This is a genomic window from Streptomyces sp. NPDC085866 (assembly GCF_044541035.1).
Lineage (GTDB): Bacteria > Actinomycetota > Actinomycetes > Streptomycetales > Streptomycetaceae > Streptomyces.
Window position 1 is genome coordinate 252,210 of sequence record NZ_JBITSQ010000007.1, and the last position, 56,950, is coordinate 309,159.

The 56,950-nt window shown below is 72.2% G+C and carries 47 protein-coding genes and 4 pseudogenes (2 of these 51 only partly in view); 29 read left to right on the forward strand and 22 right to left on the reverse strand.

Features of this window, described 5'->3' with window-relative positions:
- The 5 genes from ACIF83_RS19665 to ACIF83_RS19685 all read right to left on the reverse strand — a co-directional run.
- Positions 1 to 515 carry the beginning of an acyl-CoA dehydrogenase family protein gene (locus tag ACIF83_RS19665; RefSeq protein WP_399728414.1) on the reverse strand. It extends 664 nt beyond the left edge of the window, so the window shows 515 of its 1,179 coding nt (coding positions 1-515); the start codon lies at positions 513 to 515; its stop codon lies beyond the left edge, outside the window.
- Positions 516 to 517: 2 nt separating this feature from the next.
- Positions 518 to 1,705, reverse strand: a complete 1,188-nt coding sequence (locus ACIF83_RS19670) for a CaiB/BaiF CoA transferase family protein (protein WP_399728417.1) — start codon at positions 1,703 to 1,705, stop codon at positions 518 to 520.
- Complete coding sequence (locus ACIF83_RS19675; RefSeq protein WP_399728420.1) at positions 1,698 to 3,344, reverse strand: acyl-CoA dehydrogenase family protein; 1,647 nt, start codon at positions 3,342 to 3,344, stop codon at positions 1,698 to 1,700. Before ACIF83_RS19675 ends, ACIF83_RS19670 begins: the two co-directional genes overlap by 8 nt.
- 53 nt (positions 3,345 to 3,397) lie before the next feature.
- Entirely contained in the window at positions 3,398 to 4,741 is a 1,344-nt protein-coding gene (locus ACIF83_RS19680; RefSeq protein ID WP_399728423.1) for an MFS transporter, read from the reverse strand.
- A gap of 159 nt (positions 4,742 to 4,900) precedes the next feature.
- Positions 4,901 to 5,806 carry a LysR family transcriptional regulator gene (locus ACIF83_RS19685; protein ID WP_393479052.1) on the reverse strand — a complete coding sequence of 302 codons (906 nt, stop codon included), beginning with the start codon at positions 5,804 to 5,806 and terminating at the stop codon, positions 4,901 to 4,903.
- Between the two features lie 261 nt (positions 5,807 to 6,067).
- Here ACIF83_RS19685 and ACIF83_RS19690 point away from each other — a divergent pair, with 261 nt between their 5' ends.
- The 3 genes from ACIF83_RS19690 to ACIF83_RS19700 all read left to right on the forward strand — a co-directional run bounded on the left by ACIF83_RS19690 (position 6,068) and on the right by ACIF83_RS19700 (position 8,401).
- Positions 6,068 to 6,373 (forward strand): ArsR/SmtB family transcription factor, encoded by a 306-nt coding sequence (locus tag ACIF83_RS19690; protein ID WP_399728820.1) that lies wholly within the window; start codon positions 6,068 to 6,070, stop codon positions 6,371 to 6,373.
- A 169-nt stretch (positions 6,374 to 6,542) separates the two neighbouring features.
- A complete protein-coding gene (locus ACIF83_RS19695) occupies positions 6,543 to 7,481 on the forward strand; it encodes an NAD-dependent epimerase/dehydratase family protein (protein ID WP_393479050.1) in 939 nt (312 codons plus the stop codon).
- Positions 7,478 to 8,401: an RNA polymerase sigma-70 factor gene (locus ACIF83_RS19700; RefSeq protein ID WP_398139969.1), complete on the forward strand. Its 924-nt coding sequence runs from the start codon at positions 7,478 to 7,480 to the stop codon at positions 8,399 to 8,401. The genes ACIF83_RS19695 and ACIF83_RS19700 overlap by 4 nt, the downstream gene beginning before the upstream one ends.
- Positions 8,402 to 8,546: 145 nt before the next feature.
- On the opposite strand, the pseudogene ACIF83_RS19705 reads toward ACIF83_RS19700, so the two are convergent.
- A pseudogene (locus tag ACIF83_RS19705) lies at positions 8,547 to 8,936 on the reverse strand (MFS transporter); the annotation flags it as partial.
- A gap of 411 nt (positions 8,937 to 9,347) precedes the next feature.
- Here ACIF83_RS19705 and ACIF83_RS19710 point away from each other — a divergent pair.
- From ACIF83_RS19710 to ACIF83_RS19730, 5 genes are all read left to right on the forward strand, one after another.
- Positions 9,348 to 10,601 (forward strand): hypothetical protein, encoded by a 1,254-nt coding sequence (locus ACIF83_RS19710; protein WP_393479046.1) that lies wholly within the window; start codon positions 9,348 to 9,350, stop codon positions 10,599 to 10,601.
- A gap of 27 nt (positions 10,602 to 10,628) precedes the next feature.
- Entirely contained in the window at positions 10,629 to 11,066 is a 438-nt protein-coding gene (locus tag ACIF83_RS19715; protein WP_399728428.1) for a hypothetical protein, read from the forward strand.
- Positions 11,067 to 11,180: 114 nt separating this feature from the next.
- Complete coding sequence (locus ACIF83_RS19720; protein ID WP_393479041.1) at positions 11,181 to 12,263, forward strand: PLP-dependent cysteine synthase family protein; 1,083 nt, start codon at positions 11,181 to 11,183, stop codon at positions 12,261 to 12,263.
- A complete protein-coding gene (locus ACIF83_RS19725; protein WP_399728432.1) occupies positions 12,260 to 13,519 on the forward strand; it encodes an MFS transporter in 1,260 nt (419 codons plus the stop codon). Before ACIF83_RS19720 ends, ACIF83_RS19725 begins: the two co-directional genes overlap by 4 nt.
- 57 nt (positions 13,520 to 13,576) lie before the next feature.
- Positions 13,577 to 14,725 carry a permease gene (locus ACIF83_RS19730; protein ID WP_393479036.1) on the forward strand — a complete coding sequence of 383 codons (1,149 nt, stop codon included), beginning with the start codon at positions 13,577 to 13,579 and terminating at the stop codon, positions 14,723 to 14,725.
- A 20-nt stretch (positions 14,726 to 14,745) separates the two neighbouring features.
- On the opposite strand, the gene rox is transcribed toward ACIF83_RS19730, so the two are convergent.
- Positions 14,746 to 16,173, reverse strand: coding sequence for a rifampin monooxygenase (gene rox / locus ACIF83_RS19735; protein ID WP_393479035.1), 1,428 nt, complete (start codon positions 16,171 to 16,173; stop codon positions 14,746 to 14,748).
- A gap of 237 nt (positions 16,174 to 16,410) precedes the next feature.
- Here rox and ACIF83_RS19740 point away from each other — a divergent pair, with 237 nt between their 5' ends.
- The 4 genes from ACIF83_RS19740 (at position 16,411) to ACIF83_RS19755 (ending at position 20,396) form a co-directional block, all read left to right on the forward strand.
- Positions 16,411 to 16,836 carry a hypothetical protein gene (locus tag ACIF83_RS19740; protein WP_399728436.1) on the forward strand — a complete coding sequence of 142 codons (426 nt, stop codon included), beginning with the start codon at positions 16,411 to 16,413 and terminating at the stop codon, positions 16,834 to 16,836.
- A gap of 104 nt (positions 16,837 to 16,940) precedes the next feature.
- Entirely contained in the window at positions 16,941 to 17,864 is a 924-nt protein-coding gene (locus ACIF83_RS19745; protein WP_399728439.1) for a hypothetical protein, read from the forward strand.
- 202 nt (positions 17,865 to 18,066) lie between these two features.
- The gene (locus tag ACIF83_RS19750; RefSeq protein ID WP_399728442.1) at positions 18,067 to 19,350 is read left to right on the forward strand and encodes an FAD-dependent oxidoreductase; all 1,284 of its coding nucleotides are present in this window, start codon (positions 18,067 to 18,069) and stop codon (positions 19,348 to 19,350) included.
- Positions 19,351 to 19,646: 296 nt separating this feature from the next.
- Positions 19,647 to 20,396, forward strand: coding sequence for a GNAT family N-acetyltransferase (locus tag ACIF83_RS19755; RefSeq protein WP_399728823.1), 750 nt, complete (start codon positions 19,647 to 19,649; stop codon positions 20,394 to 20,396).
- A gap of 28 nt (positions 20,397 to 20,424) precedes the next feature.
- Here ACIF83_RS19755 and ACIF83_RS19760 read toward each other — a convergent pair whose 3' ends face one another.
- A complete protein-coding gene (locus ACIF83_RS19760; protein ID WP_393479025.1) occupies positions 20,425 to 21,273 on the reverse strand; it encodes an alpha/beta fold hydrolase in 849 nt (282 codons plus the stop codon).
- A 100-nt stretch (positions 21,274 to 21,373) separates the two neighbouring features.
- On the opposite strand from ACIF83_RS19760, the gene ACIF83_RS19765 reads away from it, so the two are divergent.
- The 4 genes from ACIF83_RS19765 to ACIF83_RS19780 all read left to right on the forward strand — a co-directional run bounded on the left by ACIF83_RS19765 (position 21,374) and on the right by ACIF83_RS19780 (position 25,656).
- Positions 21,374 to 21,973 carry a TetR/AcrR family transcriptional regulator gene (locus tag ACIF83_RS19765; protein WP_399728445.1) on the forward strand — a complete coding sequence of 200 codons (600 nt, stop codon included), beginning with the start codon at positions 21,374 to 21,376 and terminating at the stop codon, positions 21,971 to 21,973.
- Positions 21,974 to 22,149: 176 nt separating this feature from the next.
- Entirely contained in the window at positions 22,150 to 23,520 is a 1,371-nt protein-coding gene (locus ACIF83_RS19770) for an MFS transporter (protein ID WP_393479020.1), read from the forward strand.
- A 70-nt stretch (positions 23,521 to 23,590) separates the two neighbouring features.
- Positions 23,591 to 24,277, forward strand: coding sequence for a response regulator transcription factor (locus tag ACIF83_RS19775; RefSeq protein WP_399728449.1), 687 nt, complete (start codon positions 23,591 to 23,593; stop codon positions 24,275 to 24,277).
- Positions 24,274 to 25,656: an ATP-binding protein gene (locus ACIF83_RS19780; protein ID WP_393479015.1), complete on the forward strand. Its 1,383-nt coding sequence runs from the start codon at positions 24,274 to 24,276 to the stop codon at positions 25,654 to 25,656. Before ACIF83_RS19775 ends, ACIF83_RS19780 begins: the two co-directional genes overlap by 4 nt.
- On the opposite strand, the gene ACIF83_RS19785 is transcribed toward ACIF83_RS19780, so the two are convergent.
- Positions 25,647 to 26,615: a TAXI family TRAP transporter solute-binding subunit gene (locus tag ACIF83_RS19785; protein ID WP_398139958.1), complete on the reverse strand. Its 969-nt coding sequence runs from the start codon at positions 26,613 to 26,615 to the stop codon at positions 25,647 to 25,649. The genes ACIF83_RS19780 and ACIF83_RS19785 overlap by 10 nt on opposite strands.
- Before the next feature lie 121 nt (positions 26,616 to 26,736).
- Here ACIF83_RS19785 and ACIF83_RS19790 point away from each other — a divergent pair, with 121 nt between their 5' ends.
- On the forward strand, positions 26,737 to 27,507 hold the full coding sequence (locus ACIF83_RS19790; protein WP_393479010.1) for an isoprenyl transferase: 771 nt from the start codon (positions 26,737 to 26,739) through the stop codon (positions 27,505 to 27,507).
- A gap of 26 nt (positions 27,508 to 27,533) precedes the next feature.
- On the opposite strand, the gene ACIF83_RS19795 is transcribed toward ACIF83_RS19790, so the two are convergent.
- Positions 27,534 to 28,427, reverse strand: a complete 894-nt coding sequence (locus ACIF83_RS19795; protein ID WP_399728453.1) for a LysR family transcriptional regulator — start codon at positions 28,425 to 28,427, stop codon at positions 27,534 to 27,536.
- Positions 28,428 to 28,499: 72 nt separating this feature from the next.
- Here ACIF83_RS19795 and ACIF83_RS19800 point away from each other — a divergent pair, with 72 nt between their 5' ends.
- Positions 28,500 to 28,889: a RidA family protein gene (locus ACIF83_RS19800; protein WP_393479005.1), complete on the forward strand. Its 390-nt coding sequence runs from the start codon at positions 28,500 to 28,502 to the stop codon at positions 28,887 to 28,889.
- Between the two features lie 30 nt (positions 28,890 to 28,919).
- Positions 28,920 to 29,207: a hypothetical protein gene (locus ACIF83_RS19805; RefSeq protein ID WP_399728457.1), complete on the forward strand. Its 288-nt coding sequence runs from the start codon at positions 28,920 to 28,922 to the stop codon at positions 29,205 to 29,207.
- On the opposite strand, the pseudogene pip reads toward ACIF83_RS19805, so the two are convergent.
- The 4 genes and pseudogenes from pip to ACIF83_RS19825 all read right to left on the reverse strand — a co-directional run bounded on the left by pip (position 29,122) and on the right by ACIF83_RS19825 (position 36,290).
- Positions 29,122 to 30,081, reverse strand: a pseudogene (gene pip / locus ACIF83_RS19810) (prolyl aminopeptidase). The gene ACIF83_RS19805 and the pseudogene pip sit on opposite strands and share 86 nt — an antisense overlap.
- 37 nt (positions 30,082 to 30,118) lie before the next feature.
- Positions 30,119 to 31,345 carry a glucuronyl hydrolase gene (locus ACIF83_RS19815; RefSeq protein WP_399728460.1) on the reverse strand — a complete coding sequence of 409 codons (1,227 nt, stop codon included), beginning with the start codon at positions 31,343 to 31,345 and terminating at the stop codon, positions 30,119 to 30,121.
- 218 nt (positions 31,346 to 31,563) lie between these two features.
- Positions 31,564 to 35,934, reverse strand: a complete 4,371-nt coding sequence (locus ACIF83_RS19820; protein WP_399728463.1) for a trypsin-like peptidase domain-containing protein — start codon at positions 35,932 to 35,934, stop codon at positions 31,564 to 31,566.
- Positions 35,931 to 36,290, reverse strand: a complete 360-nt coding sequence (locus tag ACIF83_RS19825) for a CU044_2847 family protein (protein ID WP_398139953.1) — start codon at positions 36,288 to 36,290, stop codon at positions 35,931 to 35,933. Before ACIF83_RS19825 ends, ACIF83_RS19820 begins: the two co-directional genes overlap by 4 nt.
- A 480-nt stretch (positions 36,291 to 36,770) precedes the next feature.
- Here ACIF83_RS19825 and ACIF83_RS19830 point away from each other — a divergent pair, with 480 nt between their 5' ends.
- Complete coding sequence (locus ACIF83_RS19830; RefSeq protein WP_398139952.1) at positions 36,771 to 37,529, forward strand: polysaccharide deacetylase family protein; 759 nt, start codon at positions 36,771 to 36,773, stop codon at positions 37,527 to 37,529.
- Positions 37,530 to 37,552: 23 nt separating this feature from the next.
- On the opposite strand, the gene ACIF83_RS19835 is transcribed toward ACIF83_RS19830, so the two are convergent.
- Together ACIF83_RS19835 and ACIF83_RS19840 are read right to left on the reverse strand one after the other, a co-directional pair.
- Positions 37,553 to 38,353: an alpha/beta hydrolase gene (locus tag ACIF83_RS19835; RefSeq protein WP_393478988.1), complete on the reverse strand. Its 801-nt coding sequence runs from the start codon at positions 38,351 to 38,353 to the stop codon at positions 37,553 to 37,555.
- Between the two features lie 50 nt (positions 38,354 to 38,403).
- Complete coding sequence (locus ACIF83_RS19840; RefSeq protein ID WP_399728468.1) at positions 38,404 to 38,553, reverse strand: hypothetical protein; 150 nt, start codon at positions 38,551 to 38,553, stop codon at positions 38,404 to 38,406.
- Between the two features lie 190 nt (positions 38,554 to 38,743).
- Here ACIF83_RS19840 and ACIF83_RS19845 point away from each other — a divergent pair, with 190 nt between their 5' ends.
- The 3 genes from ACIF83_RS19845 to ACIF83_RS19855 all read left to right on the forward strand — a co-directional run bounded on the left by ACIF83_RS19845 (position 38,744) and on the right by ACIF83_RS19855 (position 43,151).
- Positions 38,744 to 39,940, forward strand: coding sequence for an EfeM/EfeO family lipoprotein (locus tag ACIF83_RS19845; RefSeq protein WP_399728471.1), 1,197 nt, complete (start codon positions 38,744 to 38,746; stop codon positions 39,938 to 39,940).
- A complete protein-coding gene (gene efeB, locus ACIF83_RS19850) occupies positions 39,937 to 41,157 on the forward strand; it encodes an iron uptake transporter deferrochelatase/peroxidase subunit (protein ID WP_399728474.1) in 1,221 nt (406 codons plus the stop codon). Before ACIF83_RS19845 ends, efeB begins: the two co-directional genes overlap by 4 nt.
- A gap of 176 nt (positions 41,158 to 41,333) precedes the next feature.
- Entirely contained in the window at positions 41,334 to 43,151 is a 1,818-nt protein-coding gene (locus tag ACIF83_RS19855; RefSeq protein ID WP_399728477.1) for a phospholipase C, read from the forward strand.
- A gap of 55 nt (positions 43,152 to 43,206) precedes the next feature.
- On the opposite strand, the gene ACIF83_RS19860 is transcribed toward ACIF83_RS19855, so the two are convergent.
- The gene (locus ACIF83_RS19860) at positions 43,207 to 44,466 is read right to left on the reverse strand and encodes a cation:proton antiporter (RefSeq protein WP_399728480.1); all 1,260 of its coding nucleotides are present in this window, start codon (positions 44,464 to 44,466) and stop codon (positions 43,207 to 43,209) included.
- A 41-nt stretch (positions 44,467 to 44,507) separates the two neighbouring features.
- Complete coding sequence (locus tag ACIF83_RS19865; protein WP_399728483.1) at positions 44,508 to 47,558, reverse strand: FG-GAP-like repeat-containing protein; 3,051 nt, start codon at positions 47,556 to 47,558, stop codon at positions 44,508 to 44,510.
- A 194-nt stretch (positions 47,559 to 47,752) separates the two neighbouring features.
- Here ACIF83_RS19865 and ACIF83_RS19870 point away from each other — a divergent pair, with 194 nt between their 5' ends.
- Positions 47,753 to 48,754, forward strand: coding sequence for a phosphotransferase (locus ACIF83_RS19870; protein ID WP_393478974.1), 1,002 nt, complete (start codon positions 47,753 to 47,755; stop codon positions 48,752 to 48,754).
- A gap of 182 nt (positions 48,755 to 48,936) precedes the next feature.
- Positions 48,937 to 50,481 (forward strand): N,N-dimethylformamidase beta subunit family domain-containing protein, encoded by a 1,545-nt coding sequence (locus ACIF83_RS19875; RefSeq protein WP_399728487.1) that lies wholly within the window; start codon positions 48,937 to 48,939, stop codon positions 50,479 to 50,481.
- Positions 50,482 to 50,503: 22 nt separating this feature from the next.
- On the opposite strand, the gene ACIF83_RS19880 is transcribed toward ACIF83_RS19875, so the two are convergent.
- The 3 genes from ACIF83_RS19880 to ACIF83_RS19890 form a co-directional block, all read right to left on the reverse strand.
- A complete protein-coding gene (locus ACIF83_RS19880) occupies positions 50,504 to 50,692 on the reverse strand; it encodes a hypothetical protein (protein ID WP_393478969.1) in 189 nt (62 codons plus the stop codon).
- Between the two features lie 137 nt (positions 50,693 to 50,829).
- Complete coding sequence (locus ACIF83_RS19885; RefSeq protein WP_398139944.1) at positions 50,830 to 51,423, reverse strand: hypothetical protein; 594 nt, start codon at positions 51,421 to 51,423, stop codon at positions 50,830 to 50,832.
- 64 nt (positions 51,424 to 51,487) lie between these two features.
- The gene (locus ACIF83_RS19890) at positions 51,488 to 52,108 is read right to left on the reverse strand and encodes a TetR/AcrR family transcriptional regulator (RefSeq protein WP_399728491.1); all 621 of its coding nucleotides are present in this window, start codon (positions 52,106 to 52,108) and stop codon (positions 51,488 to 51,490) included.
- 220 nt (positions 52,109 to 52,328) lie between these two features.
- Here ACIF83_RS19890 and ACIF83_RS19895 point away from each other — a divergent pair.
- The 4 genes and pseudogenes from ACIF83_RS19895 to ACIF83_RS19910 all read left to right on the forward strand — a co-directional run bounded on the left by ACIF83_RS19895 (position 52,329) and on the right by ACIF83_RS19910 (position 56,319).
- Positions 52,329 to 53,789: pseudogene (locus ACIF83_RS19895) on the forward strand (APC family permease).
- 26 nt (positions 53,790 to 53,815) lie between these two features.
- Positions 53,816 to 55,387: an amidohydrolase gene (locus tag ACIF83_RS19900; RefSeq protein WP_399728494.1), complete on the forward strand. Its 1,572-nt coding sequence runs from the start codon at positions 53,816 to 53,818 to the stop codon at positions 55,385 to 55,387.
- Positions 55,388 to 55,482: 95 nt separating this feature from the next.
- Positions 55,483 to 55,580: pseudogene (locus ACIF83_RS19905) on the forward strand.
- Positions 55,581 to 55,590: 10 nt separating this feature from the next.
- Positions 55,591 to 56,319, forward strand: a complete 729-nt coding sequence (locus ACIF83_RS19910; protein WP_398139940.1) for a hypothetical protein — start codon at positions 55,591 to 55,593, stop codon at positions 56,317 to 56,319.
- Positions 56,320 to 56,370: 51 nt separating this feature from the next.
- Here ACIF83_RS19910 and ACIF83_RS19915 read toward each other — a convergent pair whose 3' ends face one another.
- A protein-coding gene (locus ACIF83_RS19915; protein WP_399728498.1) for a carbohydrate-binding protein crosses the window boundary here: on the reverse strand, positions 56,371 to 56,950 show its 3' portion. 989 nt of this gene lie beyond the right edge of the window; only the last 580 of its 1,569 coding nucleotides appear in the window; its start codon lies off the right edge, out of view; it ends in the stop codon at positions 56,371 to 56,373.

Here is a 56,950-nt window from a genome sequence, read left to right on the forward strand (position 1 = left end):
GTGATCCACATCTTGCGGCCGTCGAGAATCCAGTCGCCGCCGTCGCGGCGGGCCCGGGTCCGCAGGGACGACGGGTCCGAGCCGTGGTCGGGCTCGGTCAGACCGAAACAGCCGACGGCTTCGCCCGACGCCATGCGCGGCAGCCACTCCCGCTTCTGTTCCTCGCTCCCGAACCGATGGACGGCGAACATCGCGAGGGACCCCTGCACGGAGACGAACGACCGCAGCCCCGAGTCGCAGGCCTCCAGTTCGCGGCAGGCGATGCCGTACGCGAGGGCGGACATGCCCGCGCAGCCGAAGCCGTCCAGGTGCATGCCGAGCAGGCCGAGCCTGCCGAATTCCCGGGCGAGTTCCGGCAGGTCGGGCAGCTCGCCGCGCTCGAACCAGTCGGCGATGTGCGGCTCGATCCGCTCGGCGCAGTACTGGCGGACCGTGTCGCGTACGGCCCGCTCCTCGTCGCCGAGAAGGGCTTCCAGACCGAGCGGGTCGGTCGGCTCAGGCAAGGGAAAGGACATCGTCAGTCTCCCTGGGGGTGCAGGAGGCGGGCGATCTCCGCCTCGTCGTAGCCGAGTTCGGCCAGTACGTCCTCGCTGTGCTGGCCCAGCGTGGGCGGCGCGGTCCGCACGGGCGGGCGCTCGCCGCGGAAGTTCACCGGGAAGGCGACCTGCCGGAGCGGGCCGACGAGCGGGTGGTCCGCCTTCTGGACGATGCCGAGCGCCTCGGTCTGCGGGCAGTCGTAGACCTCGTCGAGGGTCCGGATGGGGGTGACGGGCACGCCCGCGTCCTTCAGCAGGCCACACCAGTGGACCACGGTGGCGCCGGCCAGGACCGCGTTCAGTTCGGTGTTGAGGGCGCTGCGGTTGTCGACCCGGGCGCGGTTGGTGGCGAATCGCGGGTCGTCGGCCCACTCGGGATGGCCGAGGACCGCACACAGCTTGCGGAACTGGGCGTCGTTGCCGACCGCGATCACGAAGTGCCCGTCGGAGGCCGGATACGCCTGGTACGGCACGAGGCTCGGATGCCCGGAGCCGAGGCGGGCGGGCCGCTCACCGGTGGCGAAGTATCCGGTGGCCCAGTTGACGTGCAGGGCGAGCAGCGACTCGTACAGCGAGGTCGTGACGTACTGCCCGCGTCCGGTCCGCTCGCGCTCGACGAGCGCAGAGGTGACGCCGATGATCCCGAAGAGCGCGGCGCCGAGATCACCCATCGCGTAACCGGCGCGCACGGGCGGTCCGTCGGGCTCGCCGGTCAGGGACATCAGGCCGGCGGCGGCCTGCGCGACCATGTCGTAGCCGGGTTCGTCGCGCAGCGGGCCACTCTCGCCGAAGGCGGAGATGTGCAGCACGACCAGGCGCGGGTAGCGCTCGCTCAGCTCGCGGTGGTCGAAGCCGCGGGCCAGCGAGCTGCCGGGGCGGAAGTTCTCGACGACGACGTCCGCGGTGGCGATCAGCCGGTGCGCGGCCTCCTGGCCCTCGGGGGACTTGAGGTCGAGGGTGACGGAGCGCTTGTTGCGGTTGGCGGCCAGGAAGTACGTGGCGTCAGGGCCTTGGAACGGCGGGCCCCAGCCGCGGGTCGGGTCACCGCCGTCAGGGTGTTCCACCTTGATGACGTCGGCGCCGAGGTCGGCGAGGGACATGGTGACGTACGGTCCGGCGAGGATCTTCGACAGATCCACGACCCGCACTCCGGACAGGGGCTCAGGCATCTGCGGCCTCCTTGGCGTCGGTCAGCGGCACCTGTCCACCGTCGGCCACCTCGGCGAGGCGGTCCAGGGCGGGACGGGGCAGCGCGCCCGGGTCGTCCAGGAGGGCGCGGTAGGTGTGGGCGACGAGCAGCTTGCGGGCATTGCCGGTGGTCCACCACTCGTGGTCACCCTGCTCCAGGAGCAGGGTCGCCATGACGGCGCGGCTCAGCTCGTCCGCGTATCGTCCGATGCGCATCTCCTGTTCGTCCTCGGGGAGTTCGAGGATCGCGTCACCCTTGGAACGCAGGACGTGCCACAGGTCGCCGAGCCGGCTGCCGTACGTGTCGGCGAGGGCGTGGTGGGCGTCCGTCCGCCGCAGGCAGCGCAGGACGTCGAGCGCGATGACGTTCGAGGAGCCCTCCCAGATCGAGCCGAGGTGGGCGTCGCGCAGCAGTCTGGGGTCGACCCAGTCCTCGATGTAGCCGTTGCCACCGCGGATCTCCATCGTCTCGCCGGTGACGGTGCGGGCCCGCTTGCACAGGATGTGCTTGGCGAGCGGCGTGAGGATCCGCACCAGTTCGCGGGCCGAGCCGTCCCCCGCGTCCGCGGCGTCGAGGCGGGCGGCGGCTTCGAGTACGAACCCCAGCGCGGCCTCGGCGTCGAGCAGCAGGGGGAGCAGGGTGGCCCGCATCAGCGGATGTTCGAACAGCGGCCGGCCGAACACCTCGCGCCGGCGGGTGTGCTGCACGGCTTCCCGTACCGCGCGGCGCATCAGTGCGGTGGCCCGCATGGCGTTGGACAGCCGGGAGACGTTGAGCATCTCGGCCATCTGCCCGAAGCCGCGGGTGAGTTCACCGACGGGAGTCGCGTACGCGCCCTCCAGGGTGACCTCGCCGCTCGGGATGGACCGCGAGCCGAGTTTGTCCTTGAGCCGGTCGATCCGGATGGCGTTGCGGGAGCCGTCGGGGCGCAGTCGCGGCACCAGGAACATGCCGAGCCCCCGGGTGCCCTCGCCCTGCCCGGGCACGCGCGCCAGGGTGAGGACGACGTCAGCGCCCGGATTGGAGGCGAACCACTTGCGGCCGTCGAGCGTCCAGTGCGTGCCGTGGTCGGTGGCGACCGTCGCCGTCAGGCCGACATCGGTGCCGCCCTGTCGCTCGGTCATGAACATCCCCCCGGTGGCGCGCCGTTCGGGGTCGGTCGACGTGAGTGCCGTGATCTCGTCGGCGTACCGCTCGGGGTCGAACAGACGCAGCACGCGCGCGGCCGAGTCGGTCATCGACAGCGGGCAGGCCATGCCGAACTCGGACTGCACATAGAGGTACGACAGTGCGTACTTGACGGTGTGCGGGGTCCTGGTGGGCCAGCCGTGGACGCCCGGGCGGTGGGACATGGCGGCGAGACCGAAGCGTTCGTAGGCGATCTCGGCCAGCCGGTCGTGGGCCGGGTGGAAGTCGATCGCGTCGATGCGCTCGCCGTCCGGGGCGTACGGGCGCAGGCGCGGCGGGTTGGCGTCGGCGAGCCTGGCCTGCCGGTCGATCTCGCCGGCCGCGAGCGCACCCAGCTCGACGAGCAGCGGTTCGATGCGTGCACGGTCGTCGGGGTCGAGGACCCGGTCCAGCAGCGGGCGCAGGGCCGGGTCCTGTTCTGCGAAGTTCATCGCGGTGGTTCTCCTGGAGAGAGGGGCCTGCTCATGTGACGGTTGTGGCCTGCTCAGGCGGGGGTTGCGGCGGGTTCGGGCGAGAGCGCCGGGGCCGTCCGACCGGTGCGGGCGAGCAGCGGGAGCACGCCCACGACCGTGATCACGACGTAGCCGAGACCGAGGGCGACGACGGACCGGATGGAGCCGGTGGCGGTGAGCAGGTACTGGGAGACGATCGGGGCGGTCCCGGCGAACAGGGCCGTGCACGCCTGGTACGAGAGGGACATGCCCGTGTAGCGGACCTCGACGGGGTAGACGCGGGCGAGGATGCCGGCGAGAGCCGCGTAGTACATGGCGTGCGGGAAGGTGGCGAGGCCCATCCCGAGGACGGCGAGCCAGAAGTTCCCGGTGCCGACGAGGACGAACATCACTGGCAGCAGAACGAATTCGGGCAGCAGCATCCAGAGCACGGCCCTGCGCAGCGGCCACCGTGCGGCGAGGACCGCGCCGAAGGGCTGTACCAGCACCTGGACGACGAGGGCGAGCGAGATGACGGTGAGGAAGGTGGACTTGTCGAAACCCAGATCGGTGGTCGCCCAGGACAGGGCGAACGTCGTCTTGACGTAGGTGATCGCGACTCCGGCGGTGCCCGCGAGCACACCGAGGAGGACGAGCAGCGGGTAGGTGGACAGCACGTCCTTGACGGGGAGCTTGGAGTTCTTCTTCCGCGCCAGGACGGCGGCCATCTCGGGCGTCTCGGCGAGTCGCAGCCGGATGAACAGGCCGACGGCGACGAGTACGGCGGAGGCGAGGAAGGGGACGCGCCAGCCCCAGGACTCGAAGGCGGCGTCGGGGAGCTGGGCGATGCCGAGGAAGGCGAGCGTGGCGAGCAGGTTGCCGACGGGGGATCCTTGCTGGGCGAAGGCGCCGTAGAGCAACTTTCTTCCGGGCGGGGCGAATTCGGTGGCGATGAGGACGGCGCCGCCCCACTCGCCGCCCATGGCGATGCCCTGGATCAGCCGCAGCAGCACCAGCAGGATCGGGGCGGCGGCGCCGATCTGCGCGTACCCGGGGAGCAGCCCGACGCAGAAGGTGGCCCCGCCCATCATGGTCAGGGTGACGACGAGGGCCTTCTTACGGCCGCGACGGTCACCGAAGTGCCCGAAGACCAGGCCGCCGAGGGGGCGGGCGAGGAAGCCGATCCAGAAGGTGGCGAAGGCGGCGAGGGTACCGACGGCGGGCGAGGCGTCGGCGAAGTAGACCTTGCCGAGGACCAGCGCGGCGGCCGATCCGTAGATGTAGAAGTCGAACCACTCGATGGTGGTGCCGATGAAGGCGCTGATCCCGGCGCGACGCGCGTCACGGGTGGAGGGCCGGATGGCGGGGGTTCTGGGGGCGGGGGTGTCTTGCTGCATGACGAGCGTCCTCTCGTAGCGGCAGATCCCGCCGCTACGTCGGGGCCGAGCGGCCGTCCCCGGTCCTGGGCGGGATGCAGGCCACTGTGCACCCCGGAATTAGGACATGTCCAAGACCAAAAAACCCCTCCGCTGAGACGTCATCCGTCATAATCGCCGTCATCCGTCGTAGCCCCGCGGGGTGGGCAGCACGCGCTCGGCGACCCGCAGCACCGCCTGGAGCGCCGCCGAGGGATTGCCCGTCCGCCACCCGAGGGCGATCGGCAGCACCGGTACGTCGTCCCCGGTCAACGGCCGGAACACCACATGCTCCAGACGGATGGCCCGCGCCGACTCGACCACGACGGCAAGACCGACCCCGGCACCGACCAGGGCCAGCAGGTTGTACGAATCGGGCGCCTCCTGCACGATCCTGGGTGCGAATCCTGCCTCGTGACAGGCCTGCACCATGGCGTCGCGCACCGCGGATCCGCGCGAGACCGGGAAGGTCACGAAGGGTTCGTGCGCCAGGTCGGCGAAGGAGACGTCCACGCGCTGCGCGAGCGGATGACTGTCCGGGAGGGCGATCATCAGCCGCTCCATCCGGACGACCCGGGTGCTGATCCCGCGCCGCACGGGCAGGGCCACGAAGCCGACGTCCAGTGAGCCCTCCGCGATCCGGCCGAGCGCCTCACCGGCGTACGTCTGGCCCTCCAGGACCAGCTCGATGCCGGGCAGTTCGGAGGTGACGGCCCGGGTGAGCACGGGCAGCACCGAGTAGCTGCTGGCGCCCGCGAAGCCGATCGTGACCCGGCCGACCTCGCCCAGATGGGCGGCCTGAACGGTACGACGCACCGCGGACGCCTCGGCCAGCAGGTGCCTGGCCGGCTCCAGCAACGCCTGCCCGGCGGCGGTGAGCCGCACGGAACGGGTGGTGCGCTCGAAGAGCGTGACTCCGAGATCCCGCTCCAGCAGCCGGATCTGCTGGCTGAGCGGCGACTGGGCGATGTGCAGTCGCTCGGCGGCCCGCCCGAAGTGCAGTTCCTCGGCGACGGCGACGAATCCGGAAAGGTGACGTAGCTCCACCCCACAGACAATGCCAGGGGCGGGGCGGCTCGGTGCCTCGGCGGCCGGATGACCTCCGCCACTGCGTGGGGCCGGCGCCGGCGGGCGGGCCGGGGCCGCACCGGCTGCCCGGGCCCGCCCACTGCGCATCGGGCGTCCGTCCAAGGTGAGAGACGGTCGATTGTTCGACAGCGGTCGTACGATGGACGTGCCCGTTCAAGCCCCCAAGGAGTCGTCGTGGCCCGCCCCCGAACCTCGGCACGGACCGTCGAACACCCCTCCATGGCGGCGGTCTCACTGCAACAGGTGCTGGAGGCGCTCGCCGAACCCGTGCGGCGCACCGTGCTCTCCCAGCTGGCCACGGCCGGCGAGGACATCAGCTGCGGCATGTTCGACGTGCAGGTGTCGAAGTCGACCCTGACGCACCACTTCAACGTCCTGCGGGAGGCCGGGGTGATCCGGCAGTACTACGTCGGGACGACGAAGATGAACTCGCTGCGCACGGACGAGATGGAAGAGCGCTTCCCCGGCCTGCTGTCGGCCCTGCTGACCGCGTCCGCGCTGGAAGCGGGGGCATCCACGAACTGACATCCACCCCCGTACGCCCCCTCGGGAGCCTGGCTTCCCCCCTGGCGCCGCCGGGGCCTGTCCACCAGCGCACAGCACCGCCTTCCCACCCGTCTGCGCCCCCCATGTCACAGCCGACCGGTCTGTCTCGTCTCAGCTCTCGGAGACAGGCTCCGGCTTACGGAAGGTGATGGTCATGCGGGTGTTCGTTGCGGGCGGTTCCGGGGTTCTGGGACAGCGGCTGGTGCCGCAACTGGTGGCACGAGGGCATCAGGTGACGGCCACGACGACGAGCAGGGCCAAGCTGGGCCTGATCGAGCAGCTCGGCGCGGACGGCGTCGTGATGGACGGGCTGGATGCGGCGTCCGTCGGCGAAGCCGTGGCCAAGGCGCAGCCGGACGTGATCGTGCACCAGATGACCGGGATCAGCCTTGCTCACGCCGGCAAGCCCGACCTCAAGCACTTCGACCGGTGGGCCGTCCCCACCATCCGGCTCCGTACCGAGGGGACGGACCACCTGCTGGCCGCGGCCGAGGCGACCGGGGTGTCGCACTTCGTCGCACAGGGCTACGCCAACTGGAACGGCATCCGCGAGGGCGGCTGGGTGAAGACCGAGGAGGACCCGCTGGACCTGCACGAGGGAACACCCGCGTACCCGGCGATGGCGGCGGTCCACCACGTGGAGGAAGCGGTCCGCAAGGCCGGCGGCGCGGTGCTGAGATACGGCGGGTTCTACGGGCCCGGCGCCACCGACGACCAGCTCGTACTGGTGCGCAAGCGGCAGTTCCCGCTGGTCGGCGACGGCACCGGCTACGCCTCGTGGGTGCATCTCGACGACGCGGCGAGCGCGACGGTACTGGCCGTGGAGCAGAGGGCGAGGGGGGTGTTCAACATCGTCGACGACGAACCGGCCCCGGAGAGCGCATGGCTGCCCCATCTGGCGGAGTGCGCGGGAGCCAAGCGGCCGATGCGGGTCCCCAAGTGGCTGGCCCGGATACTGGCCGGGGATGTGGTGGTGACGATGATGACCGAGGGGCGCGGCTTCTCCAACGCCAAGGCCAAGCGGGAACTCGGCTGGCAGCTGCGCTACCCGTCGTGGCGACAGGGATTCAAGGAGGGGCTCGCGTGACCCGGGTCGAGGAGTTCGAACAACTACGGCCGCTGCTGTTCTCGATCGCCTACCGGATCCTCGGCAGCGTGAGCGAGGCCGAGGACGCGGTCCAGGAGACGTGGCTGCGCTACGAGTCCTCCCCCGTACAACCCACGTCGGCCAAGGCGTATCTCTCCGCCGTGGTGAGCCGGATCTCGATCGACGTGCTGCGCTCGGCCCGGGTCCGGCGCGAGGAGTACGTCGGTCCGTGGTTCCCCGAACCGCTGCTCACCGACCCCTACCAGGACCCGGAGCGCTCGGCGGAACTGTCCGACTCGCTGTCGATGGCGGCCCTGTTGCTGCTCGAACGGCTCAGCCCGCTGGAGCGAGCCGTCTTCGTCCTGCGGGAGGTGTTCGCCTTCGGCTTCCCGGAGATCGCCTCGGCGGTGGACAGGTCGGAGGCGGCGTGCCGCCAGCTCGCGGTGCGGGCGCGCCGTCACATGGACGCGGGCCGGCCCCGCTTCGAGGCCGACCGGCAGGAGCGCGAGGAACTCGCCGAGCGGTTCTTCGAGGCCTTCAGGGAAGGGGACGTCGACGGACTGCGGGAGCTGCTCGCCGCCGACGTGGCCATGGTCGGCGACAGCGGCGGCAAGGCTCCGCAGTGGGGCCGGGGCATCTTCGGCGCCCAGAACGTGGCCCGGCTGCTCGCCTCGTTCGTGACCGCGCTCATCCGGATCGGCGTGACGTTCGAGCCGCACGAGGTGAACGGCCAGCCGGGTGCGATCTTCCGCGACGCGGACGGCAAGATCCTCAACACCTGGACGCTGGACGTGCTCGGCGGTCGGATCCAGACCATCCGGTCCGTGGTCAACCCCGACAAGCTCGGGCACATGGGCCCGGTGGCGGACGCCTGGGCGATCGCCCGCGAGGCGAACCGGGTCCGCCGGTCCACGGACTAGCGGTCCTGCTCGCATACGGTCACCTCAGCGAGGCTGCCCGGTGACGGAATGGAGTTCGCTGAACGTGGCCCGCCCGTCGCGCGCGAGCAGGGCGTGTGCAGCCAGAGCGGTCGCGAGCTGCTCGGCCACGTCCGGGGTGCAGCCCAGCCGTGGCCCACAGGCCGATGAACTTGCCGCGCTCGCGCGGGTCCGGGACGGCATGGCTGATCAGGGCGAGGGTGGTGGGCAGCAGCGCGGCCGGCCCCGGTCCCGCCGGCAGCTGACCGGCCCGGACGACCTGCACGGACTGGGCGCGCAGGGCGACGAGGGCGCCCAGGCCGCTGAGGCCGAGGCCCGCCTGGTAGACCTTCTTGCGGCCATGGACGTCACCGAAGACGCCGGCGGTCAGGATGTGGGCGGCCATGGGCAGGACGAACGCGTCGGTGACCCAGGACAGCTGGGGGGTCGAGGCATCGAGCGCCCGCTGGATGGCCGGCAGGCTCGCCGAGACGGTGGTCACCGGCAGGTAGGCGACGCAGACGCCGATGCAGGCCATCACGAGTGTGGCGGCCCGCCGTTCCTGTGGCGCGGCCGCCCTGGTCGTGGCGTGCACGGAAGTACTCCCTTGCAGCGCCGAAGGCACTGGGCACTGGGGTTGGCTGACTCCGGACACCCTCCGCGCCACCACCGGCCGGGGCCGGCCAGCACCTGCCGAAACCCGGAAATCCGACATCGGAGCCTGATGTTCCGGGGATTTTCGACGAGCGCGGCCCACGGAAAAGCCGGGGACGGCCGAGAAGGATCGGGGGAGAGGCGGGGAAGCCAAGTAAGCGAGAGGTAAGGCGCAGTGAGAAAGCCACGACGTGCGGAACCCGCGGCATGCGCGTTCCCTCTAGAGGAGTGACGCCGTGCGGTGCCCGGGTCCTCGGCCGTCCCGCCGGAGGCGGGCGGAGGGGAAGGACGGAACGTGCGGAACCGGGAGACGGCGCGAGCCGTGCCCAGGGGTGGAGCGCGCATCGGCCGGATCGGGCGCTCTCCGGTGCGGTGGCACAACGCGCTGCTGACCCTGTGGACGGTCGTCTGGTTCGTCGTGGCCGAGCGCCATGGGGCCGTTTCCTGGCACTATCTGAGAACCGGTCAGCAACTGCTGTTCCGTCAGATCCCCGGCGGTGGCCTCGCGCTCTACGCCAACCACCCCGAGCTGCAGATCGGCCCGGTCAGCTTCCTGGTCGCCGCGCTGTTCGAACCGTTCCCCGTCGAGGTGGGCGAGAAGCTCGCCGACGCCTTCATGTCGGGCCTCGGCCTGTACATCCTGGTGCTGGTCGGCCGTGCCGCCGCGGACCACAACCGGGGCGCCGGACTCAACCACAAGCGCCTCCAGCAGCGGGTACTGGTCGCCGGGGCGGCCTTCATCCCGATGTGGGTGGAGGTCTCGGTGCGTTTCGCGCATCTCGACGACGTCCTGGCGCTGTTCTTCACCACGCTGGCCGTGCGGGCACTGGTCCGCGGCAACGCGACCTGGGTCGGTGTCCTGCTGGCGCTGGCGGTCGACTCCAAACCCTGGGCGGTCGGCTTCCTGCCCCTCCTCCTGGCGCTGCCGCGCCCCGCGCGCCTGCGCTCCGCCGCCTGGGCGGTCGGCCTGGTGGCCGCGGCCTGGCTGCCCTTCTATCTCACCCACATGGAGACCCTGGCCGCGGCCCGCTTCACCATTGCCAACCAGCCGGCGTCGTCCCTGCGCTGGTTCGGCGTGCACGATGCCGCCACCCCCTGGTGGGACCGCCCCGCCCAGATGGCACTGGGGATCACCCTGGGCGCGCTGGCCGTCCGCCGGCACCGCTGGCCGGCGGTCGTGCTGCTCGCCGCCGACGCCCGGATCGTGCTGGACCCGAGCGTGTACACGTACTACAACGCCTCGGTCCTCCTCGGCACCCTGATCTGGGACTCGATCGGCCAGCGCCGTCTGGTCCCCTGGGTCAGCTGGGTCGCCCTCATCTCCCTGTACGGCAGCGCGCTGCTGGTCCCCTCCGATTCGGCACGGGGCTTCATCCGCCTCGCCTTCGCGGTCGGCTCCGCCGCCTACGTCCTGTGGTGGCCCCAGCGCACACCGCGCGGTGGACGCAGGGGCCGACGGTCACAGAGCCGACCGCCGTGGCCGCCGGAGGGGGACGCCGTGGAAGTACCTCACCAGAGAGCCGAAACACCCTCGATGGAGACAACGTAGGGTGATGGTGCGATTACTCTTTGCGTCATGAGGGTTTGTCCGGGTCACCGCAGCAGTCGCTCGGCGTTGCGCGCCGTGGCGGCCGTCTCGGTGCTCCTGGCCGCCCTGATGCACCTGCTGGCCTGCGCCCACGGGCCGGCGTCGCCGGCCTCGGCGCGGTCGGACACCGTCCCGACCGCGCGCGTCGCCTTCGCTCAGGCCGGTGTCCTCGCGCCGGACACCGCCTGCCGGCCGTCGGACCCGGACCACGACGACGAATCGCACTGCTGCGACGGAGACGAACCGACGATCCAGGCACCGCGGAACGCCGCCCGGTCCCTGCAGACGGTTCACGAGGCGCTGCCGGTCACCGTGGCCGCCTCCCGTTCGGCGTGCGTGGCGCCGTCGGCGCACCCTCCGGCCGCCGGAACGGCCGACTTCTCCCCGGGACCCTCACCGGCTCGCCTGGGCGTGTGGCGGACCTGATCGGACCTCGGCCACGCCCGACTCCCCCGTTTCTGCCGGGCGTGGCAGCCGATCACCGTCCCCCCTACCCCCGGCCGGTGCCCCCCCGCGGCCCGGCCGCAGGAGAAGCACGCCATGAACGACCCCACCAGCAGTCTCCCCGGACTCGTCGGGGACACCCCGGTCCTGTGGATCGGCGAACCCTTCACCGCAGCCGGACGCGGATTCTGGGCCAAGCTCGAAGGACACAACCCCGGTGGCATCAAGGACCGCGCCGCCCTGTACATGGTGCACGCGGCCCGCGCACGCGGACAGCTGCGGTCCGGCGCCCGGATCGTGGAGTCCACCTCCGGCACCCTCGGCCTCGGCCTGGCCCTGGCCGGCGCCACCTTCGGACATCCCGTCACGGTCGTCACCGACACCGGCACGGAGCCCCTGATGACCGGCCTCCTCACCGCCCACGGCGCCGAGGTCGAGGTGGTCGAGGCCCCGCACCCCACCGGCGGCTGGCAGCAGGCCCGACGGCACCGCGTCGCCGAACTGCTGACCGCACATCCCGGCGCGTGGTGCCCGGACCAGTACAACAACCCCGACAACGTCGCCGCCTACGCCCCGCTCGCCCGTGAACTGGCCGCCCAGCTCGGCCGTGTCGATGTCCTCGTGGTCTCCGTCGGCACCGGCGGGCACTCGGCCGGCATCGCCTCCGTACTGCGCCACCACTCCCCCGGGCTGCGGGTCGTCGGGGTCGACGCGACCGGCTCGACGATCTTCGGGCAGCCCGCCGCACCACGCCTGATGCGCGGCCTGGGCAGCAGCATCCACCCCCGCAACGTCGCCTACGGCCTCTTCGACGAGATCCACTGGGTCGCCGCCCCGGAAGCGGTCTGGGCCGCCCGCCGGCTGGCCCGCGACCACTACGCGACCGGCGGCTGGAGCGTCGGCGCCGTCGCCCTCGTCGCCCGCTGGCTGGCCCGCATCCTGCCGGCCGGCGAGCGGATCGTCGCCGTCTTCCCCGACGGTCCGCAGCGCTATGTCGGCACGGTCTACGACGACACCTACTGCCGTACGCACGACCTGCTCGGCCCCCCGCCCGCCGACGATCCCGACGAGATCGCCCACCCCGGCGTGCGGGCCGTCACCCGCTGGACCCGCTGCACCCAGGTCGTCGACCCGCTGGCCACCGGCGACACCCCGCGCCCGGCCGGGGTCGCCCGATGAAGCAGCTGTGGCGGCAGACCCGCTCCTTTCCGCCCGCCGTACGACTGCTGATGGCCAACCAGTTCGGCATCAACCTCGCCTTCTACATGCTCATGCCCTACCTGGCAGCCCATCTCGCCGGCCAACTGGGGCTGGCCGCCTGGGCGGTCGGTCTGGTACTCGGCGTGCGCAACTTCTCCCAGCAGGGCATGTTCCTCATCGGCGGCACCCTCGCCGACCGCTTCGGCTACAAGGCGCCGATCATGGCCGGGTGTCTCCTGCGCACCCTGGGCTTCGGCCTGCTCGGCTGGGTCGACAGCCTGCCCGCCCTGGTCACCGCCTCCGCGGCCACGGGCTTCGCCGGCGCCCTGTTCAATCCGGCCGTGCGTGCCTGCCTCGCCGTCGAGGCGGGCGACCGCCGCGTCGACGCCTTCGCGACGTTCAACGTCTTCTACCAGGCGGGCATGCTGCTCGGCCCGGTGGTCGGACTCGCGCTGCTGGCGGCCGACTTCAGCCTGGTGTGCGCGGTGGCCGCGGCCGTGTTCTGCGCACTCACGCTGCTGCAGTGGAGGGCCCTGCCCGCCCGGCGCGTCGCGGCGGACGGCGCCGGGCGGGACCACATGCTGACGCAGTGGCGCACGGTGGTCGCCAACCGGCCCTTCCTGCTCTTCGCCACGGCGATGATCGGCTCGAACGTACTGACCTTCCAGATCTACCTGGCCCTCCCGCTGACCGCGGCGCACGCTCTCGGCTCGCACGGCACGACGCTGACCAGCGGGCTCTTCGTGGTCTCGGCCGCCGTGGCCGTCGCGGGACAGCTGCGCCTGACCGGCTGGGCGAAGGAGCGGTGGGAGCCCGCCGAGGCACTGGTGCGGGGCCTGGTCGCCATGGGGCTGGCCTTCCTCCCGCTGGCGCTCACCCCGCCCGGCTCGTCGGTCGGGGTGCCGGCCTCGCTGTTCGTAGCAGTGGTGCTGCTCTCGGCGGGAGCGGCGGTGACCTATCCGTTCGAGATGGACACGGTCGTCGCCCTGTCCGGAGGCCGTCTGGTCGCCACGCACTACGGCCTCTACAGCACCGTCTCCGGTCTGGGCATCACCCTCGGCAACCTCGTCACCGGCGCCCTGCTGGACCTCGCCGCGCGGCACGACGTGTTCTGGCTCACCTGGACGGCTCTGACCGGCACCGGGCTCGCCTGCGCCGCCGCCGTCAGCGGCCTCGCGCGGGCCGGACACCTGGCGCGACGACTGCCGCAGCCCCTCCCGGCACAGCATGCGTGACACCACGCCCCGATGCAGACTCGACCCGAGACAGGCCCCGCCACGAAGGGTGCACACATGCATGCGATCGGCCACGCGCTGGCCATTGCCGGTTCGATGACCTGGGCGATCACCTGGGCGCTGATCCTGGGCTTCGCCCTGTCGGCCGTCGTCCAGGCGGTGGTGCGCCGGGCGACGATCGTACGGCTGCTCGGGGACGACCGGCCGCGTACGCTCACCCGGGCCGCGGGACTCGGCGTGGCCTCGTCCTCGTGTTCGTACGCGGCGGTCGCACTCGCCCGCTCGCTGTTCAGCAAGGGCGCGAACTTCACCGCGGCGATGGCGTTCGAGATCGCCTCGACCAACCTGGTGGTGGAACTCGGTGTGATCCTGGCGCTGCTGATGGGCTGGCAGTTCACCGCCGCCGAATTCGTCGGCGGCCCGGTGATGATCGTCGTGCTCGCCGTCCTCTTCCGTGTCCTGCTGCGCGAGCGCCTGCTCCGCGAGGCACGTGAGCAGGCTGCCCGCGGGCTGGCGGGGTCCATGGAGGGGCATGCGGCGATGGACATGTCCGTGCGGGGCGAGGGCGGCTTCGCCCGGCGGCTGTTCTCCCGCGAGGGGTTCACCTCCGTGTCGCACATCTTCGTCATGGAGTGGGCGGCGATCCTGCGGGACCTGGTGGCGGGCCTGCTCATCGCCGGGGCGATCGCCGCGTGGGTGCCGGACGAGTTCTGGCGTACGTTCTTCGCCGCGGACGACCCGGCCGTGGCGAAGGCGATCGGGCCGCTCATCGGCCCGCTGGTGGCGATCGCGGCGTTCGTCTGCTCGATCGGGAACGTGCCGCTGGCCGTGGTGCTGTGGAAGGGCGGCATCAGTTTCGGCGGCGTGATCGCCTTCATCTTCGCGGACCTGGTGATCCTGCCCATCCTGAACATCTACCGGAAGTACTACGGGGCACGGACGGCCGTCTTCCTCCTCGCCACGTTCTACGTGGCCATGGCGGTCGGCGGGTACGTCGTGGAGTTCCTCTTCGGCGGGCTCGGCCTGATCCCCGACCAGGCCGATGCGAAACTCCCCGAGGAGGGCGTCAGCTGGGACTACACGACCTGGCTGAACATCGCGTTCCTGCTGCTCGCCGCGGTCCTCGTCGTCCGTTTCCTGCGCACCGGCGGCCCCGCGATGCTCCGGATGATGGGCGGTTCACCGGAGCACGCGGAAGTCGCGTGACCTGCTCGGGGGCTGCGTGTTCAGCCGACGGCAGCACCGAACCACTCGGGCAGCAGGCCGAACAGCTCCTGCTGGTCCTCACCGGCCCACGCCACGTGGCCGTCCGGCCGCAGCAGCACCGCGGGCACGTCCAGTTCCTCGCTGACGTCGACGACGTGGTCGACCCGGTCCGCCCAGCCCGCCACCGAGAGCCGGCCGGTCTGGTCGAGCAGCAGTCCGCGGCCGTCGCGCATCAGCTCGTACAGGCGCCCCCGCTTCAGCCGCACGTCCCGCATCCGCCGGCCGAGCAGTTCATGCCCCTCGCCGAAGTCATAGCGGACCTCGACCGCGGTGATGAGCCCGGTCACGTACCGGTTCACCTCCTCGAAGTCCATCAGCTTCGAGAACAGCTGCCGCAGCGCGGCCGCACCCGGATCGGTCCCCAGCAGGGTGATCTGCGCGCGGGTGTTGTCCAGCACGGCGGCGCCCACCGGGTGCCGTTCGGCGTGGTAGCTGTCCAGCAGCCCCTCCGGTGCCCAGCCGTCGACCGCGGCGGCCAGTTTCCAGCCGAGGTTGAACGCGTCCTGGATGCCGAGGTTGAGGCCCTGCCCGCCGGTCGGCGGGTGGATGTGCGCCGCGTCGCCGGCCAGCAGCACCCGGCCGACCCGGTAGCGCTCGGCCTGCCGGGTGGCATCGCCGAACCGGGACAGCCAGCGCGGCGAGTGCACGCCGAAGTCGGTGCCCGCGAAGGCACGCAGTTGCTGCCTGAACTCCTCCAGGGTCGGCGCGGTCGCACGGTCCTCGGCCACGCCGTCGGCCGGCACGACGACGCGGTACACCCGGTCCCCGCTGGGGCTGACGCCGAACCGCAGCTGAGTTCTGCGGACCTCCTCGACCACGGCGGCGATCGTCGCCGGATCCTCGGTCACCTCCATCTCGCCCAGCAGCGTCTCGACCTTGGCGGGTTCGCCGGGAAATCCGACGCCGAGCCGCTTGCGCACCGTGCTGCGGCCGCCGTCGCATCCGACGAGGTAGCGCGAGCGCAGCTGCGTACCGTCCGCCAGCTCGACGGTCACCCCGTCCGCGTCCTGGCTCAGCCCGAGCACGTCGCAGCCGCGCCTGATCTCGGTACCGAGTTCGAGGGCACGCTCCTCCAGCAGCCGCTCGGTGACCGGCTGCGGGGTGGCGACGCCGTACGGGTGAGCCGTGTCCAACCGGTCCGGCCACGGCTTGGCGATACCGCCGAAGAGGCCGCCGACCTGGAACTTCTCACTGACCGCCAGGAACCGGTCCAGCAGGCCGCGCTGGTCCATCATCTCGACGCTGCGCGCGTGCAGGCCCTGCCCGCGGGACTGCTCGGTCGGTTCGGTCAGCCTCTCCAGCACGACCACGTGCACGTCGTGCAGCCGCAACTCGCCGGCCAGCATCAAGCCGGTCGGTCCGCCGCCGACGACGATCACGTCGATCATCACTGCCCCCATGTGTTTGCGCAGGTTGTGGCTTCGGCCGGTGATTCTGCGGCACGACGGGGGCCTTGCCGCAAGCCCCCCGGTGCGCTATACGTTGAGAGTGGCAAGGAGTGGTCGACCTCCTTGCCTTTCTTCATATCGTCCGGCCTTTTTCTTCTCGGGTACCCCCACCAGGTATCGTCGTAGTGCTGACCACACCCCGGTGGTCCGCGGCGACCGGAGGGAGGACAGGTCCTCATGGGCGGCGAACGCACCCGCAGGCCGGGCACCACCCGGCTGCTGACGCTGTGCGCGATCCTGCTCGGTCTGTTCCTCATGCACGGCTCCCCTGCCGCGGCCGTCGACGGCTGTCACGGTCGGACGGGTCCGGCCGTCGTCATGCACGACGGCCACGAGTCCGCGACGGCACCGGCGGAGCCCGCACGGACCCTGCCCGGCACGCTCCGGGCCACGGACGACATGGCCCCGCACGGGACGCTGTGCGTCGCCACCCCCGCCGAGCAGCGCATCCCGCTGCCCATGGCGCCGCTCACCGGCCTCTTCGCACTCTCCGCAATGGCGGCCTGGGCCGTGCACCGCGCACGGCGTCCCGGCGGGACCGGGCGGCGCGGGCCACCGGGCGGGCGTGGTCTCCTCCTTCAGGTGTGCATCGCGCGGACGTGACAGGACCGCGCCGGAGCAGGCCCCTCCGGGCTGCCCGGCCGCAGCGTCCTGATCGCCCCGCGCGCCACCCGGCGTGGTGCGCCACCCGGAAAGACACCCCAGCGATGTTCGCTTCCACCCGTTCCACCGTGCGTCGCCGTGCCCTCGCGGCCGTCGGCACCGCAGCCGCCCTCGCCCTGACGCTGGCCGCCTGCGGGTCCTCCGACGACTCCGCCATGCCCGGCATGCACCACAGCGCCAAGCCGACCGCGACCTCCGCGGCCGGAGCCGGCTCCTCGATGAACGGCATGCCCGGCATGGACCACGGTGCCGACGGCAACGGCCTGGCCGACGCCGAGGACGGCTACCGCCTCACCAGCTCCGACACCACCCTGACCGCCGGGAAGCAGACGCCGTACCGCTTCACGGTCACCGGCCCGGACGGCAAGCCGGTGACGGGCTTCGCCCTCGACCAGACCAAGCGGATGCACTTCTACGCCATCCGCTCCGACCTGACCGGGTTCCAGCACCTCCACCCGACGATGGCCTCGGACGGCACCTGGACGGCCGGCCTCTCCTCCCTCGACTCCGGCTCATGGCGCATGTTCGCCTCCTTCACACCGGACAGCGGGAGCGGCAAGGGCAAGGACTTCGTGCTCAGCCGGACGGTGACGGTCCCGGGCACGGCCGCCAGGACCCGGCTGCCCGCCGCGACCGCCGACACGACGGTCGACGGATACACGGTCACCGTGGAAGGCGAGCCCATGGCCGGTATGGCACATCCGCTGACCGTACGGATCACCCAGGGCGGCAAGCCCGTCACCGACCTCCAGCCCTACCTGGACACCTACGCCCACCTGACCGCCTTCCACGAGGGTGACGTCGCGTTCGCCCACCTCCACCCCACGACCAAGGTCGACGGCGACCACGGCGGCCCCGACCTGTCCTTCCACGCCGAACTGCCCACCGCGGGCAACTGGCGGCTCTTCCTGCAGTTCCAGACGGGAGGCAAGCTCCACACGGCCGCCCTGACGCTGCGCGTGGGCTGACCGCACGGCACGTCGCCCGCCGGCACCTTCCCTCGGCAGGTGTCGGCGAGGCGGCCTTGACCCGTGCGGCGCGGTCGCGGACCTTCGCCGGCCAACGGTTCGACCACATTTCTGCAATGTATGTCCCATATCGCATTGCTATGCCAGTGCTTGGGTAACACTGAGCGTCGGAGTGGGGGCGGGTCGACCAGCAGGGGGATGCGTGACGCAGTCGCTTCCGGAACAGCACCACACCCATGAGCGGGCGTCGGCGGGGAGGGCACGGCCACCGGTCGTCGTGGTCGGCGCCGGGCCGTACGGACTCTCGGTCGCCGCGCACCTGCGGGCCGTCGGCGTACCCGTCCGCGTCTTCGGTGAAGTGATGGGCAGTTGGCGCCATGCGATGGCGACCGGCATGTTCCTGAAATCCACACCGGCGGCCACGGACCTGTCCGCGCCCGAGCCCGGGGGGCGGCTCGCGGACTTCCGGCGGCTGCACGGCGAGCCGGAGCTGACCGAGCTGACCCCCATCCCGTGCGAGGTGTTCGTGCGCTACGGGCAGTGGTTCCAGAAGCGGTACGTCGGTGAGGTCGACCCCGCGCGCGTCGTGGCCGTCGACAGGGCGGCGCCCGGCTCCGGGTTCACCGTACGGCTGGACGACGGCCAGGAACTGGGCGCCGCGGCCGTCGTCGTGGCCATCGGCCTGAACGGGCTAGCCCACGTCCCGGACGAGTTGCGGCGCCTGGCGCCCGAAGGCCCCGGCATCGGAACCCTGGTGTCACACACCAGCCACCACACGGACCTGTCGCGCTACGCCGGTCAGCGCGTCGCCGTCGTCGGCGGCGGCCAGTCCGCGCTGGAGAGCGCCGCGCTGCTGCACGAGGCCGGTGCCGAAGCGCAGGTGCTGGTCCGGGAGCAGAGCGTGCTGTGGGGCATGACACCGGATCTGGCCCGGCCCTGGACCCGGCGGCTGGCCAAACCCGCCTCCCCGCTGGGCACGGGCTGGGCGCTGGCCGCGGTCTGCAAGGCTCCGGGCGGGGTACGACGCCTCCCTGCGCAGGCTCGGCTGTTGCTGTTCCGGCGTGCGCTGGGCCCGTCGGGCGGCTGGTGGCTGCGCGAGCGGGTCGAGGGCGTCGTACCGGTACGCACGTCGTGCCGTGTCACTCGCGCCGAGGCGGCCGGCTCCGCCGCGCACCTGGAGCTCGCGGAGCCCGACGGTCGGCGCGCCACTCTCACCGTCGACCACGTGCTGGCAGCCACCGGCTATCGCCTCGACCTGGACGTCATACCCTTCCTGTCGTCCGCCGTACGCGGCGCGGTGGCATGCGTGCCGGGTTCCAAGGCCCCTTACCTGACAGGGACGTTCGAATCGTCGGTGCCCGGCCTGTACTTCACCGGATCGCTCGCCGCCCCGATGTTCGGGCCGATGATGCGATTCGTGGCCGGCACGAAGTTCGCGGCCACCCGCATCGCCCGGCACGCCGCCCGGCTGACGACGACACGCTGAAGCACGGCCGGCCGGGCCGGGCGTCCAGCGCTCTATCTGCTTGCCGCGCTCGTTCGGAGTGTGGCAAGCTCCGGGGAGTTGATCTGTGTTCACTCGTGCACGACGAAGGACTGAAGCCATTGATCGCGGCGTCCCACAGCGGCCGCCGTCGGCACTGACCCCGCCCGCATCCGCGGCAGCGGCCATCGGTGCCCTCGCGTCTCCTCACGGCGGCCCCACGTACATCCCGTGTTCCCGGCCGACGGGCCGGTCCCGCAGCCCTCGTGGCTGCCATCCAACGTGAGGTCATCTTCATCGTGCACACCGATGTCCAGAATTTCGCCGTCGCCAACCTGCTGCGCCGTCCGGCCACGGTCGAAGTCGGGGGCTTCGTCGTGGGAATCGATCCCACGACGACCAGCCCGTACGTCAACTACGCGACCCCGCTCCCAGGCACCGAGCCGACCGACCGGGACGTCAGCGCCCTGATCGGGGCATTCCGCGAGCGTGGCCTGAAGCCCCGCCTGGAGTTCGCCCCGGACACCGCACCCGCCGTCGAACCGGCCCTGCGCCGGGCCGGCTTCGCGACGGAGGCGGTCCATGAGTACATGGTCTGCACGCCCGCCACGCTGGCTGTGCCGACCGGGAGCATCGAGGTGGTGGCACCGGACGCCGACGAGGACTACACCGCGATCGACGCCGCCCTCTCCGAGGCGTTCGGCGGTGAGTTCCCCGCTTCTCCGGAGGGCGCGGCCCGGCTGCGGCGCACCCAGGAGAGCGGCGGGGCCGTGCGGTTCGTCCGTGCCGCAGACGGCGGCTGCGCGGGTGCGGCCGTCTGCTCGGCACCCGCCCACGGCACCGCCGAGCTGGCGGGTGTGGGCACCCGTTCCGCGTACCGCGGCCTGGGCATCGCGGCAGCGGTCACGGCGGCCCTCGCCGACACCGCGTTCGCCGGCGGGGCGTCGTCCGTCTGGCTCGAGTACTCGGGCGACGGGTCGCGCCGCGTCTATGAGCGGGTCGGATTCCAGCCCCGGGGCACCCGCCTCTACCTGACGCTCGAAGGATGACCCGCACCCGGCGGGGGCCGAGCCGTGCTCAGCCCTCGCCGGGCAGCGGGTTCTCCTTGACGAAACGGCGGATCTCCGCGGTGAGGGCGGCCGGGTTGTCCAGCTGGACCAGGGTGCGGGCGTCGGGGATCTCCACATAGCGCGCGTCGGGCAGCAGCTCGGCGAGGCGACGGCCGGTGGCGGGCGGCATCATGCGGTCCTCGGCGCCCCAGGCGACCAGGGCCGGACGCGTGAAGGAGGGCAGGTTTCCGGCCGCTTCGACATAGCACTCAGGGTCCACCTCGCGGCAGAACTTGGCGAAGTCGCGGCGGATGTCACGGCTCGTCAGCAGAGGGCCGTACCAGCGGGCGATCAGTTCCTTCGGCAGCGGCTTCTTCGCCATCCCGCCGAGGGACGTCTCCATGCGGGCGAGGAAGGGGAAGCGGAAGGACTGGATGAGGAGGAAGAGTCCGCCGGGGACCTTGCTCGCCCGGTGCAGCAGTCTGCCCTGTGTGCCGGGCGGGTAGTTGTCCAGGGCCTCGCAGGAGGTGAGGACCAGGCGGGCGATGCGTTCGTCCCGTACACCGACGAGGAGTTGGGCCGTCCCGGTGTCGTTCTGGACCAGGGTGACGTCCCGCAGGTCCAGGCGGTCCAGGAACTCGGCGAGCAGCCGGGCGATGCCGTGCGCGGAGAGGTCCGCGTCCGGGTGCATCGGGCGCCGGTGGCTGCCGACGGGCAGGACGGGGACCAGGACACGGAAGTCCGGCCGCAGATCCGCCACGACCTCGGACCACACCGACTCGTCGAAGCCGAGGCCGTGGACCAGGACCACCACCGGGCCCTCGCCTCCCGAGTCCTCGTAGTCGATCGTCCCCGCGCTCAGCTCGATCTGCGGCATGGCCCCGCCTCCGACCCAGTTGGCACTAGATAGAGCGTTCTAGTGACAGAATAGGCACGGAAGGGCACACAGCACCAGCGGCTTCCCGGAGGCTCCCGTCGTGAGTGACAGCAAGGCTCCCAGCACCCACGAGACCAGGCAGCGCATCGTGAGCGCCGGCACGGAGCTGTTCCGGCGCACGGGCTACACGGGCACCGGCATGAAGCAGATCGCGGAGGCCGCCGGTGCGCCCTTCGGCTCGATCTACCACTTCTTCCCCGGCGGGAAGGCCCAGTTGGGCGAGGAGGTGATCCGCACCTCGGGCGCCGTCTACCTGGGGCTCATCACCGCGCTCATGACGCCGTACGAGGACCGCGCCGCGGCCACCGCCGACGCCTTCACAGCCGCGGCCGGCACCCTCGCCGAACTCGACTTCGCCGACCCCTGCCCCATCGCCACGGTCGCGATGGAGGTCGCCGGCACCAACGAGAAGCTGCGCGAGGCCACTTCGGAGGTCTTCGACAGCTGGATCGACCGTCTCGCCGCGTACTACGCCGAGGGGGGCGTCCCCGAACCCGCCGCCCGGGAGACGGCAAGCTCGGTCATCGCGCTGCTGGAGGGCGCCTTCATGCTCGGCCGGGCCGCGCGCAGCACGACGCCGGTCCTCTCGGCGGCCAAGGCGGCAGCGGCGATCGTCCGGGCGGCGCTGGCGGGCGAGTGACGGGTCCGCAGCCGCCTTCCCGGACGGGCTCACAGCCGCTTTCTTAGCGGCATGTTAGATCTGCGCGGCGGACCTTGTCCGGGTGCGACGGCGGCCCGCATGCTCGGGCGCACTCAGGTTCCGGGGGGCACTCTCCCGCTCCCCGATCCCACCGGATTTCCCCACCTGGAGCCGCCATGTCCTCGTCCGCCGCCCTGCCCGGAAAGCCGCCGTCGGCCTCCCCGGGCAACCGCCGTCTCGCCCTCGTCGGCGGGTCCCTGGGCAACCTCGTCGAGTGGTACGACTGGTTCGTCTACGCCAGCTTCGCGATCTACTTCGCCGACTCGTTCTTCCCCGGCGACAACCCGACCACCAAGCTGCTGAACACGGCCGGCATCTTCGCCGTCGGCTTCCTGATGCGCCCGGTCGGCGGGTGGATCCTCGGGCGGGCGGCGGACCGGCACGGGCGCAAGAGCGCGCTCACCCTCACCGTCACCATGATGTCGGTGGCCGCCCTGCTCATCGCCGTCGCGCCCACCTACGGACAGGCCGGCTACTTCGGCGCCGTGGTGCTGCTCCTGGCCCGGCTGCTGCAGGGCCTGAGCATCGGTGGCGAGTACGCCGCCAGCGCCACCTACCTGACCGAGGCGTCCGCCCGCGACCGGCGCGGCCTCGGCTCCTCGTTCCAGTACGTGTCGATGACGTGCGGCCAGATCCTCGGCCTCGCCATCCTCATCACGATGCAGCACACCCTGACCACGGACCAGTTGGAGAGCTGGGGCTGGCGGATCCCGTTCGTGCTCGGTGCCCTGTTCGCCGGGGTGGTGTTCTGGCTGCGGCGCCGGCTGACCGAGACCGAGGCCTTCACCGAGGAGTCCGGGGCGGAGGACCGTACGGACACCGCGCGCGGCACGCTCAGGGCGTTGTGGCAGCACCGCCGCGAGGCCGGGCTGGTCATGGCGCTCACCCTGGGCGGCACGGTGGCGTACTACACCTACACCACGTACCTCACCAAGTACCTGATCGGCAGCGCCGGCATGGCCAAGTCCACGGCCACCCTGGTGAGTTTCACCGCGCTCACCGTCTTCGCGCTGCTCCAGCCCTTCGCCGGGATGCTCTCCGACCGGATCGGCCGCCGGCCGCTGCTGATCACCTTCGCGGTCGGCTGCACGGTGGGCACGTACCCCATCATGACCGCGCTCGGATCGGCGTCCTCGTACTGGTCGGCGCTGGGGCTGTCCCTGCTGGCCCTGGTCATCGTCACCGGGTACACCTCGATCAACGCGGCCGTGAAGGCGGAGCTGTTCCCCACCCGGGTCCGCGCCCTCGGGGTGGCGCTGCCGTACGCCGTCGCCAACGCGCTGTTCGGCGGGACGGCGGAGTACGTGGCTCTGTGGTTCAAGGACAGCGGTCACGAGAAGGTGTTCTTCTGGTACGTGTCGGGGTGCGCGCTCGTGTCGCTGGTCACCTACGTGCTGATGCCGGACACCCGCAACGCGGCGCTCAGCCGCGCCGAGGTCGCGGCGGACACCGGCCGCGACCACAGTCCCGCGAAGGCCGTCCACTGACGCGGTGGTGACCCGGACGGTGCCGCTTCCGTAAGCTGCCGCCCAGGTCACCACGGCACGAGGACGTCACATGCACGCGCTGCTCGTCGAGGACGACGACCGTATGGCCCAGGCCCTGACCACGGCCCTCGCCCAGCGGGGGCACACGGTGCGCAGGGCCGGCCGGGCCCTGGACGCCCTGCGGTACGTCCACGCGGCCGAGTTCGTGCTGCTCGACCTCGGCCTGCCCGACCTGGACGGGCTGGAGCTGCTGCGGCGGCTGCGCACGGTGTGCGACGCGCCGCTGATCGTGGTGACGGCCCGCTGCGAGGAGCGCGACATCGTGCAGGGGCTGCGGGCCGGCGCCGACGACTACGTGGTCAAGCCGTTCCGGATGAACGAGCTGATGGCCCGGATCGACACCGTGCGCCGCCGCACCGGGGCAGCGGCGTCCCGTGGCACGGACGGCGGTGGAGGTCCCGTGCGCACCGGCGACGTGGAGATCGACATCGCGGGCCGTACGGTCACGGTCGACGGCGCGGAAGTACGGCTCACCCGGCGTGAGTTCGACGTCCTCGCCTTCCTCGCGGCCCGGCCGGACGAGGTGCACTCCCGCGAGGAGATCCTGGACCGGATCTGGGGCGACGCCTTCCTCGCCGCGTCCCGGTCCCTGGACGTGCACGTGGCAGGTATCCGCGCGAAGACGGGCCGCGCCGAACTGGTACGTACGGTGCGGGGCTTCGGGTACCAGCTCGGCACCGACGGCCGCCGGCCATGAGGCGCAGGCTGCTGGCCGTGCTGATGGTGCTGATCGGGGCCGCGACGCTGCTGCTGTCGGTTCCGCTGGCCGGCTCGTACGCGAGCGGGCGGACAGAGCATCTGCTGCTCCAGCGGCGCGCCGACGCCGTACGGTTCGCCGACCTCGCCGACCGGGTGCGCACCGCCGCCGACCGTGCCGAACTCTCCACCGAGATCGGCCGGTACGCCGAGCTGTACGGCGCCTCGGTGACCGTGGTGGACTCCGCGGGGCGGACCCTCGCGCAGGCGGGGGCCGGCGTCTCCCCGTCCGCAGCGGACGACGTCCTGGGCCGGGCGCTGACCGGGCGGTCCACCGAGCGGCTGCCGACCGTGCGGCCGTGGGGGCCGGACCGGGTGGTGCTCGCAGAGCCGGTCGGCCGGGACGAACGGGTCAGCGGCGCGGTCCTGCTGGCCGTCCCGACCGCCGCGGCCCGGCGGGACGTGACCGTGCGCTGGGCGCTCATCGCCTGCGGGGCGCTCACCTCCTTCGCGGCCGCGGCCCTGGTCGCGGCCGGCATCACCCGCTGGCTGATGCGCCCGGTCCGTGACCTCGACCGGGCCGTCGCCGCACTGGCGTCCGGCAGCCTGGAGACCCGGGCCGTCTCCGGCACGGGGCCTCCCGAACTGCGCAGCCTGCGCCGGCACTTCAACGGCATGGCCGAGGCCGTCGCCGACTCCCTCGGCCGCCAGCGCGCCTTCGTCGCCGACGCCTCGCACCAACTGCGCAACCCGCTGGCCACCCTGGTGCTCCAGCTGGAGAACGTCGAGCCCCATCTCGCGCCCGGCCCCGGCCGGAAGGAGCACGCGCGTGCCCTGGACGAGGCGGAGCGCCTGGAGGAGCTGCTCGACGGCCTGCTCGCGCTGGCGCGGGTGGAGTCGGGCACGGCGGAGCGGACCGAGCAGGACGTGACCCGCGGGGTGCGTGAGCGGGTGGCCGCGTGGCAGCCGGTGTTCGAGGCCTCCGGGCTGACGCTGAGCGCCGCTGCCGTGCGGGAGGGATTGCGGGCGCCTGCCGTGCCGGACGCCGTCGGCCGGATCCTCGACGCGGTCCTCGACAACGCGGTCAAGTTCGTCCCGTCCGGCGGGCGGGTCGCGGTGACGGCCGCGCTCGCGGACGGTGAGGTCGTGGTGCGCGTCGCCGACGACGGGCCGGGGGTGCCGGACGACCAGCTCCCGCTGCTCACCCGGCGTTTCGCCCGGGCACCCGAGCACCAGAACGTGCCCGGCAGCGGCCTGGGCCTGGCCATCGCCGACGAGATCGCCCGCCTCAGCGGGGGTCGGCTCGCCACGGCCGGCAACCGTCCCCACGGACTGGTGGTGGAGCTGCGGCTGCCGGGTCCGGTGCCGGGTCAGCCGTAGACCGAGCGGTAGTAGGCCACCGCGCCGGGGTGCAGGGGCACGTCCCCCGTGGCGACGGCGAACCTGGGTTCTAGCCGGGCGCCCGCGGTGACCTCACGCAGCAGCACACGCCACCGGTCGAACACCACCCGGAGCACCTCGCGCACCGCCTGCTGCGGCACCTGGGAGCGGGCCAGCAGATAGTTGCCCACGCCGACGGTGCCGACCGGCTCGGTGAGCCCGTACACGCCGGACGGGAGGGTGACCGCCGTGTAGACGGGGCCGTACGTGTCGCGCAGGACGGCGGCCTGTTCCTCCAGCGGCAGGAAGCGCAAGGGGAATTCACGGGCCAGCGCCGACAGGGCGGGGGTCGGCACTCCCCCGGCCCAGATCAGCGCGTCGACCGTGCCCGTGCGCAGTGCCTCCACCGAGGCGGCGAGGCCGAGCTGCCGTTGCCGTACCGACCGTTGCCCGGTCAGACCCGTCACCCGCAGCAGCCGGTTCGCGAGCACCTGCCCGCCGGAGCCCGCCGCGCCGGTGGCGACCGACCGGCCCGCGAGATCCCCCACGGACCGTACGGGTCCGTCGGCCGGTACGACCAGGTGCGTGTAGTTGACGTAGACGCGGGCGAGAGCCGTCACGGCGGCCCGGCTCGAGAACGGCTCCCGCCCCTGCACTGCGTCCTCGGCGGCGTCCGCCATCGCCAGGCCCAGGTCCGCCGATCCGGCGCCGAGCCTGCGGAGGTTGTCCACGCTGGCCGCGGTGCTGAGCGGGGTGATGTGCAGTCGGGGGACGGCCTGTGCGGCCTGGACGGCCAGTGCCTTGCCGAAGGCGTTGTACGGCCCACCGGGCGCTCCCGTCGCGAGCCTGAGCCGCCAGTCGGGTCCGCCGTCCCCGGCGCAGCCGGCCAGGGCGAGGGCCGGGGCGCCGAGGACCGCGGCCTCCAACAGGCCGCGGCGGCTCATCGGTCGACCGGTCACGCCCGCAGCGTAGTCGCTCCGCGCGGACCGCACGCTCCGCTCCCGCGTGGCTCGTGCGCGGGACGTGGCACTATCCTTGCGCCCTCGAACACGGGTAGGGAGAAGGGACATCGGTGTGGCGATGAAGGCCTTGCGTTCGGCGTTGGAAGCGATCTATGTACGGCGCCTGAACCGCAAGCTGGAAGGCCTGCCCCGGCCGCGGCACGTGGCGATCATGCTGGACGGGAACCGGCGCTGGGCCAGGGGTGCGGGACATCAGGACGTGCGCGAGGGGTACCGCGTCGGCGGCGCCAAGGTCACGGACTTCCTGCATTGGTGCACCCACGCCGGCATCAAGCACGTCACGCTGTGGATGCTGTCCGACGACAACCTCCACCGGCCGGCCGACGAACTCGGTCCCCTGCTCGACATAATCGAGGAGACCGTCCGGCGCATCTGCGCCCCCGGGGAGCCCTGGGAGATCGAGATCATCGGGGCGCTCGACCTGCTGCCCGGGAACACCGCCCGCGTCCTCAAGGAGGCCGCCGCCCTCACCCAGGGCCGCGGCGGGCTGAAGGTCGACGTCGCCGTCGGCTACGGCGGCCGCCGGGAGATCGTCGATGCCGTCAAGGCGGCCTTCGACAAGCACATCAGCGCAGGGGGCGACCCCACGGAGCTGGCCGCCGACTTCGACCTGGAGCACATCACCGACAACCTGTACTCGCCGGCCGGGCACGACACCGACTTCATCATCCGCACCTCCGGCGAGCAGCGGCTCTCCGGCTTCCTGTTGTGGCAGTCCGCCTACGCCGAGGTGCACTTCGTCGACGTCCTGTGGCCGGCGTTCCGCGAGATCGACCTGCTGCGGGCCCTGCGGTCGTACGCGGCCCGGGAGCGCCGTTACGGCCGCTGACGGACGCGGCGTCGTGCACGCTCGGGTCATTCCCCGCCGACCGTCGCGAGAAGGTGGGCGACCAGGGGGTTCGGGTCGGCCGTGCGCCAGGCCACGGCGACCCGGGTGCGGGCGGTGCCGGGGGCGATCCCGCGGAACGCGACGCCCTTGAGGCGGATGCGCCGGATGGAGGCCGGGGCCAGGGAGACTCCCAGACCGGTTTCCACGAGGGCGCACACGGTCTGCCATTCCACCGCGTGCTGGGCCGTCCGGGGTGCGAAGCCCGCGTCCGCGCACAGGCCGGTGATCCGGTCGTACAGTCCGGGGCCGACCGCCCGGGGCAGGAGCACGAACGGTGAGTCGGCCAACTGCGCCACTCGTACGGTCCGTTGGGCGGCCAGGGGGTGGGTGGCAGGGAGCACGGCCACGAAGGGCTCGTTGAGGACCGTCCGGAAGCCGATCTCCGGTTCACCGGCGGGCGGTTCGCGCAGCAGTCCGATGTCGATGGTCCTGTCGTGCAGGGCCGCGATCTGCGGCGCGGTGGTCATCTCGTGGATGTCCAGGTGGACATCGGGGAACCGCTGCCGGAAGGTGCGCAGCAGTCCGGGCAGGACGGTCAGGGCGAGAGAGCCGGCGAATCCGATGCGCAGCCGGCCGGCCCGGCCGCTGCCGACGGCGCGGGCCGCGGCCAAGCCGTCCGCGAGGTCGGTGAGGGCCCGCCGGGCGGCCGGGAGCAGTTCGCGGCCGGCCGGAGTGAGCGCGACATGTCCCGGCTCGCGGCTGAACAGCGCATGTCCGACCTTGTCCTCCAGGCGGCGGATCTGCTGGCTCAGCGGTGGCTGGGCGACGCCGAGCCGGGCGGCCGCGTGGCCGAAGTGGAGTTCCTCGGCGAGCACGACGAAGGCGTGCAGCTGCGCGAGGGGAAGTTCGGGTCGCGTCATACGCCTAGAGATATCAGGTCATGACCCTCGCAGTATTAGACGTATCGATGCAGGTCACCTAGCGTTCGGCGCATGACAGAGCGACGTGCGATCCTCAGCGGCTCGGCCTTCGAGGAGCAGATCGGGTATGCCCGTGCCGTGGTGGACGGCGACTGGGTGCATGTGTCCGGGACGACCGGGTTCGACTACGCCACCATGACCATCTGCGACGACGTGGTGGAACAGGCCGAGCAGTGCCTCCGTAACATCGGTGCGGCGCTGACCGAGGCGGGCTGTGACTTCGCGGACGTCGTACGGGTGCGTTACCTGCTGCCCGAGCGCGAGGACTTCGAGCCCTGCTGGCCGGTCCTGCGCCGCTGCTTCGGCGAGGTCCGCCCGGCCGCGACGATGCTTGTCTGCGGCCTCGCCGACCCTCGCATGAAGATCGAGATCGAGGTGTACGCGCGGCGGCCACTCACCTGACGGGCCGTGGAATCGAGGCGGGCTCTGCACGTGCGCGACGACGAGGACCCACGGTACGAGAACGAGAACCGCGTCCTCAGGCTCGTCCGGGGCATCCTCACCGAAGACACGGAACAGCTTCCGTCCCCGTGCATCCCCACGCCAAAAGACCCGTTCACCGGCTGGGACTCGTCCGGCTCCCGACGGTGCCGATGTGTCGGGATCCGAGTCGTGCCCGCCGACCGGGTCCTGCTCACTTCCGGTACTTGTCCGTCGCCGCCACGAGTGCCTCCGCCACACCCGGTGCCCCCGTGGTGTGGCCGGCGTCGTCCACCGTGACCAACTCGCTGCCGGGCCAGGCCTGGTGGAGGCGCCAGACGATGCCGAGGAGGTTGCCGAAGTCGAGCGATCCCTGCACGAGGGTGCCGGGGATGCCGGCGAGGAGGTGGGCGTGGCGCAGGACCACGCCCTCGTCGTTGCCCTCGCCCAGGAAGTGGTCGTTGCCCCAGTAGTGGGTGACGGTGCGGGCGAAGCCCATGCGGTACACGGGGTCCTCGAAGCGGGCGACCGAGCGCGGCGGTGCGGGGACGGTCGCCGTCTCCCAGTCGGTCCAGGCCCGCGCCGCCCGCTCCCGTACCGCGGGGTCGGGGGACTCCAGGAGCCGGCTGCAGGCCGCGGCGAGGTTGCCGTCGCGCTCGGCGGGCGGCAGTTCGGCCAGGAACCGGTCGAAGGCCTCCGGGAAGATCCTGCCGAGTCCCCGGGTGAGCAGCTCCACCTCGGCGTTGGAGCCTGTCGCCACTGCGGTCAGCACCAGCTCGGAGACGGATTCCGGATGCGTCTGCGCGTACCGGAGGGCGAGCACCGAGCCCCAGGACACGCCCCAGACCAGCCAGCGCTCGATGCCGAGGTGCTGCCGCAGCATCTCCAGGTCGGCCATGACGTGCGCGGTCGTGTTGACGCTCATGTCGGTGTCGTAGTCGCTCGCGTGCGGTGTCGAGCGGCCGCTGCCCCGCTGGTCGAGCAGGACGATCCGGTAGGCGGCCGGGTCGAACAGGCGCCGGGGGTAGGGGCCTCACCCGGATCCCGGCCCGCCGTGCAGCACGACCGCCGGCTTGCCCTCGGGGTTGCCACAGGTCTCCCAGTACACGAGGTTGTGGTCGCCGACGTCGAGCATGCCGTGTGCGTACGGCTCGATCTCCGGATACAGGGGCATCAGGGCACCGTAGCGTCACCTCGGCCCCAGGTCGCCCTCATTTCGCGCCGGAAAGGTCGATCGCCCGGTCGACGTCTTGCGGCCGCAGGACGCGCAGGATGCCTTCGAGGAGGTAGTAGTCGGCGTACGGGAGGGAGATCTCGATCCCGTCCTCGGCCGGGCGGTTGCGGGTGCAGCGGGCGACGACTGCCTCGGCGCGCGTCGAGTTCCGGGTCAGGCAGGTCTTGGCCAGCGCGGTCAGCAGGCGCAGGCCGGCTTCCCGGTACTCGGACCGGCCCGTCGCAGCGGAAAGGTCCAGCAGACCGCAGGCCATGATCGCGCCGGCGGAGGCGTCCTTGACGTCGTAGGGCTGCTGGGGCGCACGGTAGTCCCACACGGGGACGTGGTCGGGGGTGAGGGCGCCCAGCGCGTAGTCGGCGAGTCGGCGTGCGGTCGTCAGGAACTGCTGGTCGCCGGTGCGCCGGTGGATCGTCGTGAACCCGTAGATGCCCCAGGCCTGTCCGCGTGCCCAGCAGGACGTGGGGCTGTAACCCTGTACGGTGCCGGGGCCGATCGGCGCGCCGGTGGCGGGGTCGAAGTCGTACACGTGGGGGGTCGAGCCGTCCGGGCGCGGGAACACCCGCTGGGCGGTCCTCGCGTGTTCCGTGGCGATGTCGAGGTACTTCCCGTCGCCCGTCTGCTCGCTCACGAAGGCCAGCAGGTCGAGGTTCATCATCGTGTCCATGATGACGCGGCCCGCGTTGTTCGGATCGTTCAGCGCGCCCCAGGCCCGGATGAAACGGCCGTTGGGGTTGTAGCGCCGGATCAGCGAGTCGGCCGCCCGCACGGCGCCGGCCCGCCAGGTGTCGTCCCCCGTCAGGCGCCATGCGGTGACCCAGGAAGGGGAGAAGAGGAACCCGAGGTCGTGGGTGGTGGTGTCGGTCTGACGGGGAGCGAGCTTCTTCGCGGAGTCGAGCGCCAGGGTGCGGAAGGTGTCGTCGCCGCTGTGGAGCCAGGCCATCCAGAGCGTGCCGGGCCAGAAGCCGCCGACCCAGTCGCCGTTCTGCGAATACACCCACTTCTCGGCCTTCGTGCCGATCGGAAAGGCCGTCACGCCCGGGGCGACGGTGCGGAGTTTCCCGATCGCGTAGTCCGCGGCGGCCCGGAGCGTGCGGACGACCGCAGCGGGGGTCTGCTCGGCCGCCTGGGCCGGGGTCGTCGGCACCGCGTACAGGGTGGCGGCGCCGGCCGCCGTGGTCAGCACGGAACGTCGGGAGATCTCCATCGGCTCGCATCCTCCAACTCGACACAGCGGAAGGGAAGTTGATCGAGCCTTGCACAGCCCGCCCTGCCATGCACACCCACGTGAGTGATGTTCAGGTAGATGAACGCGGCGGTCTCGGGGCGTCGGAGCGCGTCAGCCGCAGGCGCAGGCCGGGCGCGCGCAGCGCCGGGAGCGGGAATCTGCTGGTCAGGAAGAAACGCACCCCGTGGCGATGCACGTCAGGTCCGGCACACCCTGCCGGTCGCCCCGGAGGGGAGATAGGCGGCCCGCTCGGCCGCAGTGAGGTCCCGACCCACCACCTTGCAGATCCTGGTGATGGCCTCTGTCGGGTCGGGCAGATCTGTGTTCCACAGGCGTGCGGTGTGATCTTCGCTGGTGGTGGCCAGGGTGGTGCCGTCTGGACTGAACGCCACCGAGGAGACGCTGGCCGTGTGGCCGGTGAGGGTGCGCAGGGGGCGACCTGTGGCGGTGTCCCACAGGCGTGCGGTGCCGTCCCTGCTGGCGGTGGCCAGAGTGGTGCCGTCCGGGCTGAAAACCGCTGAGGAGACGTTGGCCGTGTGGCCGGTGAGGGTATGCAGGGGGCGACCTGTGGCGGTGTCCCACAGGCGTGCGGTGCCGTCCCTGCTGGCGGTGGCCAGAGTGGTGCCGTCCGGGCTGAACGCCACCGAGAACACTGTGCTGCTGTGGCCGGTGAAAGTCTGGAGGGGGTGGCCTGTGGCGGTGTCCCATAGACCCGCATCGTCGCTGGCGGTGGCAAAGGCGCGGCCATCCGGGCTGAACACGATCGCATACACGATGCCGGTGAGGCCGGGGAGGGTGCGCAGCGGACGGCCTGTGGCGGCGTCCCACAGCTCCACAGGGCAGGCCAGCCCACCGGTGGCCAGGGTGCGGCCGTCTGGACTGAACGCCACCACAAACAGGGAACCCCTGCGGATACGGACGGTGTGCAGGGGGCGGCCTGCGGCGGTGTCCCACAGCTGCACGGCACCGTGGTCGCCGGCGGCGGCCAGGGTCGTACCGTCGGGACTGAACACCACTTTGTACACGTCCCCGTGCAGGCCGGTGAGGGTGCGCAGGGGGCGGCCTGTGACGGTGTCCCACAGCTGCACGGCACCGTCGTCGCCGGCGGCGGCGGCCAGGATCGTACCGTCGGGACTGAACGCCACTGCATTCACACTGTCCAGGCCGGTGAGGGTGCGCAGGGGGCGGCCTGTGACGGTGTCCCACAGCTGCACGGCGCCGTGGTCGCCGGCGGCGGCCAGGATCGTACCGTCGGGACTGAACACCACTTTGTACACGTCCCCCTCCAGGCCGGGGAGGGTGCGCAGGGGGTGACCGATGGTGGTGTCCCAGATCCGTGCGGTGCCGTCCTCGCCGACGGTGGCCAAGGTGGTGCCGTCGGGACTGAACACCACTGCATTCACGCTGTCCAGGTGGGTGAGGGTGCGCAGGGGGTGCCCGGAGGCGGTGTCCCACAAGCGTGCGGTGCCGTCCATGCCGGCGGTGGCCAGGATCGCGCCGTCGGGACTGAAGGCGGTCGCGTTCACCCAGCCTGTGTGGCGGAGGGTGTGGAGTGAGTGCCCGGTGCGGGCGTCCCACAGACGTGCGGTGCCGTCCTCGCCGGCGGTGGCCAGGGTCCTGCCGTCAGGGCTGAAGGCGGTCGCGTTCACCGAGCCTGTGTGGCGGAGGGTGTGGAGGGAGTGCCCGGTGGCGGTGTCCCACAGACGTGCGGTGCCGTCCTCGCTACCGGTGGCCAAGGTGGTGCCGTCGGGACTGAACACCACCGCCCGCACGTTCTCGCTGTGGCCGATGAGGGCGTGGAGGGGGTGTCCGGTGGCGGTGTCCCACAAGCGTGCGGTGCCGTCGTTGCCGGCGGTGGCCAGGGTCGCGCCGTCGGGACTGAACACCACCGCCCGCACGTTCTCGCTGTGGCCGATGAGGGTGTGGAGGGGGTGTCCGGTGGCGGTGTCCCACAGGCGTGCGGTGCCGTCCCTGCCGGCGGTGGCCAGGGTCCTGCCGTCTGGGCTGAAGGCGGTCGCGTTCACCCAGCCTGTGTGGCTGAGGATGTGGAGGAGGTGTCCGGTGGCGGTGTCCCACAGGCGTGCGGTGCCGTCGTCGCCGGCGGTGGCCAAGGTCGCGCCGTCGGGACTGAACACCACCGCCCGCACGCTCTCGGTGTGGCCGACGAGGGCGTGCGGCAAGGGGTTGGTACCGAAGGCGCGGAGGGCTGCAGTGGCTTCCGGCGTGTCGCTGGTGCGGTAGGCGTAGGCGGCCAGGAGCATGGCGAGTTCGGGGTGAGTGACCGTGAGATTGTCGGATTCAGTGACGATCTGACGGGATTCGGCTTGGTGGCGGGCGGTCTCGGATTGGTGGCGGGCAGTGACGGCGTCGTGCCACTGCCAGCTGGCCAGCCCGGTGGCGATGAGGGCGAGGGCGAGCAGGCCGGCCAGGATGGACGTGCGGCGGCGGGCGCGGCGGCGGCTGGTGGCGAGGTAGCGGCGGATGTGCGCGGGCAGGCCGCGGCGGCGCGCGTAGTCGAGGCCGACCGCCAGGTCGCTGCCACGCAGCAGCTCGTCGGCTTTGCGGGGCTGCTTCCGGCGTGTGCGCCGGCCTTCGTCGCGGGGCTGCTTCTGGCGTGTGCGCTGGTCCTCGGTGCGGCGGAGCCAGCGTGTGTGCTGGTCCTCGGTGCGGCGGAGCCAGCGGTGGAAGTCCTGGTCCTCGGTGACCCAGGTGTGCAGGTGGGGCCAGTCGCGGACGAGGGAGTCGTGGATGAGTTCTGCGACCGGTTCGGGCTGCTCCACCGGCTTGCGGTGTTCCGCTGTGGCGTGTCCCCGTGCCGGCTCGGCGGCTGCGGGGCTCGGCCGCGGGACTCGGATGGTGATGAACCGGTGGCGGGCGAGGGCGGCCAGGGCCGTGTCGAAGCCGTCCTGACCGGGTGCGGTGTGGGGGCCGGTGGTCAGGTCGCGGAGGGTGGTCAGGGGCAGGCGACGGCGGGCGGCGGGGGTGGCGTGGTCGGGGTCGGCGGGCTGGACCAGTGCGGTCAGGATCCGCTGGGCGGCGTCGCGTTGCGGCAGCTTTCGGAATTCGGTGGTGCACCAGGTGCTGAGGGCGCCGGTGACGGTGCCGATGCGTTCGTAGGCGTCATGGGTGAGGATCCCGTAGGTGCGGCACTCCCATAGCTGGCGAAGGGTGAGCTGCAGGGCCGGCAGGCAGGTGACCGGGGTGCTCCGGGCGATGCGGGGCTGTGGGCCGTCGGCCGGGGGGAGCAGGTCGCCGATCAGGCGGGCGGTCAGGCCGTTTTCGAGTTTCGGGCCGAGATCGCCGTGTTCGATCATGGCGCGCAGGTCACGCTCGCTCAGGGTGGCGGGGATGTTCAGGGGCGGGGAAGCAGACTCCAGCAGGGCCGGAGCCCGGGCGGCCAGGGGGGCATAGAAGTCGTCGCGCATGGCCAGAACCACGGTGAGCGGGGCCCAGGATTCGGCCAGGCCGGCCAGTTGCCGGGCTGCCGCTCCAATACCGCCCCCGTCGCCCGGCGTTGCGGCAGGGGTGAGGAGTTCTTCGAACTGGTCGATGACCAGCAGGACGCGGGTGCGGTCGGGGCGGGCAGCCAGGAGGCGGTCGACGGCGGCCTCTATGCCGTCGGTGGCGGCGCCGGGCAGGCCGTGTTGCTCGGCGGCGGCCATCAGGTCGTGGCCGGGGTTGGGGACCAGGACGGGCAGCCAGCGGTCGCTGCCGGGCACCGCCTTCCCCTCGGCCAGAGCGGGCAGCGCCCCGGCCTGCAGGAGGGAGGACTTGCCCGATCCGGACGGCCCCAGCAGCAGCAGTGTCCGGGCGGGCCCGCGCAGCGCCGCGAGGACGGCATCCAGGGCGGTGGTGCGACCGCCGAAGACGGTGGCATGGTCAGCGGTGAACGGCTCCAGGCCCGGGTAGGGGCACACCGCGTGCTCGGCCAGCTCGGGGTGCAGGGCGCGCAGGGTCCGGGCAGGGGTGGCGTAGGCGATGCCCAGCCCACGGGAGTGCCGGTCGGGGTGAGTGATCGCGTTGGTCATGCCGATCACCAGCCCGGTGGCGTCGTCGACGACGGGGCCGCCGCTGAAGCCCTCGGTCAGCTCGTTGGCGTCGGACAGCTGGAGCAGCGGGACCGTCCCCTGTGGGGCGGCGCCCTCCAGCAGGCGGCCGACCTTCAACTTGCCGAAGTGCCCGCCAGGTCTGGCGTGCTTGGGGAAGCCGTAGGTGCTGCCGCAGTGGTCGAGGCAGTCCTCGGCGATGCCCAGCGCGAGCGCCGCCAGGCCCGGCGGGGCGCCCTGCAGCCGCAGGAATGCCACGTCCTCCGCGTCCCGGTCACGCCAGGTGTCGGTCTCCACGGCCCCCTGCCACTGCAGGGGCTCGGGCCAGGCGGGAAAGACCAGCGGCACCTGCTGCCCGGGCCCGAACCCGGCGTTCTCCACCACGTGGGCGCACGTGGCCAGCAGCCCGGGGCCGACCAGGAAGCCCGCCCCGGCCACCGCCCCGGTCGCACTGCGGACTTCGGCGACCGCGTGGTGGAAACCCTGCCTCGCCCCGCCCGGCGGGCGCACCTCGCCCGTCACGCACCGCCGCCGTCCGGGCCGGCGCCGTCCGATGCGGCAGAGGTGCCGGGTGAGGCGTGCCAGGTCACCGTGACGGTCAGGTGGCAGCCCGTCTCGCTCCTGGCGATCACGGCGCCGGCCTCGGCGGACAGGTCGACACCGAACTCGATCACGACCTCGTCCGGCCCGGCCTGCCGCAGCTGCTCCAGCGCCGCCCGTGCCAGGCCCGCCACCGGACGCAGCGCCTGCTGCACCGTGTGCGGCAGCTCCTGCACGGCGCCCGCCAGCCGCCCCACCTTCACCGGCCCGTCCGGCTCCCGCTCCTCCACCGCCGCCAGCAGAACCGAGCCCCCGCCTTCCAGCGGCAGCCGCGCCACAACCCCCACCCTAGCCCCCTAGCTCCCCACAGCTGCAGACTGTCGCCCCAGCATCTGCGACCCACACCAGGAGCATCGAGGCTAGCCCAACGGCGGGCGCCCCGACCGACTTTCGACCGACCCACGGTGGTGAGCCCGAAGGCGAACGCCCCCCCGCGGTGGCGTGCTCGGTCGAAGCAGTGTCGTCTCAAGGGTGCGATCAGGACGACACGTTGCCGTTGGCCCGTCCGCTCGTCGGTCTCGTCGGTCTCGTCGCGGGGAAGAGACAGTCCCAGCCGTGGAACGTGTCGGATGAATTGTGGTCGCTCGTCGAGCCGTTGCTGCCGGAGCCGGGGGTTCCGGTGGGGGCCGCTCGGGCGCCTGTCCCAGAAGTACCCCGGAATTGTCCGTGATCGGTAACAGAGGGATCCCGCGGCCCACTTATCCCGTCCTGACAGGTGCACGGGGGGACCCACCAACACGGCGAAGAGCGGGGCGGACATGGCACGGCATGGCGGGCGGGGATGGTACGGCCGGGTGGTCGCGGCGGCGGTCGGGGTGACGGCGGTTGCCGCCGCCACGTCGGTGTGGACCGCGCAGGCCGGCCAGACCGGTGGACACCAGGCGGCGCACCCCGCCGCCAAGAAGACGGTGCCCGTGTCCGCCACGATCGTCCATGCCTCCGACGGCGGCGACCACGCGGTCAACATCACCATCGACGACGGCCCCGACCCGCAGTGGACCCCGCAGGTGCTGCAGGTACTCAAGGACAACGGTGTGAAGGCGACGTTCTGCATGGTCGGCACCCAGGCGGAGGCCCACCCCGACATGGTCAAGAAGGTGGTGGCGGCCGGGCACCGGCTGTGCGACCACACGGTGTCGCACGACACCACCATGGACAAGAAGTCCGAGGCCTACCAGTCGCAGCAGATCCTGGACGCCGAGCGCCAGATCACGAAGGCGTCCGGGGGCGTACGGCCGATGTACTACCGGGCCCCGGGCGGCGCGTTCACCCCGTACAGCCGGCACCTCGCGGCCTCGCACGGGATGCGGCCGCTGGGCTGGAACGTCGACTCCAAGGACTTCGAGCGGCCCGGCACCGACGCCATCGTCACCACCGTCAAGGGCGAGTTGCACAACGGCCCCACCCTGCTCTTCCACGACGCCGGCGGCGACCGCTCCCAGACCGTGGCCGCGCTGCGCACCCTCCTGCCCTGGCTGAAGCAGCAGGGGTACTCCTTCGGTTTCCCCGTTCGCTGAACGGGGCTCGGCCGCCCGCTGCTTCAGTTCTCGGCCCCGGCGACGACGGTCCGCAGCGCCTCGGTCACCACGGGCCAGGCCACCGAGTCGGGGTCGATCACGTCGAAGTGACCGGCCCCGGGCAGCTCGTGGAGCGAGGCGCCCGCCCGTGCGGCGTACCGGCGGGCCATGGCGACGGGCAGCGCCTCGTCCAGGGCGCCGTGGACCACGACCGTACGGCCGGCGGGGACGCCCAGGGCTGCCGGGTCGGCGGCGGCGTACCGGTCCGGGACCCGCTCCCTGCCACCACCGAGAAAGGCGGCGACGGCGCCCCGGCCGCTGCCCAGTTCGTCGGCCCACGCCAGGTCCGCGGTGGGGGCGAGGGCCAGCACGCCGAGCACGACGGGCGGGGTTTCGGCCCTGCCGGGTGCCCCGTCGGGCAACCGGTGCCGGAGCGCGGCCCACAGGGCGAGGTGACCACCGGCCGAGTGCCCGGCGTAGACCACGCGCGCCGGGTCGACACGGCCGGGCGCGGCCTGCGCGGCGAGGTGGGGCAGCCGGTCGACGGCCTCCGCCGTGTCGGTCAACGTGACCGGCCAGCCCCCTCCGCCACCGACCCGGCGGTACTCGACACTGGCGACCGCACAACCGCTCTGCGCCGCCAAGGCCCGGGCGAATCCCGCGACATGCTGCCGATCGTGCTCGGCGCGCCAGAAGCCGCCGTGGAAGAACAGCACCAGCGGCACAGCCGGCCCAGGCCCCGCGGCGGGCAGGAACAGATCGGCAACCTGGTCCGGATGTTCACCGTAGACCAGCGGCTGAGGGGAGACCTGGGCACGGGACATGCTCACACCTCTTTGCGATGTATCTCGATTAGAGGTACGAGCTTACGGTACTAGTCCAGGTGCAGCCAGGGAGGGCGACCGCCACCGGACTCATCGCCCCACAGCGGCCGTTGCCTCGGCGCCGCGTCCACGGCCGCGGACAGCGTCCAGCTGACCCAGCGCACCTGCGACGACTCCCCCGCCCAGAGTTTCCGGCTCACCGAGCAGCCCTGACCGAGCGGGGCCGGAGGACCGCCGGTGAACCGGGAGGGAATTCCTGGTCAATGAATCGTCGGGACGACTGTTCGAGTGCGAAGGGCTGCCTAACATGAGGCCGTCCCGCCGGTGTTCGCACCGCCGTTGCGCTCAGCCGCGTGGGCGCCTGCGTACGTCGTTCCGGAAAGGCTCGCCATGCCGTTGCCCCGCCTCGGCTCGCGGCCGGTCGCTCTCCGAACGGCTGGAGCACTGCTCCTCGCCTTCGCCCTCGCCGTGGGAGGGACCCTGCTGGCGCTCTCCCTCGTGGGCGGGCGCCCCGCGCGGGCCGTACGGTCCGTCACGGTCGAGGTCTCGCCGAGCCGCTGCGGCCGCGGCTGGACCCGGCCGGCGCCCGGGGTGCAGACCTTCGACCTGCACAACGCCTCCGACGGTGCGGCCGAGGTCTACCTCGAGGACCCGGGCAGCCAGGTGGTGTACGGCGAGGTGGAGGGCATCGGCCCGGGTACGACACGGCAGTTGACCGTCCGGCTGGGCAGGGGCACGTACGCCTTCAAGTGCGTGCCCGACGACGCCGACGCCGTCACCGGGCCCAGCGTCCTTGTCACGTCGGGGCGGCGCGGCCCGGGGGCGGCCCCCGTCACCGAGCACGACCTGATCCCGCCCGCGCTCGCCTACCAGAAGTGGGTCGGTGGCGGTCTGGACGAGCTGGTCCGGCTGACGACGAAGCTCGGCCGGGACATCGACCGCGGCGATCTCGCCGGCGCCCGGTCGGCCTGGCTGCCGGCCCATCTGGAGTACGAGCGGCTGGGGGCGGCGTACGACGCCTTCGGGGACGCGGACGGGCAGATCGACGGTACGGACGCGGGACTGCCCGACGGGGTGGGCGACCGGGGCTTCACCGGGTTCCACCGCGTCGAGTACGGGCTGTGGCACGGGCAGTCCGGGGGCCGCCTGCGCACCCCGTCCGCTGCGCTGGTCAAGGCGGTGACCCGGCTGCGGGACAGCTGGTCGCAGACCCGCATGGATCCGGCCCAGCTCGGTCTGCACGCGCACGAGATCCTGGAGAACACCGTGCAGTTCGAGCTGACCGGCCGGACCGACTACGGCAGCGGCAGCAACCTCGCCACCGCCCGTGCCAACCTCGACGGCACCCGCGAGGTGCTGTCCCGGCTGCGCCCTCTGCTCACCACCCGGTACTCCGACCTGCCCGGCCTCGACCGGGACCTGGACCACGCGCAGCACCTGCTCGACGGGTTCCGGCACGGCGGCCGCTGGACCGCGCCGACCGCCCTGGACCGCGCCGGGCGGCAGCGCGTCGACTCGGTCTTCGGCGACCTGGTCGAGCGGCTCGCGTCGGTGGCGACCCTGTGCGACCCCCGGAGGACGGCGTGAGCGGAACAGACCGACCCGACGGAGTGGGCAGGCGCGGCTTCCTGCGCGGTGCCGCCCTCGCGGGAGCCGGGCTCGCCACCGGTGCCGCCGCCCCCACAGCGGCCGTCGTCCCCTTCCACGGCGCCCACCAGGCATCCGTGCTCGCGCCCTCGCGGCGGACCAGTGTGTTCGTGTCGTTCGACGTGACCGCCGAACACCGCGCGGACCTGGCCGACCTCCTGCGCACCCTCACCGACCGGGCCCGTTTCCTGACCTCGGGCGGGACGCCGTCCCCGGTGGGCATCACCGGACCGCCCGCGGACTCGGGCATCCTGGGCGACCGGCTGCCCCCGGGCGCGCTGGGCGTGACCGTCGGGTTCGGCGCCTCGCTCTTCGACGACCGGTTCGGACTGGCCGCGCTGCGACCCCGGCGGCTGACCGCCATGCCCGCCTTCCCGGACGACGACCTGCGGTCCGAGTGGTGTCACGGCGACCTCAGTCTCCAGCTGCACGCCGACGACCCGGACACCACCCTGCACGCCCTGCGCGACATCGCCCGGCACACCCGGGGCGGCATGCAGGTGCGCTGGCGCCTGGACGGCTTCTCCGGTCCGCCCCGGCCCTCCGGCACCCCGCGCAATCTGATGGGGTTCAAGGACGGCACCGCCAACCCGGACGCGCACAGCTCCGGTGAGATGGCCCGCCTGGTGTGGGTGGGCAGGGGCATGGGCGAGCCGGACTGGGCGGTGGGCGGCAGCTATCAGGTCGTCCGGCTGATCCGGATGCTGGTGGAGTTCTGGGACCGGGTCTCGCTGAGCGAGCAGGAGCGGATGTTCGGCCGGGCCCGCTCCTCCGGCGCACCGCTGGACGGCGACCACGAACACGACACACCGAAGTACGCCGACGATCCCAAGGGCGACGTCATCCCGCTGGACGCCCACATACGCCTGGCCAACCCCCGCACGGCCGCCACCGCCCACCAGCGCATCCTGCGCCGCGCCTACAACTACGACCGGGGCATGGACGGCAACGGCAACCTCGACATGGGCCTGCTGTTCACCTGCTACCAGCAGGATCCGGTACGGCAGTTCGAGGCCGTGCAGCACCGGCTGGCGGGCGAGCCGCTCACCGACTACATCTTCCCGTTCGGCGGCGGCTACTTCTTCGCGCTGCCCGGGGTGCGGGACGCGGCGGACTGGTACGGGCGCGCCCTGCTGGTCGGGCGTGGCGCCGGCTGAGCCTGTCCGGACAACTCGGCGGGCAGGCGGGTCAATTCACCGTCAAGGTTTGCCCCAGCATCCCTGACCCGGTGTTCACTCCCACGCCACCGCCCCTCCGCCGACGCGCCCCGCCGCTCGCGCAGCATCCGTGCTCGTACGACGCACAGACGTTCTCGCCCGGAGGGTGAACCACCATGGCCAGCAGAGGAAGACGAGCGGCGACCCGGAGCATCACGGCGCTCGCCGGAGCGGCCGCGCTCACGGTGCTCGGCAGCAACGCGCCCGGCTGGGCGGCGGTGCCCTCCGGGCACTCCTCGACCGCGACGCCCATCAAGCACGTCGTCGTGATCTTCGACGAGAACATCTCCTTCGACCACTACTTCGCCACGTACCCGAAGGCCGCCAACACGGACGGCACGAAGTTCAAGGCGGCGAGGAACACTCCCAAGAACATCGACACCCTGGCCCGCGCCGGGCTGCTCAGGACGAACCCCAACCAGTACACGCCGAAGCGGCTGTCCCCCGCCCAGGCGATGACCTGCGACCAGAACCACTCCTACGGGGCCGAGCAGTACGCGGCGAACGGCGGCAAGGCCGACCAGTACGTGCAGAACACCGAGGTCGACAAGTGCAGCGGGGGCCTGTTCGGCGAGCCCGGCCTCGTCATGGACTACTACGACGGCAACACCGTCACCGCGCTGTGGAACTACGCCCAGCACTACTCCCTGTCCGACCGCTCCTTCAGCTCGGTCTACGGCCCTTCCACGCCCGGTGCGCTCAACCTGGTCTCCGGTCAGACGCACGGTGTGGTCTCCGTCGACCCGGCCACCGGCAAGCGGACGGCGACGCCCGACCCGTACGCCGTCAAGTCTCCCGACGCGAAGGGCGTGGGCACGGTGGTCAACGACCCCGACCCGGCCTTCGACGACTGCTCCGGCAAGGACCACACCAGCACCAACGCGCTGGCGGCCATGCAGGGAGCCAACGTCGGTGACCTGCTCAACGCGAAGAAGGTGTCCTGGGGTTGGTTCCAGGGCGGCTTCCGGCCCTCGGCCGCGTGGAACGGGACGTCCGGCTCGTACGCCAAGTGCGACACCACGCACACCAACGTGGGCGGCGCGGCCGTGGCCGACTACAGCCCGCACCACAACCCGTTCGCCTACTACAGGTCGACGGCCAACCCGCACCACCTGCCGCCGAAGAACGTCTCCGAGATCGGCCACAGCGGGCGGGCCAACCACAACTACGACCTGACCGACTTCACCGCCGCCGTCAAGGCGGGCAAGCTCCCGGCCGTCAGCTTCGTGAAGGCCGGTGAGTACCAGGACGGCCACGCCGGCTACTCCGACCCGCTCGACGAGCAGCACTTCCTCGTCAAGCAGATCAACGCGATCCAGCGCTCGCCGCAGTGGAAGTCCACCGCGGTCGTCGTCGCCTACGACGACTCCGACGGCTGGTACGACCACGCGTACGCCGCGCCGCGCAACGGCTCGAAGGACTCCTCGCTCGGCTCCGACGGCAAGGCCACCGACAGCCCGGCCTGCCAGAACGGCCCGAAGGCGTCCGGCGGTTACGCCGACCGCTGTGGTCCGGGCACCCGCCAGCCGCTGCTCGTGATCTCGCCGTACAGCAAGGTCAACAAGGTCGACCACACGCTGACGGACCAGGCGTCCATCACCCGGTTCATCGAGGACAACTGGCACACGGGCCGCGTCGGCGACCACTCCTTCGACGCGACGGCCGGTTCCCTGGCGGGCATGTTCGACTTCCGGCACCCGAACAACAAGCAGGTGCTGCTGAACTCGGACGGCTCGGTGAAGTCCGTCGGACCCGTCAAGCACATCGCCCCGGTGACCACGAGCATCACGCCCGGCCCGGCGATGCAGAACACGGCTGCCGCCACCGGCACTTCGGAGATCCCGGCCCTCCCGGTCGGCCTCGGTGTGGGCGCCCTGCTGGCCGCCGGCGTCACGGGCACGTACCTCACACTGCGCCGCAGGCAGCAGGCCTGACCGCCACCGCTCCCCACGAGTGCGCCCCCGGCCGACGTCCGGGGGCGCACTCGGTTCAGGCTCTGACCGATGGCTGGGGGTCGCTCACGCGGCTCGCTCTCCCGATCGACTGCAGCAGCGGACCGGTCATGAGGGTGGTGACCAGCGCCATGAGGACGAGGACGGCGTACAGGTCCTGGCCGATCAGCCCCGCCGACCTGCCGACGTCCAGCACGATCAGCTCGGTGAGCCCGCGGGTGTTCACCATGACGGCGACCAGGGCCGACTGCCGGGTATCCAGGCCGTGCACCCGGGCCGCCCCGTACGCCGGTACGACCTTGCCCGCGATCGCCACCACCAGGAGCACCCCCAACAGGCGGACGCCGTCCGCGCCCAGCGTGCCGATGTCGACCGACAGCCCGGTGGACACGAAGAACAGCGGCAGCAGCATCCCGGAGGTCTGCTCCATCGGCCGCAGCACGTCGGCGCCCCGCACACCGTCCCGGCGCGGCATGGCCAGCCCGGCGAGGAACCCGCCGAAGACGGCGTGCAGGCCGAGTGACTCGGTGACCCACGCGCTGCCCAGCGCGAGGACCAGGGCCACCGGGACGGGACTGCTCAGCAGCGTGGCCGGCCGGTTCAGCCACCAGCGCAGCGCTGGCCGGACCACACCGAGGACGAACGCGACGAAGCCCGCCAGCAGCGCCAGGGCGACCGGCCAGGACCAGCGGGTGGACTGCCCGGAGTCGCTCCCTGAGTCGCTGAGCACCGCAGCCAGCACCAGCCAGGCCGCCACGTCCATGAACCCGGCCGCCGCGATCGCCACCGTTCCCGCGGGAGTGCCGGCGGCCCCGCGCTCCCGCACGATGGCCGCCAGCACCGGCAGGGCGGTGATCGAGAGCGCCACTGCCAGGAACATCGCGAACGAGTGGTGGCCCGTGTGCCGGGGGTCCACGGCGGAGAACAGTCCGCCGCACAGTTCCACGGCCCCCACGGCGAGCGCCATCGGGGTCAGCAGAGCCGCCACCGCGACGCCCACCGCGGTGCGTCCCGTCCGGAAGGTGCGGAAGTCGATCTCGTAGCCCGCGACGAACAGGAACAGGACCACGGCGATCTGGGCCAGCACCGACAGGAAGGGCCGCGCCTCAGCGGGGAACAGCCGCGCGGACGGGTCCCCGGGGAGCCGGCCCAGCAGGGTCGGTCCCAGGGCGATACCGGCGAGGATCTGGCCGATCACCGCCGGCTGCCCGAGACGCCGGGCCAGGCCCCCGAACACCCAGGACACCAGGACGACGAGGGCCACGTCCCCGAGAACGGTGGCTACGAGACGACTCACGAGGACGCCTTTCTCGCGAAGTGCCGGAACAGACCCGTGCGCTAGGAGAGGCCCTTGTACGTGCCCCAGCCCGTGCCGATCTTCGTGCGGGCGCCGAAGGAGCCCTTGCCGGTGCCGTCGGTACGCCACAGGGCGCCGGAGGTGTCGCGGGCGACGAGGTCCGCCTTGCCGTCGGCGGTGATGTCGCCGACACCGATGACGGCGTTGTAGGAGGAACCCCAGTTGTCGAAGAGCTTCACCCGGGCCTTGAACGTGCCCGAGGCGGTGCCGCTGTAGCGCCACAGCTTGTTCGACTTGTCCTGGACGAGGAGGTCCCCGCGGCCGTCGCCGTCGAGGTCGCCGGCGCCGACGACCTTCTTGTAGCCGGACCAGTCCGCGTACAGCCTCACCCTCGCCGCGAGCTTCCCCGAGCTGGTCGCCTTGTACAGGTAGACCGCACCGGTCCTGGCGTTGCGTGCGAGAAGGTCCGCGCGCCCGTCACCGGTCACGTCACCCGGCGAGGTGAGGACGTCGTACTGGTCGAAACCCGTGCCCAGCACGGTGTTCGCGGTGGACGGCGTCACGGCCCTGCCGCAGCCGGGCCGGTAGGCGCGCAGGGTGCCGTCGGCGAACCGCACCAGGACGTCGTTGCAGCGGTCGCCGTCGAGGTCGCCGAACGGGACGGGTCTGACGGAGGCCGCCCAGCCCGAGCCGGTCACCTTGCCGGAGAAGCCTCCCCTGCCGTCGCCCTTCTGGATGCTCAGGGCGCCGGAGGAGGTGAGGGTCAGCAGGTCGCCGATGCCGTCGGAGCCCGCGTAGTCGCGCGGCACCGCCGCGGCGCCGGTCACCTTGACGGTGCCGGAGGCGGAGAGTGCGGATCCGTTGCCGTCGGCCGGGGTGGCGGTGAGCGTCCAGGTGTAGGCGCCGTTGGGCACCAGTGCTCCGCTCTGCGCCTTGCCGTCCCAGCTCACCCGTACGGCGCTGCGGGTGGGGCCGCCCTTCCAGGTGCGCAGGACGGCTCCGGTGGTGTTGCTCTTGAGGGTCACCTGCCAGGAGGCGGCCGGCTTGGACAGCCACCAGCGGCCGTCCCACCGCGCCGCACCGCCGGCCGCCGCGAACGAGGCGGGAGCGGTGGAGTCGGGCGCGGTGAGCCTGGACGCCAGCCAGGTGTAGTCGTAGGCCCCGACGACATGGACGGCACTGTCCGCGTCCACGTAAGCGACCTTGTTGGAGCGGCGGTCGACGGTCCAGGTGACCCCGCGGGTGTCGGCGGCCGAAGTGGCCGCGACGCCGGTGATCTCGCCGAGGGAGTCGGTGGCGTCGTTGAGGACCTCGGTCAGCCGGATCGACTTCTTGGCGGGGTCGTAGGAGCCGTAGAAGCCGTCGCCGAGGAGCACGTCCCCGACGGGGGCGGGGTACGTCCTGTCCATGTAGGAGAGGTTCTTGATCCCGGCCTTGTTCTGGGCGGCGCAACTCCAGTACAGGAGTGTGCCGTTGGCCCGCAGGTCGTTCGGTGTGCAGCTGCCGCCTGTCTCGACGGTCCGCACCGCCTTACCCGTGCGCAGGTTGGTCGCGACCACCTGGCCCGCGGTGGTGGACGGTGTCCACAGCGTGCCGTAGTCGAGGACGGCCGCCTGCGCGGTCAGTTCGCGCACGACCTTGCCGGCGGTGATGTCCACGACGTACTGCTTGCCGCCGCCCGCGTACAGCACGTACTGCGGGGACACGTCGAGGATGCGGCCGTCGGTGGCGGGCAGCGCGATGTCGCCCTCGGGGTCGTCGGCCGTGGTGAGGATGTCCCTGCCGGTGGCCGGGTCGGTGGTGAGCTGGGCGAGGCCTTCGTCGCCGCCGTCGGCGAAGCGGCCCGCACCGGTGCTGCCGGAGGTGGCGGCCGGGGTCAGCGGGGCCCCGTCGGCCGGTGTCAGGGCGGTCCCGATGTCCTGGCTGTGCAGCGTGCCGGTGCCCCGCAGGTAGTTGAGGAACCGTACGGTGCCCCGGTCGAGGCCGAGCGCGCCGACCGAGCCGTCGTGGTGGACGGGAGCGATCGTCTGCCAGGGCGTGACGGAGACACCGCCGCTGCCGTCGCCGGCGAGGAAGTACAGGGTGCGCGGGCTGTCGGCGGTGGCCCGTCCGATGACGGCCACCGACTCGCCGGTCTGCCAGGCCTGTTCGACGTCGGTGAGGACCGGGGCCGCGTCCGCGGCGAGCGACAGGTTGTGCAGCGCACCGCCTGAACCCTCGTACCACAGCAGGTTGTTGCCGACGACGAAGGAGGTGACGTCGCTGTCCGGCGACGAGGTCGGCACGGTCCGGACACCGGGCGTCTCCCCCGCGCCGGCGCGCGCCCGGATCCGGATGCCGGCCCCGTCCTCGCGGGTGTACCACGACACCCAGGAGCGGGTGAGCCGGAAGCTGCTCGCCGGCCCGGTCACCTGGAGAGCGGTGACGGTGCCGGAGAGGCCGTTGACGATGCCGTAGCCGGCGCGGCCGTCCTTCTGGTAGCGGACGACGAACTCCGTGCCTCCGTCGGCGGTCGCGAGGATCCGCGGCTCGGCCTCCGCCGTCGCGCCGTCGGGCAGCTGCACCTGGACGTCGTACGAGCCGCCCGAGCCGTTGGGCCTGAGAACGCGGTACTCGTGGGTGCCGTCGGCGAGTTGGTGCGAGACGAGCGCGAAGCCGCCGCTCATCTGCGGGTTCTGGTAGCCGCTCGGCAGCTTGAAGGAGTACGTGTAGCCGGTCTCCAGGTTGTACGCGGTGACGGTGATGCTGCCGTCGTCCGCGGTGGTGGAGTAGAAGACCCGGTTGTCGTAGTCGTACGTGTCGAGGATGGACTGCGCCGGTACGCCGTTGAGCGCCGGTACGGCCTTTCTGCTGCTGCTCCAGACGTATCCGTCGGTGCCCTCCTGCTGGTACAGCACGCCGAGCCGGCCACTGGCCACCACCGTGATCCGGCGGTCGACGTCGGCGTCGGGCGCGGCGATCGTGACTCCGGTGGTGACGGCGTATGCGGGCGCGACCAGCGGCGAGGCCAGTCCCGCGGTCGTGACGAGCGCGGTGGCGACGGTGACGACGGCGCTCCCCGCGCGCGTCAGCCGGTGATGCCGTGCAGGCACGGTTCCCCCCTGTATGCGGCTCTGGCGTCAGAGCTTCTCTGTCATGTCTCCCCAGACATGTGTTCGTGAGCATACAAGTGGCCCATGAAGCAGGCGTGTTGTGCGATCGGGCTATGCGAAGTCGAGGCCCCGGCGTCACGTCGGCCTCGTAAAAAGCGCTGGTGAATCGCAGGTCCGGATGCTGAGATGGCCCGATGTACGATCTTGCGTCGCCGACCGTGGACCGGGGCCGGTACACGGACGCGGTGACTCCCTGGGAGCAGGAGTCCTGGCGGAGCGCGGCCCTCGACTGGGTGGCGGCCGGGCTTGCGGCACACGGGCTGCGGGTGACCGGCCGCCTGCAGGTGCGGCTGCGGCCGTGGTCCGTCCTGATGCGGGTGCCCGTGGCCGGGCGTGCGGCCCTGTGGTTCAAGGCCAATCCGCCGGCCAGCCGCTTCGAGGGCGCGCTGACCGCCGCGCTGGCCCGTTGGGTGCCGGAGCACGTCCTTGAGCCGCTCGCGGTCGACGCCGACCGTGGCTGGTCCCTGCTGCCGGACGGGGGTGACCTCTTCCGGGACGTGCTCGAACGGGAGCCTGTGGAGCCCCGCGCCTGGGAGGACCTTCTCCGCCAGTACGCGCGCATGCAGCGCGCCCTGGTCCCGCACGCGCGCGCGATCGAACGGCTGGGTGTCCCGAGCGCCCGGACCGCGGAACTGCCCGAGATCTTCGACAGGTTGCTCGCCGAGAACACGGCACTGCGGTCGGACGAACGCGCACGGCTCGACGCGCTGCGGCCCCGCCTCGTGGACTGGTGCGCCGAACTCGCGGCCTCGGGCATCGCCGACTCGCTCGACCATGCGGATCTGCACGACGGCCAGCTGTTCAACCCGGAACCGGGCCGGTACACCTTCTTCGACTGGGGCGACGCCGCCGTCTCCCACCCGTTCTGCAGCCTGCAGGTCACCGCCCGGCGGGCCTGCGGCCGGTACGGGTCCGACGTGCTGCCACGCCTGCGCGACGCCTACCTGGAGCCGTGGACGGGAGCCGGTCGCACGGCGGCGGAACTCCGGGGCGCGGTGAGGTCGGCATGGCGGCTGAGTGCCCTGGGGCGTGCCCGCGCCTGGGGCCGCCTGTTTCCGACCGCGCCCGGAACCGCGCCTTTGGCCGCGCAGAGCGCCCGCACACTGCTGGAGCTCACCGAGGATCCCCCGCTGTAGACGGCCGGACACCACTCGTACGGCACAACGCCCGGATCCCCGCCCCGGTGCCGTCGTCCCGGTGTCCCGCCGGGACCGTCCGCTGCCGGTGCCGCCGGCCTGGAGTCGTCGTGCGGTTGCGGGACGGCAACCCGGATCGAGAGTCTGGACGAGGGACGAACCGGGCGGATCCGGGAGGCGTGGTGATCCCAGCACGCGGCATTCCATCCCTGGACCGCCGACGCTTCCTGGCCCTGTGCGCGGGCGCGGGCCTGGGCACGGCGGCGGCCTGCACGCCCGCTCCCCCGCGCGCCAACTCCCGCCCGCTCCTGCGGACGCTGCCGGAGGCCGAACAGGACGCGCCGGGCACCGCCGACTGGCGGATCCGCTCGGCGGGCCCGCCGGACGCGGTGACCGGCTACACGGACCAGGTGAGCGTCGCCCCCGGCCAGGAATGCGGCCTGCACGTGTCGACCACGGCCGCCTCGTTCCGGGTCTCGGCGTTCCGCGTCGGCTGGTACGGCGGCAGGCATGCCCGCCTCATATGGGCCTCACCGCGGATACCCGGCCGCGCCCAGCCGCCCCCGCGCCTGCTGCCCGCCACCCGTACCGTGCGCGCCGACTGGCCCACGGCGCTGAGCATGGACACCACCGGGTGGCCGGAAGGCGCCTATCTGCTGCGGCTGGAGGCCGACACCGGTCACCAGCGTCACATCCCGCTGATCGTCCGCTCCGCCGAGGGCGCGGGCCGCACGGTCCTGCTGCACGCGCCGGCCACCTGGCAGGCCTACAACCGCTGGGGCGGTTACAGCCTCTACGCGGGCTCCTCGGGCGCGTACGCCACCCGGTCCCTCGCGGTCAGCTTCGACCGTCCCTACGAGGGCAACGGCGCCGAGAAGTTCCTGGTCTACGAGTGGGCGCTGGTGGTGCTGGCCGAACGTCTGCGTATACCGCTCGCCTACACCACCGGCCTCGACGTCCACCGGGACCCGTCGGTGCTCCACGGAGCACACTCCGTCGTCTGTCTGGGGCACGACGAGTACTGGACGCCCGAACAGCGGGCGTCCGTCACCCGCGCCCGGGACGCCGGGACGAACGCGGCCTTCCTCGGCGCGAACACCTGCTTCCGCCGGGTCCGCCTGGAGGACGGGGAGCGGGCGGGCGACCGTACGGTGGTCTGCTACAAGACGTCCTACCGCGCCGACCCCTGCTATGCGTCCGACCCTGCGCTGGTGACCACCGACTATCGCAGCCCGCCCGCCGCCGACCCGGAGTCCTCGCTCACCGGCGTCCTGTACGAGGGCTATCCGGTCGACGCCCCCTATGTCGTGCACGCCGCAGATCACTGGCTGTACGACGGCACCGGCGTGCGCCCCGGCGACGCCTTCGCCCATCTGGTGGGCGTCGAGTACGACCGCGTCACGCCCGTCTCCCTCGCCCCCGTCCCCCTGGAGATCACCGCGCACTCCCCCGTCGTCTGCGCCGGCCGCCCCAGTCACAGCGACTCGGCCTACTACACGGCCCCGAGCGGTGCCGGGGTGTTCGCGACCGGCACCATGCGCTGGGTGGAGGGCCTGCTCGCCGGCACCGGCGAACTCGGCCGCGACCACGGCATGGACGACCGCACGCGCGGATTCGTCACGCGTACCACGGAGAACCTGCTGCGCACCTTCGCGCAGGGCCCGGCGACCCGCACCGGCCCGCCACCGCGTCCGAACGTGGACGAGCTGTACGGCGGAACGGTCTGACGGCGGCCACCGGGCCCCGGCATCACTGCGCCTGGTGCCCCGTGGCGCGGAGCCGGTCCCTGCGGGCGAGGTTGTAGAGCCGCAGCAGGTGCTTGGCCACGGCACAGGGCGCGGCGTCGGCATAACACTGGCGGCACGTCTGCACGTGCTGCTCGTAGGTGAAGCGAGCGCTTTCCAACGGATCGTTGTGCGCGTCGTTGAGAGAGGACATGGAGATCTCCGGGCAGGGCGCGTCCTGGGACCGCGCCGAGTTGACTGACTGGTACACCCAGAGCAAAGGTCATCATATTACTCGCGGTACTGGGAAACTGGCCGGTAACTACGCCTGACCTGGCCGGGACCGTGCGGTCAGTGGCCACCCGAGGGTTGGTCGCACCCATCGTGGTCGGGGTAGCCGCCGAAGGCGTCCGCCTTGGTCGTGGCTCCGTCCAGGGTCCCGGCCAGGCTCCCTTCCACGCACACCGGGTAGTCGTCGACCTGGATGAGGAAGCCGACGCCGCCCTCACCCGGGTACGCCTGCACCTGCCCGTCGGAGTACCCGAGGCCGACGAGGGCCTTGCGGACGCTCTCGGCACTGAACTGCCCGCGCCTGCGCTGCGGTTCGAGCGCCTCCCGGACGCGCGCGACGGCCGCGAGGCCCTGACAGCGGCGCTTGCCGTGCAGCTCGAACGGGATCATGAAGCCGTGGTTCTCGGCATAGTGGTCGGTCGGTGGTGCGGTGGGGCTCGGGGTGGCCGTGGACGGCTGCGGCGAGGCGGTGGGGCTCTCGCCGGGGCACGGAAAGTCCTTGGGGGTACTCGGCGTCGCCACCGCGCTGCGCGAGGGCCCGCCCGCGCCGGCCTCGTCCCCGGCCCGCTGTGTGCCGCATCCGGCCGCCAGTACGGCCAGTAACGCCAGCGGGACCATACCGGCCCGGGCCCCCGTCGTCCTGATCTTCGTCATGCGCCGATCCTGACCGATGCCGGGGTCGGCGTCATGAGTTCTCGTACTCAGAAGGCGAGCCGGCTCAGCCGACGTCGGCCCGCCGCTCCCGCAGGGCTCGGGCGTGGTTCATGAAGGCGGTCAGGCCCACTTCGAAGGCGCGGTCGGCCGGGCCCTCGCCCACCGCCGCGAGCGCCTCCGCGAGGCGGGGTGTCGGAGCCCGGTCCGTCAGCTCCCACATCGCCTCCGGTGCGGCGAGGTCGAGGGCCGAACCCAGCACCAGGTTCTCCAGGGCGATGATCAGGGGCATGACCTCGGCGCGGTCGAACCCGGCCGTGAGCAGCAGGCTCACGGCTCGTTCGTACTGCTCCAGCACCCGGGGCGCCCGTACGGGTGACGTCATCAGCAGCGGGATCACCCGGGGGTGGGCGGCGAACGCGGCGCGGTAGGAGCGGGCCCAGGCCTCGACGGCCGCGTCCCAGGGCGCCAGATCAAGGGTGCCGGGGTCGATCGCGGAGGCGACGTGCTCACGCAGCAGTTCCACGATGCCGTCCCGGCCGTCCACGTGGTGGTACACCGACCCGGTCTGGGCGCCGAGCCGCCGGGCGATCTGCGGGACGCTGAAGTCGCCGCTCTCGTCGATCAATTGCAGCGCGGTGGCGGTGATGCGCTCGCGGTCGAGGAGCGGTGTGCGCGGCCGTCCCATGGTCAGCGTTCTCCCTGAGGTCTTCCCGGATGCCCAACGGCAGGTTACATTGCGAAAACCGATAGCCTTTAGGTTTACGGCTCCGGGCACCGTCATCCCCCCGTGCGCCCGGAGACGTCGGCATGGACCCGCCCACCCCAGCCCCGGCCGCCGATGCCCGCGAACCCGGCTGCCCCACCACCGGGACCCCCTCCCGTCCGCCACCAGAAGGGCTCCCCGTATGTCCGTGACCACCTCCGAACTGCCGGAGGAGAGAGCGTCGACCGACACGGCCACGCTCCGCTCCGGTTCCCTCGGCACCGCCGACATCGTCTTCTTCGTGGTGTCCGCCGCCGCACCGCTGACCGTCATGGCCGGCGTCGCTCCCCTCGCGATCCTGTTGGGCGGCATCGGCGCGCCCGTCGGCTATCTCCTGGCCGGCGTGACGCTAGCGGTCTTCGCCGTCGGCTTCACCACCATGAGCCGCCACATCACAAGCGGCGGCGCCTTCTACGCCTTCATCACCCGCGGTCTCGGCCGCCCGGTCGGCATCGGCGCCGCCCTGTTGGCCCTGATCGGCTACAACGGCATGGAGATCGGCGTCTACGGCCTCCTCGCCTCGGCCACCCGGGACACCGTGCACTCCCTCTTCGGCACCGACGTCCCCTAGCTGCCGATCGCCCTGGCCGGGCTGCTGCTGATCGGCTACGGCGGCTTCCGCTCGATCGACTTCGGCGCCAAGGTGCTCGGCGTCCTGCTCGTCGCCGAGACCGGCATACTCGTCCTGCTCGCGGGCGGGGTGCTGCTCAAGGGCGGCGCCCACGGCCTGTCCCTCGCCTCCCTGGCCCCGGCGCACGTGTTCGTGCCCGGCACCGCCGCGGTCCTCGCCTTCGCCTTCGCCGCGTTCACCGGCTTCGAGTCGACCGTCATCTACCGCCGTGAGGCCCGCGACCCCGAGCGCACGGTCCCGCGCGCCACCTACCTGGCCGTCGCCTTCCTCGGTCTGTTCTACGCGTTCATCGTCTGGGTGGCCGTCCAGGCCTTCGGCGACGACCAGGTCGTCGCCGCGGCCGGCAAGGACCCGGCCGGGCTGTTCTTCACCGCGATCACCACGTACGTCGGCGGCTGGGCGGCCGACCTCATGCACGTCTTCATCATCACCAGCGTCATCGCCTCCCTCCTCGCCTTCCACAACGCCATCAACCGCTACGCCCTCGCCCTGGCGGAGGAGGGCGTACTGCCCCGCCGGCTCGGCCGCATCCACCCGCGCCACCGCTCGCCCTACGTCGCCGGCATCGCCCAGACGGCCCTCGGCACGGTCGTGGTCCTCGCCTTCTGGGCCGCCGACGCCGACCCGTACCAGCAGCTGCTGCTGTGGGTGAACACCCCGGGAATGATCGGCCTGTTGCTGCTGCAACTGCTCGCCGCGATCGCCGTGCCCTGCTACTTCCGGCGCATCGGCCACCGGGAGGGCAGCCTGCGCACGCTGGTGGCCCCCGTCGTCGCCGCCGTGCTGCTGGCGACCGCGATCGTGCTGGTGGTGGGCCACATCGACCTGTTCACCGGCGCGTCCCCGGCCGTGAACACCCTGCTCGTCGTCGTCTCACCCGTCGTCTTCGCCCTCGGACTGCCGCTGGCGTGGTGGCTGCGCCGCAGACGCCCCGAGGTGTACGCCGCCTTCGCCACCGAACCCGCCGAATGACCCCTTCCCGCACAGGAGTTGCCGCCATGCCCGCTGCCGACCTCATCCTCGCCGGCGCCCAGGTCCGCACCCTCGATCCCGCCCGCCCCACCGCCTCGGCCGTCGCCGTGCACGACGGGACGGTCACCGCCGTCGGGGAGGCCGAGGACGTACGCGACTGGCGCGGCCCCGGCACCGAGGTCGTCGATCTGGGCGGCGCGCACCTCGTGCCCGGCCTGGTCGACGCGCACAGCCATCCGGTGTGGGGGCTGGACATGGCGACGGGCACGGACCTGTCCGCCGTGACGGACCTGGCCGGGCTGCGGGCGGCACTCGCCGGGGCCGAGCGGGTACAGGGCTGGGTCGTCGGCTTCGGCCTGGACCACAACGCCTTCGAGGGCCGGCCCGTCCACCACGACCTCGTCGCGGACGTCCTCGGTGACACGCCCGCCTTCCTGCGCCTGTACGACGGCCACTCCGCTCTCGTCAACGGCGTGGCCCTGGCGGCCGCCGGGGTGACCGGGCCGCGCTCCTTCGCCCAGCGCGCGGAGGTGGTGTGCGACGCCGAGGGCCGGCCCACCGGTCACCTCGTCGAGCATGCCGCGATGGACCTCGTGGCGGACATCGTGCCGCGGCCGTCGTACGACGAGCGGCGCACCCGGCTGCTGGAGCTGCTGTCCGCCATGGCCGCCACCGGACTGACCGGCGCCCATGTGATGGACGGCGGCGACCTGGACCTCCTGGCGGCGGTGGCCCAGGAGACCGTCCTGCCCGTGCGGCTGCGGTTCGCGCCCTGGTGCATGCCCGGCGCGGACGAAGACGCCCTGCGGGAGCTGATCGAGCTGCAGGGCAGGGGCAGCCGGCACTGGCTGGTCGGCGGGGTCAAGTTCTTCATGGACGGCACCGTCGAGGGCGGTACGGCCTGGCTGGAGCATGCCGACTGCCACGGCCAGGGCACGGACGCGTTCTGGCCGGACCCGCAGGCGTACGCCGCCGCCGTTCGCACCCTGCACACGGCGGGCGTGCGGACGGCCACGCACGCCATCGGGGACGCGGCCGTGCGCCACGTCCTGGACACCGTCGCCTCGCTCGGACCCAGCGGCCGCGGGGCGCACCGGATCGAGCACATCGAGACGGCCCCCGACGAACTCCTTCCCCGTTTCGCGGAGTTGGGCGTCGCTGCGTCGCTGCAGCCGCCGCACACCGGCTACACGCGGGACGACGGCACGGACGAGTGGTCCCGCCGCCTGGGCGCCGACCGGGCGGCCCGCGCCTGGCGGCTGCGGGACCTGCGCGAGGCCGGGGCCACGGTGGCACTCGGCTCGGACTGGCCCATCGCGCACTACGACGTGCGGGCCGTCCTGGCGACCGCCCGCAGACCCAAGGGCGCCGCCGCACAGCGGTCGGGCCTCACGCCGCTGCAGGCACTGGAGGGCTGCACCGGCCACGCGGCCGCCGCAGCCGGCGAGTCCGACGTGGCCGGCCGCATCGCACCCGGCCACCGTGCCGACCTGACCGCCCTGTCCGTGGACCCCGTGCTGGCTCCCGGTGACGAACTGGCCGACGCACCGGTCGCGTTGACGGTGACGGGCGGCCACGTGGTGCACCGGGGCGGGTGACGGAGCACCACGTCAGCGGCACATCAGTCCCCCGTCAGCGACCCCTGCCACTCTCCTTCATGTGAACGGCACGGGAAACCGGAGGCCGGGAACAGGGAGAGGTGCCCGGAGTGGCTGATCGGGGACCTACGAGCTCGCCTCGAGGTCGGGCCCCACGGGGCCCACGCAGGTTCGAATCCTGCCCTCTCCGCCAGAATGTGCGGGTGAACGACTTTTGCCCGGTCCAGCGGGACCCCGCTCCGGAGTGGTACGGGCGCCTCCACGTCCGTACCGCCGACCTCTCCCCGGCCTCGTGGCTCACCGAACGCACCCTGGGGCACGCCGCCATGGGGACGGTCGCGGGAGTCGCCGCGCCCGGTTTCGCGGCCTACGCGAGGATCCTGCATCCGGCTTCCCTGGGCGAGCAGCCGGTGCGCTGGTCGACGGTGGCCGCCGCGCACGGCACCCGGGTGACCCCGACCACGCGCTGGCACGAGGTCATCGGGTTGGACCAGGACTGCCTGAACCGCTCCGACCACGGCCTGCCCGGCGTCTGGGACGAGGATCCGGGCGAGGGGCCGACCCCGCCCGATGTCGCCCGGGCACTGATCCCTGCGCTGGGCCGGCACACCCGGACCCCGGAGCGCTGCTGGTTCGGTCTCTGGTGCGGGTACGGGCGGTGGGAGTTCGACGGAATCCCCACGTTCGCGACGCCCGGCCGCGACGAGGTGCTGCTCGCGGGGACCCTGACCGACGCCGTCTCTCCGCCGGCCCTGGACGAGTTCGCCGAGCTGCCCGACCTGTGGTGGCCCGAGGACCGCGCCTGGTGCGTAGGCAGTGACGTGGACCTGACGAGCACATACGTCGGCGGATCCCCCCGGCTCATCGCGGAGTTGCTGTCCGACCCGGAGCTGGAGGCCCACCCCGTGGCCGCGGGCGACCCGGTCGGCTGAGCACACGGGAGCCGGCCTCGCGCGCGTGCGCGGGGCCGGCTCGCGGGTCGGCTAAGGCGTGACGACCGTGCCGCCGAAGGTCACCACGAGGTGGCCGTCCGAGGCGAAGGACCAGCCCAGGGCACCGGAGTACGAGGCACACCGGGAGCCGTTCGTGCCGGACCAGAACTGGTTGGAGCTGTCGGCGTCACCGACGGTCTTGTCGTTGGAGCCGCTGCCGGAGAACCGGCACGAGGTGTTGGCGCGGAACACCGAAGTCCCCGCGTCGAAGGAGAAGTTGCGCTCAGCGTTGTCGACGCTGACGTTGTTCGAGATCGCCATCGTGCCGGGGTTGCTGTTGTAGGTGAACCCGTGATGGCCGTTCTTGTAGGCGATGCTGTGCCGAACGACGTGGTCGACCGCGATGTCGTCGCCGCCGAGCTTGTAGCCGTTGCGGTCGCCGTTGGCGTTCACGGTGCCGTCGGAGAGGGTGCCGTTGCCGTAGGAGAGGGAGTTCTCGATGGTCACCGGGCCGATCGCCCCGGTGTCGGTCTTGGTGTAGAGGTCCCAGCCGTCGTCGATGTTGTTGTGGGAGACGTCGTACCGGAAGACGTTCCCGGTGCCGGTGGTCAGCTTCGCTGCGAAGCCGTCG

What these genes read in the sequence shown, in the direction of transcription:
- ACIF83_RS19670 (WP_399728417.1), bottom strand. Translation starts at nt 1,705, where the DNA reads ATGCCTGAGCCCCTGTCCGGAGTGCGGGTCGTGGATCTGTCGAAGATC.
- ACIF83_RS19675 (WP_399728420.1), bottom strand. Translation starts at nt 3,344, where the DNA reads ATGAACTTCGCAGAACAGGACCCGGCCCTGCGCCCGCTGCTGGACCGG.
- ACIF83_RS19680 (WP_399728423.1), bottom strand. Translation starts at nt 4,741, where the DNA reads ATGCAGCAAGACACCCCCGCCCCCAGAACCCCCGCCATCCGGCCCTCC.
- ACIF83_RS19690 (WP_399728820.1), top strand. Translation starts at nt 6,068, where the DNA reads ATGGCGGCGGTCTCACTGCAACAGGTGCTGGAGGCGCTCGCCGAACCC.
- ACIF83_RS19695 (WP_393479050.1), top strand. Translation starts at nt 6,543, where the DNA reads ATGGTCATGCGGGTGTTCGTTGCGGGCGGTTCCGGGGTTCTGGGACAG.
- ACIF83_RS19715 (WP_399728428.1), top strand. Translation starts at nt 10,629, where the DNA reads ATGAGGGTTTGTCCGGGTCACCGCAGCAGTCGCTCGGCGTTGCGCGCC.
- ACIF83_RS19720 (WP_393479041.1), top strand. Translation starts at nt 11,181, where the DNA reads ATGAACGACCCCACCAGCAGTCTCCCCGGACTCGTCGGGGACACCCCG.
- ACIF83_RS19725 (WP_399728432.1), top strand. Translation starts at nt 12,260, where the DNA reads ATGAAGCAGCTGTGGCGGCAGACCCGCTCCTTTCCGCCCGCCGTACGA.
- ACIF83_RS19730 (WP_393479036.1), top strand. Translation starts at nt 13,577, where the DNA reads ATGCATGCGATCGGCCACGCGCTGGCCATTGCCGGTTCGATGACCTGG.
- rox (WP_393479035.1), bottom strand. Translation starts at nt 16,173, where the DNA reads ATGATCGACGTGATCGTCGTCGGCGGCGGACCGACCGGCTTGATGCTG.
- ACIF83_RS19740 (WP_399728436.1), top strand. Translation starts at nt 16,411, where the DNA reads ATGGGCGGCGAACGCACCCGCAGGCCGGGCACCACCCGGCTGCTGACG.
- ACIF83_RS19745 (WP_399728439.1), top strand. Translation starts at nt 16,941, where the DNA reads ATGTTCGCTTCCACCCGTTCCACCGTGCGTCGCCGTGCCCTCGCGGCC.
- ACIF83_RS19760 (WP_393479025.1), bottom strand. Translation starts at nt 21,273, where the DNA reads ATGCCGCAGATCGAGCTGAGCGCGGGGACGATCGACTACGAGGACTCG.
- ACIF83_RS19770 (WP_393479020.1), top strand. Translation starts at nt 22,150, where the DNA reads ATGTCCTCGTCCGCCGCCCTGCCCGGAAAGCCGCCGTCGGCCTCCCCG.
- ACIF83_RS19775 (WP_399728449.1), top strand. Translation starts at nt 23,591, where the DNA reads ATGCACGCGCTGCTCGTCGAGGACGACGACCGTATGGCCCAGGCCCTG.
- ACIF83_RS19780 (WP_393479015.1), top strand. Translation starts at nt 24,274, where the DNA reads ATGAGGCGCAGGCTGCTGGCCGTGCTGATGGTGCTGATCGGGGCCGCG.
- ACIF83_RS19790 (WP_393479010.1), top strand. Translation starts at nt 26,737, where the DNA reads ATGAAGGCCTTGCGTTCGGCGTTGGAAGCGATCTATGTACGGCGCCTG.
- ACIF83_RS19795 (WP_399728453.1), bottom strand. Translation starts at nt 28,427, where the DNA reads ATGACGCGACCCGAACTTCCCCTCGCGCAGCTGCACGCCTTCGTCGTG.
- ACIF83_RS19800 (WP_393479005.1), top strand. Translation starts at nt 28,500, where the DNA reads ATGACAGAGCGACGTGCGATCCTCAGCGGCTCGGCCTTCGAGGAGCAG.
- ACIF83_RS19815 (WP_399728460.1), bottom strand. Translation starts at nt 31,345, where the DNA reads ATGGAGATCTCCCGACGTTCCGTGCTGACCACGGCGGCCGGCGCCGCC.
- ACIF83_RS19830 (WP_398139952.1), top strand. Translation starts at nt 36,771, where the DNA reads ATGGCACGGCATGGCGGGCGGGGATGGTACGGCCGGGTGGTCGCGGCG.
- ACIF83_RS19835 (WP_393478988.1), bottom strand. Translation starts at nt 38,353, where the DNA reads ATGTCCCGTGCCCAGGTCTCCCCTCAGCCGCTGGTCTACGGTGAACAT.
- ACIF83_RS19845 (WP_399728471.1), top strand. Translation starts at nt 38,744, where the DNA reads ATGCCGTTGCCCCGCCTCGGCTCGCGGCCGGTCGCTCTCCGAACGGCT.
- ACIF83_RS19855 (WP_399728477.1), top strand. Translation starts at nt 41,334, where the DNA reads ATGGCCAGCAGAGGAAGACGAGCGGCGACCCGGAGCATCACGGCGCTC.
- ACIF83_RS19870 (WP_393478974.1), top strand. Translation starts at nt 47,753, where the DNA reads ATGTACGATCTTGCGTCGCCGACCGTGGACCGGGGCCGGTACACGGAC.
- ACIF83_RS19880 (WP_393478969.1), bottom strand. Translation starts at nt 50,692, where the DNA reads ATGTCCTCTCTCAACGACGCGCACAACGATCCGTTGGAAAGCGCTCGC.
- ACIF83_RS19885 (WP_398139944.1), bottom strand. Translation starts at nt 51,423, where the DNA reads ATGACGAAGATCAGGACGACGGGGGCCCGGGCCGGTATGGTCCCGCTG.
- ACIF83_RS19890 (WP_399728491.1), bottom strand. Translation starts at nt 52,108, where the DNA reads ATGGGACGGCCGCGCACACCGCTCCTCGACCGCGAGCGCATCACCGCC.
- ACIF83_RS19900 (WP_399728494.1), top strand. Translation starts at nt 53,816, where the DNA reads ATGCCCGCTGCCGACCTCATCCTCGCCGGCGCCCAGGTCCGCACCCTC.